Origin of the sequence: Streptomyces geranii (genome assembly GCF_002954775.1) — a bacterium.
In the GTDB taxonomy this organism is placed as follows: domain Bacteria; phylum Actinomycetota; class Actinomycetes; order Streptomycetales; family Streptomycetaceae; genus Streptomyces; species Streptomyces geranii.
The window spans coordinates 13,418-71,088 of the sequence record NZ_KZ672955.1; the positions used below are offsets into that span (position 1 = coordinate 13,418).

Annotated in this window: 52 protein-coding genes and 1 riboswitch (1 of these 53 cut by a window edge); of the genes, 32 read left to right on the top strand and 20 right to left on the bottom strand. The window is 71.0% G+C overall.

Features of this window, described 5'->3' with window-relative positions:
- Positions 1-170: 170 nt before the first annotated feature.
- Positions 171-398 carry a (2Fe-2S)-binding protein gene (locus tag CW359_RS04795; RefSeq protein WP_198655090.1) on the top strand — a complete coding sequence of 76 codons (228 nt, stop codon included), beginning with the start codon at positions 171-173 and terminating at the stop codon, positions 396-398.
- Between the two features lie 16 nt (positions 399-414).
- On the opposite strand, the gene bfr is transcribed toward CW359_RS04795, so the two are convergent.
- Positions 415-894 carry a bacterioferritin gene (bfr, locus tag CW359_RS04800; protein ID WP_105968485.1) on the bottom strand — a complete coding sequence of 160 codons (480 nt, stop codon included), beginning with the start codon at positions 892-894 and terminating at the stop codon, positions 415-417.
- A 196-nt stretch (positions 895-1,090) separates the two neighbouring features.
- Here bfr and CW359_RS04805 point away from each other — a divergent pair, with 196 nt between their 5' ends.
- Entirely contained in the window at positions 1,091-1,738 is a 648-nt protein-coding gene (locus CW359_RS04805) for a sulfite oxidase-like oxidoreductase (RefSeq protein ID WP_105968486.1), read from the top strand.
- Positions 1,739-1,753: 15 nt separating this feature from the next.
- Here the strand turns inward: CW359_RS04805 and CW359_RS04810 are convergent, their stop codons facing one another.
- The 6 genes from CW359_RS04810 to thiO all read right to left on the bottom strand — a co-directional run bounded on the left by CW359_RS04810 (position 1,754) and on the right by thiO (position 7,803).
- A complete protein-coding gene (locus tag CW359_RS04810) occupies positions 1,754-2,233 on the bottom strand; it encodes a DUF4396 domain-containing protein (protein ID WP_105968487.1) in 480 nt (159 codons plus the stop codon).
- 56 nt (positions 2,234-2,289) lie between these two features.
- Complete coding sequence (locus CW359_RS04815; RefSeq protein ID WP_105968488.1) at positions 2,290-3,162, bottom strand: deoxyribonuclease IV; 873 nt, start codon at positions 3,160-3,162, stop codon at positions 2,290-2,292.
- Positions 3,163-3,426: 264 nt separating this feature from the next.
- Complete coding sequence (pknB, locus tag CW359_RS04825) at positions 3,427-5,442, bottom strand: Stk1 family PASTA domain-containing Ser/Thr kinase (RefSeq protein ID WP_198655091.1); 2,016 nt, start codon at positions 5,440-5,442, stop codon at positions 3,427-3,429.
- Between the two features lie 202 nt (positions 5,443-5,644).
- Complete coding sequence (locus CW359_RS04830) at positions 5,645-6,439, bottom strand: thiazole synthase (RefSeq protein ID WP_105968491.1); 795 nt, start codon at positions 6,437-6,439, stop codon at positions 5,645-5,647.
- A 3-nt stretch (positions 6,440-6,442) separates the two neighbouring features.
- A complete protein-coding gene (gene thiS, locus CW359_RS04835) occupies positions 6,443-6,643 on the bottom strand; it encodes a sulfur carrier protein ThiS (protein ID WP_105968492.1) in 201 nt (66 codons plus the stop codon).
- Positions 6,640-7,803, bottom strand: coding sequence for a glycine oxidase ThiO (gene thiO / locus CW359_RS04840; RefSeq protein WP_105968541.1), 1,164 nt, complete (start codon positions 7,801-7,803; stop codon positions 6,640-6,642). The genes thiS and thiO overlap by 4 nt, the downstream gene beginning before the upstream one ends.
- Positions 7,801-7,912, bottom strand: a riboswitch (TPP riboswitch). Its footprint overlaps the gene before it by 3 nt.
- A 228-nt stretch (positions 7,913-8,140) precedes the next feature.
- Between thiO and CW359_RS04850 the strand changes: the two genes are divergently transcribed.
- From CW359_RS04850 to CW359_RS04875, 6 genes are all read left to right on the top strand, one after another.
- Positions 8,141-8,518 carry an avidin-fold protein gene (locus CW359_RS04850; protein WP_105968494.1) on the top strand — a complete coding sequence of 126 codons (378 nt, stop codon included), beginning with the start codon at positions 8,141-8,143 and terminating at the stop codon, positions 8,516-8,518.
- A gap of 28 nt (positions 8,519-8,546) precedes the next feature.
- Entirely contained in the window at positions 8,547-9,785 is a 1,239-nt protein-coding gene (locus tag CW359_RS04855; protein WP_408647451.1) for an NAD(P)/FAD-dependent oxidoreductase, read from the top strand.
- Positions 9,786-9,870: 85 nt separating this feature from the next.
- Positions 9,871-10,242, top strand: coding sequence for an Rv2175c family DNA-binding protein (locus tag CW359_RS04860; protein WP_105968495.1), 372 nt, complete (start codon positions 9,871-9,873; stop codon positions 10,240-10,242).
- 103 nt (positions 10,243-10,345) lie between these two features.
- Positions 10,346-11,035, top strand: a complete 690-nt coding sequence (gene thiE, locus CW359_RS04865; RefSeq protein ID WP_105968496.1) for a thiamine phosphate synthase — start codon at positions 10,346-10,348, stop codon at positions 11,033-11,035.
- 106 nt (positions 11,036-11,141) lie between these two features.
- Positions 11,142-12,065: a methylenetetrahydrofolate reductase [NAD(P)H] gene (gene metF, locus CW359_RS04870; RefSeq protein ID WP_105968497.1), complete on the top strand. Its 924-nt coding sequence runs from the start codon at positions 11,142-11,144 to the stop codon at positions 12,063-12,065.
- Positions 12,066-12,121: 56 nt separating this feature from the next.
- On the top strand, positions 12,122-13,183 hold the full coding sequence (locus CW359_RS04875; RefSeq protein ID WP_105968498.1) for an SCO2102 family sporulation regulator: 1,062 nt from the start codon (positions 12,122-12,124) through the stop codon (positions 13,181-13,183).
- A 26-nt stretch (positions 13,184-13,209) separates the two neighbouring features.
- On the opposite strand, the gene CW359_RS04880 is transcribed toward CW359_RS04875, so the two are convergent.
- The 5 genes from CW359_RS04880 to CW359_RS04900 all read right to left on the bottom strand — a co-directional run bounded on the left by CW359_RS04880 (position 13,210) and on the right by CW359_RS04900 (position 19,336).
- Positions 13,210-14,718, bottom strand: coding sequence for a phytoene desaturase family protein (locus CW359_RS04880; RefSeq protein WP_198655092.1), 1,509 nt, complete (start codon positions 14,716-14,718; stop codon positions 13,210-13,212).
- A 10-nt stretch (positions 14,719-14,728) separates the two neighbouring features.
- Complete coding sequence (locus CW359_RS04885) at positions 14,729-15,331, bottom strand: DUF4126 domain-containing protein (protein WP_105968499.1); 603 nt, start codon at positions 15,329-15,331, stop codon at positions 14,729-14,731.
- 435 nt (positions 15,332-15,766) lie between these two features.
- Complete coding sequence (locus CW359_RS04890; protein WP_105968500.1) at positions 15,767-16,396, bottom strand: TetR/AcrR family transcriptional regulator; 630 nt, start codon at positions 16,394-16,396, stop codon at positions 15,767-15,769.
- Positions 16,397-16,440: 44 nt separating this feature from the next.
- Positions 16,441-18,525 (bottom strand): YhgE/Pip family protein, encoded by a 2,085-nt coding sequence (locus tag CW359_RS04895; RefSeq protein WP_105968501.1) that lies wholly within the window; start codon positions 18,523-18,525, stop codon positions 16,441-16,443.
- Positions 18,497-19,336, bottom strand: coding sequence for an ATP-binding cassette domain-containing protein (locus tag CW359_RS04900; protein ID WP_105968544.1), 840 nt, complete (start codon positions 19,334-19,336; stop codon positions 18,497-18,499). The genes CW359_RS04895 and CW359_RS04900 overlap by 29 nt, the downstream gene beginning before the upstream one ends.
- A 170-nt stretch (positions 19,337-19,506) precedes the next feature.
- On the opposite strand from CW359_RS04900, the gene CW359_RS04905 reads away from it, so the two are divergent.
- The 3 genes from CW359_RS04905 to CW359_RS04915 all read left to right on the top strand — a co-directional run bounded on the left by CW359_RS04905 (position 19,507) and on the right by CW359_RS04915 (position 21,846).
- Positions 19,507-20,076, top strand: a complete 570-nt coding sequence (locus CW359_RS04905; RefSeq protein ID WP_105968502.1) for an SAV_6107 family HEPN domain-containing protein — start codon at positions 19,507-19,509, stop codon at positions 20,074-20,076.
- Positions 20,077-20,389: 313 nt separating this feature from the next.
- Positions 20,390-21,160 carry a methyltransferase gene (locus CW359_RS04910; protein ID WP_105968503.1) on the top strand — a complete coding sequence of 257 codons (771 nt, stop codon included), beginning with the start codon at positions 20,390-20,392 and terminating at the stop codon, positions 21,158-21,160.
- 275 nt (positions 21,161-21,435) lie between these two features.
- Positions 21,436-21,846 carry a DUF3040 domain-containing protein gene (locus CW359_RS04915; protein ID WP_105968504.1) on the top strand — a complete coding sequence of 137 codons (411 nt, stop codon included), beginning with the start codon at positions 21,436-21,438 and terminating at the stop codon, positions 21,844-21,846.
- A gap of 138 nt (positions 21,847-21,984) precedes the next feature.
- Here the strand turns inward: CW359_RS04915 and CW359_RS04920 are convergent, their stop codons facing one another.
- From CW359_RS04920 to CW359_RS04935, 4 genes are all read right to left on the bottom strand, one after another.
- A complete protein-coding gene (locus tag CW359_RS04920) occupies positions 21,985-24,375 on the bottom strand; it encodes a transglutaminase TgpA family protein (protein ID WP_105968505.1) in 2,391 nt (796 codons plus the stop codon).
- The gene (locus CW359_RS04925; RefSeq protein WP_105968506.1) at positions 24,372-25,739 is read right to left on the bottom strand and encodes a DUF58 domain-containing protein; all 1,368 of its coding nucleotides are present in this window, start codon (positions 25,737-25,739) and stop codon (positions 24,372-24,374) included. Before CW359_RS04925 ends, CW359_RS04920 begins: the two co-directional genes overlap by 4 nt.
- Complete coding sequence (locus CW359_RS04930) at positions 25,736-26,776, bottom strand: AAA family ATPase (protein ID WP_105968507.1); 1,041 nt, start codon at positions 26,774-26,776, stop codon at positions 25,736-25,738. Before CW359_RS04930 ends, CW359_RS04925 begins: the two co-directional genes overlap by 4 nt.
- Positions 26,777-27,026: 250 nt before the next feature.
- Entirely contained in the window at positions 27,027-27,575 is a 549-nt protein-coding gene (locus tag CW359_RS04935; protein ID WP_105968508.1) for a beta-class carbonic anhydrase, read from the bottom strand.
- Positions 27,576-27,864: 289 nt separating this feature from the next.
- Here CW359_RS04935 and rsmH point away from each other — a divergent pair, with 289 nt between their 5' ends.
- The 16 genes from rsmH (at position 27,865) to CW359_RS05020 (ending at position 45,970) form a co-directional block, all read left to right on the top strand.
- On the top strand, positions 27,865-28,821 hold the full coding sequence (rsmH, locus tag CW359_RS04940) for a 16S rRNA (cytosine(1402)-N(4))-methyltransferase RsmH (protein WP_105968509.1): 957 nt from the start codon (positions 27,865-27,867) through the stop codon (positions 28,819-28,821).
- Positions 28,822-28,937: 116 nt separating this feature from the next.
- Positions 28,938-29,525, top strand: a complete 588-nt coding sequence (locus tag CW359_RS04945; protein ID WP_105968510.1) for a cell division protein FtsL — start codon at positions 28,938-28,940, stop codon at positions 29,523-29,525.
- A gap of 5 nt (positions 29,526-29,530) precedes the next feature.
- The gene (locus CW359_RS04950) at positions 29,531-31,483 is read left to right on the top strand and encodes a peptidoglycan D,D-transpeptidase FtsI family protein (protein WP_269805580.1); all 1,953 of its coding nucleotides are present in this window, start codon (positions 29,531-29,533) and stop codon (positions 31,481-31,483) included.
- Positions 31,484-31,660: 177 nt separating this feature from the next.
- Positions 31,661-33,193, top strand: coding sequence for a UDP-N-acetylmuramoyl-L-alanyl-D-glutamate--2,6-diaminopimelate ligase (locus tag CW359_RS04955; RefSeq protein WP_105968545.1), 1,533 nt, complete (start codon positions 31,661-31,663; stop codon positions 33,191-33,193).
- 4 nt (positions 33,194-33,197) lie between these two features.
- Complete coding sequence (locus tag CW359_RS04960) at positions 33,198-34,628, top strand: UDP-N-acetylmuramoyl-tripeptide--D-alanyl-D-alanine ligase (RefSeq protein ID WP_105968512.1); 1,431 nt, start codon at positions 33,198-33,200, stop codon at positions 34,626-34,628.
- Entirely contained in the window at positions 34,625-35,698 is a 1,074-nt protein-coding gene (mraY, locus tag CW359_RS04965; RefSeq protein ID WP_105968513.1) for a phospho-N-acetylmuramoyl-pentapeptide-transferase, read from the top strand. Before CW359_RS04960 ends, mraY begins: the two co-directional genes overlap by 4 nt.
- On the top strand, positions 35,680-37,122 hold the full coding sequence (murD, locus tag CW359_RS04970) for a UDP-N-acetylmuramoyl-L-alanine--D-glutamate ligase (RefSeq protein WP_198655093.1): 1,443 nt from the start codon (positions 35,680-35,682) through the stop codon (positions 37,120-37,122). The genes mraY and murD overlap by 19 nt, the downstream gene beginning before the upstream one ends.
- 144 nt (positions 37,123-37,266) lie before the next feature.
- Positions 37,267-38,637 (top strand): putative lipid II flippase FtsW, encoded by a 1,371-nt coding sequence (gene ftsW, locus CW359_RS04975; protein WP_105968515.1) that lies wholly within the window; start codon positions 37,267-37,269, stop codon positions 38,635-38,637.
- A 6-nt stretch (positions 38,638-38,643) separates the two neighbouring features.
- On the top strand, positions 38,644-39,735 hold the full coding sequence (gene murG, locus CW359_RS04980) for an undecaprenyldiphospho-muramoylpentapeptide beta-N-acetylglucosaminyltransferase (protein ID WP_105968516.1): 1,092 nt from the start codon (positions 38,644-38,646) through the stop codon (positions 39,733-39,735).
- A 30-nt stretch (positions 39,736-39,765) separates the two neighbouring features.
- Positions 39,766-40,584, top strand: a complete 819-nt coding sequence (locus CW359_RS04985) for a cell division protein FtsQ/DivIB (protein ID WP_105968517.1) — start codon at positions 39,766-39,768, stop codon at positions 40,582-40,584.
- A 276-nt stretch (positions 40,585-40,860) separates the two neighbouring features.
- Complete coding sequence (gene ftsZ, locus CW359_RS04995) at positions 40,861-42,051, top strand: cell division protein FtsZ (protein WP_105968519.1); 1,191 nt, start codon at positions 40,861-40,863, stop codon at positions 42,049-42,051.
- Entirely contained in the window at positions 42,048-42,785 is a 738-nt protein-coding gene (gene pgeF, locus CW359_RS05000) for a peptidoglycan editing factor PgeF (RefSeq protein WP_198655094.1), read from the top strand. Before ftsZ ends, pgeF begins: the two co-directional genes overlap by 4 nt.
- 6 nt (positions 42,786-42,791) lie before the next feature.
- A complete protein-coding gene (locus CW359_RS05005) occupies positions 42,792-43,511 on the top strand; it encodes a YggS family pyridoxal phosphate-dependent enzyme (protein ID WP_105968520.1) in 720 nt (239 codons plus the stop codon).
- A gap of 129 nt (positions 43,512-43,640) precedes the next feature.
- Positions 43,641-44,309, top strand: coding sequence for a cell division protein SepF (gene sepF / locus CW359_RS05010; RefSeq protein WP_105968521.1), 669 nt, complete (start codon positions 43,641-43,643; stop codon positions 44,307-44,309).
- 49 nt (positions 44,310-44,358) lie between these two features.
- On the top strand, positions 44,359-44,649 hold the full coding sequence (locus tag CW359_RS05015) for a YggT family protein (RefSeq protein WP_105968522.1): 291 nt from the start codon (positions 44,359-44,361) through the stop codon (positions 44,647-44,649).
- A gap of 52 nt (positions 44,650-44,701) precedes the next feature.
- Positions 44,702-45,970 (top strand): DivIVA domain-containing protein, encoded by a 1,269-nt coding sequence (locus CW359_RS05020; protein ID WP_105968523.1) that lies wholly within the window; start codon positions 44,702-44,704, stop codon positions 45,968-45,970.
- A gap of 251 nt (positions 45,971-46,221) precedes the next feature.
- Here the strand turns inward: CW359_RS05020 and ileS are convergent, their stop codons facing one another.
- Entirely contained in the window at positions 46,222-49,371 is a 3,150-nt protein-coding gene (gene ileS / locus CW359_RS05025) for an isoleucine--tRNA ligase (protein WP_105968524.1), read from the bottom strand.
- Between the two features lie 581 nt (positions 49,372-49,952).
- Here ileS and CW359_RS05035 point away from each other — a divergent pair.
- From CW359_RS05035 to CW359_RS05050, 4 genes are all read left to right on the top strand, one after another.
- A complete protein-coding gene (locus CW359_RS05035; RefSeq protein WP_105968525.1) occupies positions 49,953-50,870 on the top strand; it encodes a TraR/DksA family transcriptional regulator in 918 nt (305 codons plus the stop codon).
- 130 nt (positions 50,871-51,000) lie between these two features.
- Positions 51,001-51,573 (top strand): signal peptidase II, encoded by a 573-nt coding sequence (gene lspA / locus CW359_RS05040; RefSeq protein WP_105968526.1) that lies wholly within the window; start codon positions 51,001-51,003, stop codon positions 51,571-51,573.
- A gap of 126 nt (positions 51,574-51,699) precedes the next feature.
- A complete protein-coding gene (locus tag CW359_RS05045; protein WP_105968527.1) occupies positions 51,700-52,644 on the top strand; it encodes an RluA family pseudouridine synthase in 945 nt (314 codons plus the stop codon).
- Positions 52,641-53,114 (top strand): GNAT family N-acetyltransferase, encoded by a 474-nt coding sequence (locus tag CW359_RS05050; protein WP_105968528.1) that lies wholly within the window; start codon positions 52,641-52,643, stop codon positions 53,112-53,114. The genes CW359_RS05045 and CW359_RS05050 overlap by 4 nt, the downstream gene beginning before the upstream one ends.
- Positions 53,115-53,219: 105 nt before the next feature.
- Here CW359_RS05050 and CW359_RS05055 read toward each other — a convergent pair whose 3' ends face one another.
- Complete coding sequence (locus CW359_RS05055; RefSeq protein WP_105968529.1) at positions 53,220-54,326, bottom strand: mechanosensitive ion channel family protein; 1,107 nt, start codon at positions 54,324-54,326, stop codon at positions 53,220-53,222.
- Between the two features lie 119 nt (positions 54,327-54,445).
- On the opposite strand from CW359_RS05055, the gene CW359_RS05060 reads away from it, so the two are divergent.
- Positions 54,446-55,015 (top strand): dienelactone hydrolase family protein, encoded by a 570-nt coding sequence (locus tag CW359_RS05060; protein ID WP_105968530.1) that lies wholly within the window; start codon positions 54,446-54,448, stop codon positions 55,013-55,015.
- Positions 55,016-55,040: 25 nt separating this feature from the next.
- On the opposite strand, the gene CW359_RS05065 is transcribed toward CW359_RS05060, so the two are convergent.
- Both CW359_RS05065 and CW359_RS05070 read right to left on the bottom strand, forming a co-directional pair.
- Positions 55,041-56,714, bottom strand: a complete 1,674-nt coding sequence (locus CW359_RS05065; RefSeq protein ID WP_105968531.1) for an alkaline phosphatase D family protein — start codon at positions 56,712-56,714, stop codon at positions 55,041-55,043.
- 137 nt (positions 56,715-56,851) lie between these two features.
- On the bottom strand, positions 56,852-57,671 hold the 3' portion of the coding sequence (locus tag CW359_RS05070; protein WP_105968532.1) for a thioredoxin domain-containing protein. Its footprint extends 29 nt past the window's final position; 820 of the gene's 849 nt are visible here — the last part of the coding sequence; its start codon lies off the right edge, out of view — the gene reads right to left on this strand; it ends in the stop codon at positions 56,852-56,854.

Sequence of the window (57,671 nt, forward strand, 5' to 3'; positions counted from 1 at the left end):
ACACCCCCGGGCCCGCCCCTTTTCCCCCCGGGGGGGGGGGGGGGGCCCCGCCCCCCCCCCCCCCCCCCCACGCCACTTTTAAGCCTTCTATGAGCCGGGTAAGGTTAGGTTAGCCTCACCGATCATCGGGACGGCACGGCCTTTGGATTCCCGTCGGGAGGTGGACCCGCGTGTACGTCTGCAACTGCTTCGGAGTGACCGAGGCGCAAGTGAAGAAGCACGCGGCGGACGGCGCCTGCACACCCCGCCAGATCGCCTCGGCCTGCAAGGCGGGCACGGACTGCGGCTCGTGCGTACGGCGGATCCAGGCGCTGCTGGGCAGGGGTGCGTACCCGACCCGTGGGCTCGTGGACGAGGCACAGTCGGTCCTGGCCGAACGGCTCGACGAAGCCGCCTGAGTCCTGAAGCGGGCTCTCAGCTCTCCGGCTGCTCGATCAGCTGGGCGATGTACAGCGCCTCGCCGAGCTTCTCCACCAGCTCCAGCTGGGTGTCCAGGTAGTCGATGTGGTGCTCCTCGTCCGCGAGGATCGACTCGAAGATGTTCGCGGACGTGACGTCGCCCTTGCCGCGCATGACATCGATGCCGCGCTTCAGTCGGTCGATCGCCTCGACCTCGACCTGACGGTCGGCCTGGAACATCTCCGTGAGGGTCTGGCCGACCCGCACGTGGAAGAGCCGCTGGTAGTTCGGCAGGCCCTCCAGGAACAGGATCCGGTCGGTGAGGATCTCCGCGTGCTTCATCTCGTCGATCGACTCGTGCCGCGTGTACTTCGCGAGCTTCGTCCAACCGAAGTTCTCCTGCATCTTCGCGTGCAGGAAGTACTGGTTGATCGCCGTGAGTTCGGCGGTCAGCTGCTCGTTGAGGAATTCAAGGACCTCGGGGTCGCCCTGCATCGCAGAGGCTCCTTCCAAGCGGGGGAACTAGGGAGGTTGCCGCCGAATAATTGCATCGCCGCCGAAGATCGTCCAGTAAGTGCGTACTTAGTAAGTAAGGGCATGCTTAGTCCAAGTTATCCAGACTTGTTGGAATGTGTATGTGTCTGGACAGGCCTGGTCATGCGTACTCTGCCCGGTCTGTCAGGATGGAGTCATGGGTCAGCCGGTGGAACGTGGATCGGGAGAGCGCGATTCAGGAGGTGCGGCGCAGCCCGAATTGCCGCCGGGGCAGCGGGTGCAGCGCGGCTGGCCGGTCACCCATTACGGTCCGGTACCCAAATTCCGCTCCGAACGCTGGGAGTTCAGGGTTTTCGGCGCCACCGCCGACGGTGAGAAGCGCTGCTGGAACCACGAGGAGTTCACGGCCCTGCCGCACGCCTCCGTCGTGGCCGACCTGCACTGCGTCACGAAGTTCAGCATGCTCGGCGCCGAGTGGGGCGGTATTCCGGCGCGGACGATTCTCGAAGCGGCGCCGCCCGCCGCCGAGGTCACGCATGTGATGGTCTGGGCGGAATACGGCTTCAGTTCGAACCTCCGACTGGCCGATTTCGCGTCCGACGGCACGATCTTCGCCACCCACAAGGACGGCGAACTCCTCACCGCCGAACACGGCTTCCCGCTCCGCCTGGTGGTGCCCCACCTGTACGCCTGGAAGGGCCCCAAGTGGGTGCGCGGGGTCGAGTACATGACCGCCGACCGCCGTGGCTTCTGGGAGGAGCGCGGCTATCACAACGTCGGCGACCCCTGGCGCGAGCAGCGCTACTCGTACCAGGAGGAGCCGGGGGACGGCCCCGAGCTGTAGCGGTCGTCGGCGGGGTCAGTGGTGGTACTGGTGCACGACCGCGTGGCCCTTGCCGCGGCCGATCGTCCACTTGTTGACCGGCGTGGTGATCACGAAGGCGACGGCCAGCGAGATCGCCAGTGCGCCCCAGAACAGCGGATCGTCCAGCTGGGCGTCCATCGCGCCCGGCCACAGCGTGATCACGCCGTTGTCGACCAGTTCCATCACGGCGATGGAGAGGGTGTCGGCGGCGAGTGCGACCCGCACGGCCGTACGGAAGCCGACGCCCGCCTTCAGGACACCGCGCAGGGTGAGCGCGTACCCGAAGAAGAAGGCGAGGGTGATCGCCAGGATCAGTGTCGGTACGTTGCCCCAGCCGAGGGCCGTCCCGATGACCATGCCGAGCACCTCGCCGATGGCGCAGCCGGTGAGGCAGTGCAGGGTGGCCTGGACGGCCACGGGCCAGGTGGCGGCCGGTGTGTGGTGGTGTGCGTGGGTCTCGTGCTCGTGCTCCATGGGTGCCCCCGGTGTCACGGTCTCGTGGTGTCCTGCACCCGCCAACCGTATACCCCCTAGGGGTATTCCCGGAGCTTCTTCAGCCGCTCCACGTCCGCCGCGTGTCCCTCCTTCCCGCCGGGCGTCTCGATGATCAGGGGTACGCCCTCGGTCGCGGGGTGGGTCATCAGCGCGCGGAACGGGTCCTCACCGATGTGGCCTGCGCCGATGTTCGCGTGCCGGTCCTTGTGGGCGCCGACGACGTCCTTGGAGTCGTTGGCGTGGATCAGCTTCAGGCGTCCCTCGCCGACCGTGTCGACGAGCAGGTCGAGGGTCTGGTGCATCCCGCTGGGCCCGGTCAGATCGTGCCCTGCGGCGAAGATGTGGCAGGTGTCGAGACAGACGCCGAGCTTCGGATGGGCGTCCAGCGCTTCGAAGTACGGCCCGAAGTCCCAGGTGCGCGAGCAGAGCGAGGAGCCCTGCCCGGCGGTCGACTCCAGGAGCAGGAACGGGTCGTCGTCGTGGGTCAGCTCGTCGAGCAGCGGCAGCATGTGCTCCCGTACCTGCTTGAGGGCCACGGACCGGTCCCGGCCGCCGGTGGCGCTCCCGGTGTGCACCACGACACCCAGCGCGCCGATCTCGCGCCCGCGCCGCAGCGAGTGGCGCAGTGACTCCACCGACCGCTCGACGGTCGCCTCGGTGTGCGAGCCGAAGTTGATCAGGTAAGGGGCGTGGACGTACGCCGGGATCGACCCTTCGGCGCAGGCCGCGCGGAACTCCTCGTCCTGGCGGGGGTTCCCGGTGGGCGTCGCCCAGCCACGCGGGTTGGCGACGAAGACCTGGACGGTCTCGGCGAGGAGGTCGCGGGCGTAGGACAGGCCGACGGAGTGGAGGCCGCCGGCCACGGGAACATGGCCGCCGACGGGGTTGCGGAGCTGCGTGCTGGTCACCCGGCCAGGGTGTCACGCGCGGCGCCTTCTCCCGTCGGCGGATGCCTGCCACCGACCTCTCGAGGGTGCTCACCACCGCGGCCTCGCTCGCCGGGTTCGCCACGACGGCTGCCGCGATGGCAGTGGCGATCGGCGCCGTCGTCGTCAGGACCAGGCCCGCGTCGGCCGGGAACCTCCACCGGGGCGAGATCGTCCGGCGGACCGGGACACGCCTACCGCGAGAGGGATGCCCCACCCGCGCGCGGGTGGGGCAAAGCCCTGAGGTCAGCGGATCGTGATGGTGATGGTCGAGCCCTTGGCGGCGGTGTCGCCGCCGTCCACGGACTGCTTCTTCACGGTGTCGCCGAAGAGCCCGAGCAGTCCGCGGTCCTCGTCGACCTTGAACCCGGCGCCTTCCAGGGCCTCCCTGGCGTCGGCGACGCTGTCGCCCACGACATCCGGGACCTCGATCATCTCGGGGCCCTTGGAGACCGTCAGCGTGACGATGTCGCCCAGCTCGGCCTCGGCGCCGCCCTCCGGTGACTGGACGGCGATCTGACCCTGCTCGAACTCGTCCGAGTTGACGCTCTCCGTGGAGACCCTGACCTTCAGCCCGGCCTGCTCCAGCTCGGCCTTCGCGTCGGCGAGGGTCGCACCGGTGACGTCGGCGACCTCCACGGGGCTGCCCTTGCTGACGAGGAGGGCCACCGCGGACCCCGCACGCCGCTCGGTGCCGGGCTCCGGGGTGGTGCTGATGACGGCCCCCCGGGGCACGTCCTCGCTGAACTCCCGGGTGACCTGGCCGGCCTCCAGGCCGACGCGCTTGAGCTGCGCCCTGGCCTTGTCGAGCTGGTAGCCGGCGAGCTGGGGCACGGGCGCGGTCTGCGGCCCCCGGGAGATGACGAGGTCCACGGAGTCGTGCTTCCGTATGCGGGCGCCGACGTCGGGGTCCGTGCTGATGACGGTCCCGCGCGCGACGGTGTCGCTGTAGGCCGTGTCGACCTTGCCGACTTCGAGCCCGGCCTCCGCCAGCCGGTCCCCGGCCTGCGCCCGGGTCTGCGACAGCACCCCCGGGACCTGCGTGAACTGCCCGGAGTTGATGTACCAGACGCCCGCGCCGACCCCGAGGACCAGCAGCAGGGCGACGAGAATGGCGATGGGCGTACGCCGATTGCGCGACCGAGGTGCCCGCCGGGAGACAGGAGCGGCCTCGGGAGCGGCGACGGCACCGAGCCGACTGGTCCGATGGGTCCGGGGGGCCCGATCGGACCGTTCGAAGTCCTGTCCCTGTTCCTGTTGCTGATGCCGCTGTCGCTGCTCCGCGCGCGGGGGCTCGTCCCCGTCGACGGGCAGGGCCCGCTGCGCGGCCAGTGCGCGCGGGATGACGCTCGTCAGGTCCTCGGCGTTGTCGTGCCCGGAGGCGACGGCCTGCGGCGGTACGGCGTCCAACTGCTCGGCGTCGAGCGAGCCACGCGTCTCCAGGACCTGGGCGAGCAGCGCCACGGCGTCGTACGGGCGGATGTCCGCGTTGCGCGCGGTCGCGAGGGCGACCAGCTCGTCCAGCTCGAAGGCGAGCCCCGGTACGAGGGCCGACGGCGGCGGCACGTCCTCGTGCAGGTGCTTGTAGAGCACCAGCGCGGGGGAGTCGCCGTAGTGCGGCTGGTCGCCGGTGAGCATCTCGTACAGGACGATGCCGCAGGCGTACACGTCGACCCGGGGGTCGGTGGTGCCGCTCTCGATCTGCTCGGGGGCGAGATAGGAGACGGTGCCGAGGACGGACCCGGTGGTGTTCGTCACCGAGTCGACGGCGCGCACAAGCCCGAAGTCGGCGACCTTGACCCGCCCGTCGTCCCCTATCAACACGTTCTCTGGCTTCATGTCCCGGTGCACGAACCCGGCCCGGTGCGCGGCGCCGAGCGCGGCGAGCACGGGCTCCAGGATGTCCAGCGCGGCCCTCGGCTGGAGCGCGCCGCGCTCGCGCAGGACGTCGCGCAGGGTGCACCCGGCGATGTACTCCATGGCGAGGTAGACGTACGACCCGTCGGTGCCCTGATCGAACACCTGCACGACATTCGGGTGTGCGAGCCGCGCGACGGACTTCGCCTCCCGGATGAACCGCTCGACGAAGGACACGTCCGTCGCCAGCGACGGATGCATCACCTTGAGGGCGAGCACGCGGTCGAGACGGGTGTCCACGGCCCGATAGACCGTGGCCATCCCGCCGACCGCGATCCGCGCGTCCACGCGATAGCGGCCGTCGAGCACCTGCCCGACGAGAGGGTCCTGAAGGGTCGTATCCACGCAGGTGAGTGTACGAGCCGCCGCTGACAACCCCACGGTTCCGCCCGGGAAAGCAGCGGGACTGAAGCCGACCTGTGACGCGGACGGCAAGGGAGAGCCGCCGACGGCGAGACCCCCCACAGGCGACCTGAACAGGTAAACAGGCTTGAAACGCGTGGTGCGCGGGTGGGAGAAAAAACGGAAGGGATAGAGCGCAGGGCGCCTAGAAAGCAGGCCGCTCAGGATCCAACGAAGCGAGCCCGTCCGCGGGCGACGAAGCCGCAGCGAAGTGCCGCCGAGGGATCCGCCCCGCCAGGTACGCCAACCGCCCCGCGGAAACCCCGTACCGCATCCCCTCCGCCATCAGCACCGGAGACTGCGCCCGGGTAACCGCAGAGGCCAGCATCACCCCCGCACACCCCAACTCCATTGCCAGTGCCACATCGGACGCCGTACCTGCCCCCGCGTCCAGAATCACCGGCACACGCGCGTGCTCCACGATCAGCTGGAAGTTGTGCGGGTTGCGGATCCCCAGCCCGGACCCGATGGGCGACCCGAGCGGCATCACAGCCGCACACCCCACGTCCTCCAGCTTCCGGGCCAGCACAGGATCGTCGTTCGTGTAGGGCAGCACGGTGAACCCGTCCTCCACCAACACCTCCGCCGCGTCCAGCAGTTCGACCGGATCAGGAAGCAACGTCCGCTCGTCGGCGATGACCTCCAGCTTCACCAGCGACGTACCGAGCGCCTCCCGGGCCAGCCGAGCCGTCAGCACCGCCTCCCCGGCGGTGAAGCACCCCGCCGTGTTGGGCAGCACCTGGATACCGAGCCGTTCCAGCACCGACAGCACCGAGCCGTGCACCGAGGGATCGACCCGCCGCATCGCGACCGTCGTCAGCTCCGTGCCGGAGGCGACCAGTGCCCGCTCCAGCACATCGAGGCTGGGCGCACCTCCCGTACCCATGATCAGCCGGGACGAGAAGGACGTACCGCCGAGGACAAAGGGATCGTCGGCCATGGGTCAGCCTCCTTGGACGGCGGTGAGGACCTCGACGCGGTCTCCCTCGGAGAGGCGGGTCGACGACCACCGCGCGCGTGGGACGACGGTTTCGTTGAGCGCGGCGGCCACTCCGGAGGGCGCCGTGGTGAGGGACCCGACCAGGACGTCGAGCGCGGTACCGGCGGAGACCTCCCGCGGCCGGCCGTTGACCAGGACATTCATACGAGCTGCTCCGTACGTACGGCGTCGAACCGGCGGGGCGTGAAGGCCCGCGCCTCGTCCGGTAGTTCACCGGTGGCCAGGACGGCCGCCATGGCATCTCCCGTGACCGGCGTCAGCAGCACCCCGTTCCGGTAGTGCCCGGTCGCCAGCAACAGCCCCTCCAGTGCGGTCGGGCCGAGCAGCGGCGCGTTGTCCGGGGACCCGGGGCGCAGGCCCGCGCGCGTCTCCGTGAGCGGCAACTCGGTGATCCCGGGGACGAGTTCATGGGCGTCGCGCAGCAGCTCGTACACCCCTCCCGCGGTGACCGTCGTGTCCCAGCCCAGCTCCTCGCTGGTCGCACCGACGACCAGCTCGCCGTTCTCGCGCGGCACCAGATAGACCTGGCTGCCGCGCACCACGGCCCGCACGGTGCGGCTCAGGAACGGCGCGTACGGGCCTGGCACGGTCAGCCGCAGCACCTGCCCCTTCACGGGCCGTACGGGCGGCAGAACGGCCTCTGGGACCCCTGCGAGCCGCCCGCTGAGGCTGCCCCCGGCCAGCACGACCGACCCGGCGGCCAGTTCGTCGCCGGCCGAGTCCAGGACCCCCACGGCCCGCCCCCGCCGTACGTCGAGCCGCTCGGCCCAGGTCCGGCGCAGCACCACCCCGGCCCGCTCGCACGCCGCCACCAGCGCCCCGGCCAGCCGCCGGGGGTCGATCTGGTGGTCGCCGTCCACCCGCAGCCCGCCGCGCACGCCCGGCGCGAGCATCGGCTCCAGGCGCCGGCACTCGCGCCCCGAGAGCCACTCCGACGCCAGGCCCGAGCGCTCCTGCAAGGCGTGCAGTTCGCGCAGTTCGGCGCGGTCGTCGGCGTCGAGGGCGACGGCGAGGGTGCCGCAGCGGCGGTAGCCGAGGTCGTGGCCGGTCAGCTCGGTGAGTTCGGCGACGAAGTCCGGGTAGCGGCGGGCCGACTCCAGGTTCAGCCCCAGCAGGGTCTGCTCGCCGTGGTGCAGCTCCGTGACGGCGGCCAGCATCCCGGCGGCCACCTGGGCCGCCCCGCCGCCCGGCACGGGGTCCACGACGGTCGTGGCGAGCCCGCGCTGGGCGGCCCGCCAGGCCGTCACCAGCCCGATGATCCCGCCCCCGACGACCACGACGTCCGAGGTGTGTGTACGCGACATGGGCGTCCAGCCCCTCCCTTCGCCGGCATGACCCGGATCAGGTTCGTACGGTCGGAGGCCGCCAGCCTCCCTCTCAGCCCGGTGCGTCCGGGCTCCCGCGAGTGCTTACGCTGGCCACCCTAGGCCCTGTCGTCAAGTTCCCGCCTGCCGCGCGGCGCCATGCACGAACTCTCGCCGCACCGGGCCCTGACCCGAGTACGTCCAGTACACGAGTCAGGGCCCGGCACGCCGAGAGCACGCACCTGACGCCGCGCGGCCCGCCCTCCGGGCGGACGACGGGAACTTGACGACAGGACCTAGCCCTCGGCCCACCGCACGTGTAAGGGAGCCTCCGCCCATGCCCCGCTCGCTCGACGGTCTCGTCCTCGCCCCGGTCGAAGACCAGGCCCCGGGCCAGGTCGGCACCAGCACCCGGTTCGCCTACCACGAGAAGGACGGCGAGATCTGGGCCGAGTACGCGGGCGGCGACGTCGTCCGCGGACATCTCGTGGGTACGCGGGAGGGTGACCGGCTCGACTTCCGGTACGTGCAGTTGAAGCGGGACGGCACGACGTCCTCGGGCCACTGCGTCTCCGAGGTGACCGAACTGCCCGACGGGCGGCTGCGGTTGGCGGAGACCTGGGAGTGGGAGTCGCAGCCGGGCAGCGGCACGAGCGTGGTGGAGCAGGTCGGGCAGCGGGTGTGCAACAGGTCACGGACCGCGCCCACTGACTGACAATTTGTCAGTTGTCTATGGTGATCGGGTGAGCGAGCAGACGCAGGCGCAGGACACGCGCGGTGTGCCGCAGCCGCGGCGCGTGGTCGTCGTGGGCGCGGGCATGGCCGGGGTGCAGACCGCGGTCGCCCTCCGCGAGCAGGGGTTCACCGGCTCCGTCACCCTGATCGGCGCCGAACCCCATCAGCCGTACGACCGCCCCCCGTTGTCCAAGGCCGTGCTGCTCGGCAAGGCGGAGGGCTCCGCCTTCGACGTCGACTTCGAGGCCCTCGGCATCGAACTGCTGCTCGGACGCGAGGTGTTGGGCGTCCACCCCGGCCGGCACGAGCTGGACACCGCCGAGGGGCCCGTCCCGTACGACGCCCTGGTCCTCGCCACCGGCGCCGAACCGGTCCGGCTGCCCGGCACCGACGGCGTACCCGGGGTGCATCTGCTGCGCACCCTGGACGACGCCGAACGGCTGCGGCCCGTCCTCGCCCGCCAGCACGACATCGTGGTCGTCGGGGCCGGCTGGATCGGCGCCGAGTTCGCCACCGCCGCGCGCGAGGCGGGCTGCGCGGTCACCGTCGTCGAGGCCGCCGACCGGCCGCTCGCGGGCGCCCTGCCCGCCGAGGTGGCCGCGCCGATGGCCGCCTGGTACGCCGACAGCGGCGCCTCCCTGCGCACCCACGCGCGCGTGGCCCGCGTCGAGCCCGGCGCCGTGGTGCTCGACGACGGCACCCGGCTGCCCGCGGGCGCCGTCGTCGTCGGCATCGGGGCCCGCCCGGCCACCGCCTGGCTCACGGGCTCGGGGATCACCCTGGGCGAGTACCGGGAGGTCGTCGCCGACGACCACCTGCGCAGCACCGCCGAGGACGTGTACGCGGTCGGCGACTGCGCCTCCTTCCCTTCGGGAAGGTACGGCCGGCGCCTGCTGGTCCACCACTGGGACAACGCCCTCCAGGGGCCCCGCACGGTCGCCGCGAACATCATCGGGGAGTCCCCGGCGGTCTACGACCCGGTCCCGTACTTCTGGTCGGAGCAGTTCGGCCGCTTCGTCCAGTACGTCGGCCACCACGGCTCGGCCGACACCACCCTGTGGCGCGGCGACCCGTCAGGACCCGCCTGGACGGTCTGCTGGCTGCGCGAGGGCCGCCTGATCGCCCTGCTGGCCGTGGGCCGCCCCCGGGACCTGGCACAGGGCCGCAGGCTGATCGAGGCGGGCACTCTCATGGACGCCGAGGGGCTGACGGACCCCTCCCGGCCGATGAAAGCGGCCACCGCCTAGCCGGACAGGCCCCGGCGCCACCGCGACACCGCAGGTCGGAGGGGTCCGGCTTCCGACTGTCAGTGCGGGATGGCAGGCTTGTCCCGTGACCGAGATTGACGCAAAGATCGATGCTCTCGTCCCTGCCTGGCTCACGCTGCCCGACATCGCGGAAATCCTCGACATCGAGGTGACACGCGTCCGGCAGCTGGTCAAGGAGGGCCAAGTGATCGCCGTACGCCGTGGTGAGAACCGCGCGCTGCACGTCCCCGCCGCCTTCCTCGACGGGGTCGAGAAGAAGGTCGTCAAGGGCCTCACCGGCACCCTGACGCTCCTGCGGGACGACGGCTTCTCCGACGAGGAGATGCTGGAGTGGCTCTTCACTCCCGACCCCAGCCTGCCCGGCACCCCCGCGCAGGCCCTCAGCGAGAATCGCGGCACGGAGGTGAAGCGCCGCGCCCAGGCGCTCGCCGTCTGACCCTGACCAGCCGTTCGGCACGCGGACGCGGTCCGCGTGCCGCCACACAGAGGCGCGCCCGGGGGAGGAAGACCCCGGGGCGCGTCCATGGGGGGACACCCGTATGCCCGAGACGACCGACACCGTGCCCGGCGCGACCGCCGACCCCGGCACCGCCGCCAGGGCCCGGCTGGCCGACGCCCGGGTGTACCTCTGCACCGACGCCCGCCGGCGCCAGGGCGACCTCGCCGAGTTCCTGGACACCGTCCTGGCCGCCGGGGTCGACATCGTGCAACTGCGCGACAAGGGCATGGAGGCCGCCGAGGAACTGGACCACCTCCAGGTCTTCGCCGACGCCTGCGCCCGGCACGGCAGGCTCCTCGCGGTGAACGACCGCGCGGACGTCGCCCACGCCGCGCGTGCCGGCGTACTGCACCTCGGCCAGGGCGACCTGCCCGTCCCGGCGGCCCGCGCGATCCTCGGCGAGGACGTCCTCATCGGGCGCTCCACGCACGCCGAGTCCGAGGCCGCCGCAGCCGCCGTCCAGGAGGGCGTCGACTACTTCTGCACGGGCCCCTGCTGGCCCACCCCCACCAAGCCGGGCCGCCACGCCCCCGGCCTCGGCCTGGTCCGGTACACCGCCGGGCTCGCCACCGGCCGCCCCTGGTTCGCCATCGGCGGCATCGACCTGGGCAACCTCGACGAGGTGCTGGACGCGGGCGCCCGCCGGGTCGTCGTCGTACGGGCGATCACCGAGGCGGACGACCCGGGCGCGGCGGCGAAGGAGTTCGCCGAGCGGCTGCGTTCGGCGTAGGGGTTCGTCGCGCGGGTGTCCGAGGCGTGGACAACAAGCCGACAATCCGGGGCAAATTCTCGCCATCCGGTTGGGGTGACCGGCGGCCCCTGACTAACCTGCGGGTATGGCCCTCGGAACCGCGTCCACCAGAACCGATCACGCGCGCACTGTGCGTGACATGCTCGCCTCCGGCAAGACCGTGTACTCCTTCGAGTTCTCGGCGCCCAGAACCCCCAAGGGCGAGCGGAACCTGTGGAACGCGCTCAGGAGGGTCGAGGCGGTCGCCCCGGACTTCGTGTCCGTGACGTACGGCGCGGGCGGGTCCACGCGCGCGGGGACCGTCAAGGAGACCCAGCAGATCGTCTCCGACACGACCCTCACCCCGGTCGCCCACCTCACCGCGGTCGACCACTCCATCGCCGAACTGCGCAACATCATCGGCCAGTACGCCGACGCGGGCATCCGCAACATCCTGGCCGTGCGCGGCGACCCGCCCGGCGACCCGATGGGTGAGTGGGTACCGCACCCGAGCGGTCTGACGTACGCGGCCGAACTGGTGCGCCTCATCAAGGAGTCGGGCGACTTCTGCGTAGGCGTCGCGGCCTTCCCGGAGACCCACCCGCGCTCCCCGGACCGCGAGACGGACGTCACGCACTTCGTCGACAAGTGCCGGGCCGGCGCGGACTACGCGATCACCCAGATGTTCTTCCACCCGGAGTCCTATCTGCGGCTGCGTGACGCGGTCGCGGCGGCGGGTTGTCCGACCCCCGTCATCCCCGAGGTCATGCCCGTGACCAGCGTGCGGATGCTGGAGCGATTGCCGCAGCTCAGCAACGCGGCCATCCCCCCGGCGCTGAAAGAGCGCATCCTCACAGCCAAAGACGACGCGGCGGCTGTACGCTCCATTGGCATCGAGTTCGCCACGGAGTTCTGCGCGCGGCTGCTGGCCGAGGGAATCCCCGGCCTGCACTTCATTACGCTGAACAACTCCACGGCATCGCTGGAAATCTACGAGAACCTGGGTCTGCACCACCCACAGCGGGCCTAGACCGGCCGCACCGGCGTACGACACACTGCGTAGCGGTCACTGGGAGAGGGGCGTACATGGGCTGGACGGTCCTCTACATCGCGTTCGGCGTCGTCGCGCTGTGGCTGCTCGGCGAAGTGCTGCTGCAGTACAAGGCGCGGCTGCGCTGGCGGCTGCTGGCCTTCGTCGGCTTCCTCGGCGTCGTCCTCGGCGTGCTCATCCCGAACGTGTTGGTCATCGGCCTGGGCGCTGCGGCCTTCGCGGTCGGCCAGACCTACGTCACCCTGTCGTTCCGCAGCGGGTTCTCGTCCGGCTGGGCCGTCGCCGGCCGCTCGGGCTTCCTCGCGCGCTTCGGCAGAGGCCGTGACGAGGCCGAGTACAAGGACCCGAGCCTTGAGGTCTCCGGCCTCGAAGCGTCCGAGGGCGCGTACGGCCAGAGCACCGGCACCGGCACGGACTTCGTGGGCACCCCCGCCGACGGCTTCGGGCACGACGCCTACGACACCGGCGCCGGAACGTACCGGCAGGCCGAGGAGTTCGACCGCGACTACGACCGGGACGACGTCTTCACCCCGTCCCGCTCCGCCCGGCCCATGGCGGCCGACAGCACGGCCGTCTACGAACCGCAGCCCCTGCCCGACGACACCGGCTCCTACGGCGTGTACAGCGACGCCGCCTACGCCGCGGCGACCGGCCAGGACCAGTCCTATGCGGGCGCGGGCCAGGACCAGTCGTACGCGACGGCGGCCCAGGGCGCCGACCAGAACTACGGCTACGACGGCTACACCGGCTACGACCAGCAGCAGTACGGCTACGACACCTCGGGCCAGCAGCAGTACGCCGCCTACTCCGACCCGTACATCGGCCAGGGCTACGGCGGCACCTCCTACGACGCCGGTTACGACCAGCAGCAGTACGGCCAGCAGACCTACGGCCAGGACCAGTACGGCAACGGCGGCTACGGCGAGACCCCCGCGAGCGGTGTCTGGGTCCCGCAGCAGCGCAACACCGACGACCCGCTGTACGGCGGCGAACTCCCGCCGGAGCAGCAGTACTACCAGGACAATGGCAACGGCCAGGGCAACGGCAACGGCCAGACGCACGGGAACGGCTACGACGAGCAGCAGTACCGCTTCTAGTACCGCTTCCGCCCGGTGTCATGGGCTCACCGCGAGCCCATGAAGTCCGGCCCCTCCACGATCAGTCCCGCCACCAGCGCGCCCGACATGCCCGCGTGCGGCAGCCCGCCCCCGGGGTGGGACCAGCCGCCCACGCGGTACAGCCCCGGCAGTCTGGTGCTGTTGGCGGGATGCAGGAAGCCGCCGTCACCGCCGGCGAGGGACGGCGCAGGAACGCCTCCCAGGAAGGCCCCCGTCTCGTCCCCGCTCCTGCCGGGCGTCCGTATCTCCCGCCACAGGACGCGTTCGCGCAGCCCGGGGACGGCCGCACCGGCCGCGTCGGTCATCAGGTCCGCGAAGCGCTCCGGCGAGCCGTCCGCCGTCCAGTCGCCCTTGGGCGGTGCTGCCGCCGTCAGGACCACGGACTCGTGCTCCCGGTCGAGCCGAGCCGGATCGTCGGGCCGCAGCACGGTGACCGTGGGGGGCACCGGCCCGGGCCCCGCTCCGCTCACCCAGTCCAGCTCGGCCTCCCGGTCCGGAGTGTGCACGACAGTGCGATGCGCGGTACCCGCCTCGCAGCCCCCGCGCAGGGCCAGCAGCACGGTGAACCGGCCCGGCGACGGCGTCGAGGAGTCCGGCAGCACATCGCCCTCCCCGTCGAGCACGTGCTCCGTCAGCCCCTTCAGCCGTACGGGGTCCACGCCCGCGACGACATGGTCCGCCTCGGCCACCGTGCCGTCGGCCAGTTCCACCCCCGCCGCCCGGCCGTCCTTCTCGACGATGCCCGTGACCTCGGCGCCGAAGACGAACTCGACCCGCCGGTCCACGCACCGCTCGTACACCGCGCGTGCCAACTCCCGGATGCCGCCCCGGACGTACCAGGTGCCGAAGGCGTGCTCCATGTAGGGCAGCACGGCCGCGCTCGCCGGGGTGTCCCGGGGATCGAGGCCGAACTCCAGGGCGTGGCTCTCCAGGATGGCCGTGAGGCGCGGGTCGCGCAGCTCCCAGGCGCCGATCTCGGCGAGCGTGCCGGCCCTGCGGGTGCTGCGCAGCAGCCGCTTCCGGGGCACCGCCGGGTAAGGCTCGCGTCCGCCCAGCACATGCCACTCGTCCCACAGGGGCTCCTCCAGGAGCGGTCTGCGGGTGCGGTCCCAGGCCTCGCGGGCCCGGACCAGGAAGTCGCCCCAGCGGTCGCCCGCCCCGGCCCCGAGAGCCGCGTCCAGGGCCTGGACGACGCCCGCGCGGGACGCGTTCGGCAACGAGACCGCCGTACCGTCCGGGAAGACGTGCCGCGAGGACGGGTCGACCTGGACCAGTTCGACGCACTCCTCCAGGGGCTGCTTGCCGGTCTTGACGAACAGGTCGCGGTAGACCGCGGGCAGGGTGAACAGTCCCGGACCCGTGTCGAAGGAGAAGCCGTCCCGCTCGAAGCGGCGCACCGCCCCGCCGTACGTCTCCGCACGCTCGTACACCGCTACCCGGTGGCCCGCGACGGCCAGCCGGGCAGCGGCTGCCATCGCGCCCATCCCGGCGCCGATCACCACCACCTGTGCCATGCGAGGGACTTTATCCGCCCCCACTGACAAGCCGTCTCTCCTCGCGCCGCTGGGCCCGCCGGCGCAGGAACCGCCTGATCCGGGAGACCAGGAAGAACAGCAGGACGAGCCCGGCGATCAGCAGCGCGCCCGCGATCGCCGCCGCGGCCTCCGGGTGGAACATCGCGAACGTCACGAGCCCGGCGACCCCGAGATCCTCGGCGAAGCTCACGATCACGTTGCTGAAGGGCTCGGGCGAGGTGTTGACCGCCATCCGCGTCCCGGCCTTGACCGCGTGGCTGGCCAGCGCCGTCGAACCGCCGATCGCGCCCGCCGCCAGATCGGACAGCGAACCGCTCTGCCCGGCCAGCAGCGCCCCGACGACGGCCCCGGAGACCGGCCGGATCACGGTGTGTACCGCGTCCCACGCCGAGTCCACGTACGGGATCTTGTCGGCGACCGCCTCGCACAGGAACAGCACGCCCGCCGTGATGAGGACCTCGGGGCGCTGCAGCGACTCGGGGACCTCGTCCGTCAGCCCGGTCGCGCCGAAGACGCCGAGGAGGAGCACCACCGCGTACGCGTTGATGCCGCTGGCCCAGCCGCTGGTGAAGACAAGGGGGAGTACGGACACGGAGGCGATGGTAACCAGTCGGCAACGACGCGTCCTGGGGGTGAGTGCGCAGTGCTGAGTACACGTACCTAGGGCGAGAGATGAGTACGCGCACGGATGGGCCGCGACCTGCGGGAACGAGAGAGTAGGGGCACGGAAAAGGGCACGGCTCCGGTACCGCCGACACGGGGCGGCGGAACGGTGCCGGTGCCCTGGACCGCTCCTTCCGCCGATCCGTCGGCGGGAGCGAGGCACCGGGGGACCCGGGGAAGCGACCGCACGGGGGTCAACGGGGGAACACGGGGGGATACGGGGGAACGGGGAAAAGGGGGAAAACGGGGGAGCAGGAAGGAAGCGCCGGTTCGAGGTGGCCCGCGGGGGACGCGGCCACAGCGGACCGGCGCTTTCCTGTGTGCCCCGGTCGTCCGCTGTGCCCCCCTGCCCCGCTCCGCTCGTTCAGCGGTTGCCGCCGACCCGCCCCTGGAGCAGCCGGGACAGGGCCGAGTGGACGTCGTCCAGGGAGCGTTCCGGCTGGAAGGCCTGCCAGTCCAGGGCGGCGACCAGGACCATGCCGACCAGGGCCGCCGCGGTCAGCGGGATGTCGATCTCGTCGCTCAGTTCGCCGCCCGCCACGCCCTCGCGCAGGACGCCCTCGACGACCGCCACCGCCTGCTGCCTGACCACCATCAGGGTGGACTGCCAGGTCCGGTTGGTGCGCCACAGCTCGGCCACGTAGAGCTGGGTGAAGGCCGGGTAGCGGCTGATGAACTCCAGCCCGGCCCGGATCATCGCGTCCAGGGCGTCGACCTTGGTGCCGCCGTCCCGTTCGGTCTTCTCCGCTGCCTCCCGAAGGGAGGCGGCGAGGAGTTCCACGCCGTGCCGCAGCAACTCCTCGAAGAGGACGGACTTGCTGGCGAAGTTGTAGTAGACCGTGCCCTTGGCGACCCCGGCCCGCTCGGCGATCTCGTCCACCGTGGTGGCGGAGAAGCCCTGTTCCGCGATGAGCGTGACGGCGGCCTCGTAGAGCTTCTGCCGGGTGGCCTCGCGGCGTGTACTGCCGCCCGACGGGGTGCTGCTGCGTTCCATGGGCCTGATTCTCACAGGAACACGGGCCCCATGCTGACGAGTTGTCACAGGCTCAGCTCCGGGTGCAGCCGGTCCAGGGTCCACACCTGCCTGCGCCGGGCCGACACGGCGGTCAGCGCCAGGGCGCCGACCGTGAACGCGGCCAGCACGGCACACGCCTGCCACACCGGGCCGAGCCCACCGCCCGTGATGAGCCTGCGCAGGGCCTCGACGACGTAACTCATCGGCATGAAGGGGTGGATCGCGTTGAAGAAGCCCGGACTGGTCTGCACGGGATAGGTGCCGCCCGCGGACGTCAACTGGAGCATCAGGAAGGCGAGTACGAGGATCCGGCCCGCCGCGCCGAAGCGCGCGTTCAGCCATTGGACGATCGCCGCGAAGCAGGCCGTGACCAGGAAGAGGAAGCCCACGGTCCCGGCCGCCCGTGCCATCTCCAGGCCGATCGCCCAGTGCAGTACGGACATCAGGGCCGCGGTCTGCAGCACGCCCAGGGCGGCGACCGGCAGCCAGCCCGCCAGGGTGATGCGCCACGCCGGGGAACCCGCCGCGAGGGCCCGCCTGTTGAGCGGCGGGATCAGCATGTAGGCGACCATCGCGCCCACCCACAGGGACAGCGGGATGAAGTACGGGGCGAATCCGGTGCCGTAGTTGGGCGCCTTGTGGACATCGCTTGAGGCGAGCTGGACCGGGTCGGACATCACCTCGGTGCGGGTGTCGCGGGCCTGGCGGTCGTAGTCGGGGATCTGGGCGGCGCCGTCGTGCAGTCCGCCGGCGAGCTTCCCGGAGCCGTCGACGAGCTTGAACATGCCTCCGGTGAGGTCGTCCGCGCCCGTCTTGAGGTCACCGACGCCCGTGTCCAGGGCGGTCGCGCCGGACTTGGCGGTGGCGAGCCCGGTGTGCAGTTTCCTCGCTCCTGCGGCGACCTGGGCGGCCCCCTCGTTCAGCTGGTTGACCTTGCGGACGGCGTCGGCGAGGTCCTCGGAGAGACGCGGGGCGCGGTCGGCGAGCGACTGGGCCTGCTTCTGGAGCGCGGCGAGGTGCTGGTCAAGTTTGTCCAGATCGCCGTTCTGGTCGGCGACCAGCGTGTTGACGTCGTCGGCGACCGTCGCCACGTCCGCGGCGGCCTGGCGGGCCTTCTTCAGGTCGGCGCACGCGGCGTCGGGCAGCACCGCGGTCACGCAGCGCGCCCTGTAGACGCCGTCCAGGGTCTCGGCGGCCGTGTGGGCGCCCTTGGCAGCGGCCGGGGCGGCCTTCACCAGGGTGCCCAGGTTGCGCCGGACCGTACCGGCCGAGTCGGCGACGAGCTGAGCGGTGTCCCCAATGGTCTTCTCGTTGTCCCTGAGGAAGGGCCCCAGCCGGTCCGAGACCCCGTTGACCTTGTCGGCGAGCGTCTGCGTGCCCGCCGCGACCTGCCGCGAACCGTCGGCCAGATCGCCCGCCCCGGTGTCGAGCTTCCGCAGCCCCGTGACGAGCTTGCCGCTGCCCGTCCTGGCGTCCGTCAGCCCGTCGGCGAGATCCTTGGACCCCTTCTCGGCCTTGCCGATACCGCCGTTGAGCGTGTCGGCGCCCTTCGCGGCCTTCACGGTCTCCCCGTGGATGTCGGAGAACGAGACGAAGATCTTGTCGAGGAACGACCGCGAGGCCTTCGTGGAGGCGGCGGTGCGCACCTCGCCGAACACCGTCCGGGAGATCTGCCCGACGATGTAGTTGTTGGCGTCGTTGGTCCGCACCTGGAGCGCGCCCGTCTCCGGGGAGTCGCCGGAACTGGACGCGATCCGCGCGCTGAAGTCGGCCGGCATGGTCAGCGACAGGTAGTACGTGCCGTCCTCGACACCCTTCCGTGCCTGGGCCGCGCTCACCTCGTGCCACTCGAAGGTGTCACTGTCGCGCAGCCCCTTGACGATGTCGGCACCGGCCGAGAGCTTCTTCCCGGCGACGCTCGCGCCCTTGTCGTCGTTCACGAGCGCCACGGGGACGCGGTCGAGCCTGCCGTAGGGGTCCCAGAAGGACCACAGGTACAGGGCGCCGTAGAGCAGCGGCAGGAGCAGCAGCGAGGCGAGGGCGGCGCGAGGGAGCCGGCCCCGGCCGAACCGCCTCAACTCAAGCGCGGCCAGGCGTGGGGAGCGCATCTGCCGTCTCCTTTTCGGGGGTCTTGGGGGTCTTGGGGGTCGTCTCGGGGGTGTCGTGGGGTTCGGAGGTCTCAGAGGCGTCGGCGGTCTCGTCGAGCCCGGGGGTCTCCTGCTCGTGCGGTGCCGTCGACACGATCACCGCCCCTTCGGGGGCCTCGCTGCACACCGCCACGACGGTCGTTCCGGTCTCGGTGAGCGACCTCAACAGGGCCCACACCTCGGTCCGTTCGGCGTCCGACAGCTTCAGGTCGGTGTCGTCGACCCCCAGGAGCCTCGGCCGGCCGACCAGCGCCAGCGCCACGGACAGCCGTAGCGCCTCCAGCCGCTCCAGATCGCGTACGGCGGTCCTGGCGCCCTTGGGCAGTGCCGCGAGGTCGAGACCGGCGGCCGTCAGCGCGGCGTCGACGCGCGCCTTCGCCCCGGCCACCCGTTCCGCCCGGGGCCGCAGCAGTCCGCGCAGGGAACCGCCGAACCGGCGCTCCAGGAGCGCCCGTTCCCGCAGGTGCTCCCCGACGGTCAGGGCGGGTTCCAGGTCGGTGACACCCGGGACGTGCGCGAGTGCGCTCGCGCCGCGCACCGCCGCGAGTTGCCCGGGCAGGCCCCACTCGCCGACCGTGGCCGCCCCCTCGGTGGCCTTCATCCGGCCCGCGAGCGCGAGCAGCAGGCAGGTGCGGCCCGATCCGGACGGCCCCTGCACCGCGATCAGCGAACCGGGCTCCGCGTCGAAGGACACCTCGCGGAACGCCCAGCCGCGAGGCCCCTTGAGCCCGAAGGCCCGGGCGGTCACCCCGAGCCCGTACGGACCGTCCACGATCCCCACCCCACCTTTTTGCACTGACTGGTCAGTGCAAAAGTTAACCCGAACCTTCGATCGAAGCAAAAGACCAGGTCAGAACGGATTGTCAGTGGCATACCTCACGATGGGCACATACGGCGCCTCCCGTCGGGACGTGCCGTCACACAGACGACAGGAGGTTCGTCATGGCCAGCTCGAACGCAGCCGCCGCCCGTCGGCGCCGCGCCCCCGGCCCTGCCCCCTCACCGACCGGCCCGGCGAGCGACGTGCACCCCGTGCTCCGCCGGGCCACTGCGCCGCCCGCCGCCCTCGACCTGCTCGCCCAGGCCCGCGCCGGCCTCGACGAGGCCGCCGTCCTGGAGACCGCCAACGAGCGGTACGCCACCGCGCACCTCGCCGCCCTGCGCACCGCCGCCGCGGTACTCGCCGCCCGGAGCCTCCCCGAACCCACGTCGAGGCGCCGCCCGCGGATCCGCAGCGCCTGGGAGGTGCTCCCCGAGATAGCACCCGAACTCGCCGAGTGGAGCGTGCTCTTCGCCTCCGGCGCCCGCCGCCGCGCCCGCGCCGAGGCCGGCATCCAGGGCGCCGCCACCAACCGCGACGCCGACGACCTGATCCGCGACGTGGCGATGTTCCTCCGCCTCGTGGAACGGATGCTCGTCCTCCAGCCGGTACTACCACAGCCCCGCCAGGACCCGGAGACGCCTCCGGGCCCGCGAGAGGGAGGTGGCCGGGGCGTCCCGGATGCGAGCTGAGCGGGACGACCGGGTCCGCCGGAGTCGCTGCCGAGCGGACACCCGGGCCTGCCGGGGCCCGGAGCCGCCCCGGCGCCGGGACTCCCGCAGTCCCGCCCCAGCCGCGCCGAGCTTCCGTACACCCCCGCCGCCAGGCCCCGTACACGCACGCGGCCGGGGCGTCCCCGGCGTGGGCCGAGACGGTTGGCCGGGTAGGTGACCGGAGGCAATAGGGTGGGGAAGTCGCAGTCTTTCCGCAGCCCACCGGGGCTCGGGAGGCGTTCCGTTCGTTCCGCCGCGTCAGTGGTGGTGCCGCGCCGAGGAGTCAACTGTCGTGTCGGACCCGATGCGCCCCCGCGCTTCTCTCCGTACAGCCGTCGTCTGGGACGTCCTTCAGGACGCTCTGGAGCGGCAGGTCAAGACCACGGGGCGGGAGTCGCTGGACGTCCTCGACACCGGGGGCGGCAGCGGCAACTTCGCGGTGCCCGTCGCCCGGCTCGGGCACCGGGTCACCGTCGTCGACCCCAGCCCCAACGCGCTGTTCGCGCTGGAGCGCCGGGCCGCCGAGGCCGGTGTCGCCGAGCGGGTCCGGGGTGTCCAGGGCGACGCGCACGGCCTCTTCGACGTCGTCGAGCGCGGTGGCTACGACGCGGTGCTCTGCCACGGCGTCCTGGAGTACGTGGACGACCCCGCCGAGGGCGTCCGCAACGTGGTGGCCGCCCTGCGCTCCGAGGGCGTTCTCAGCCTGCTCGCCGCAGGACTCGGCGGCGCCGTGCTCGCGCGGGCCCTCGCCGGCCACTTCAAGGAGGCCAGGCAGGCGCTCGACGACCCGAACGGCCGCTGGGGCGAGAGTGACCCCGTACCGCACCGCTTCACCGCCGAACAGCTCACCGCGCTCGTCGAGGGAGCGGGCCTGCGGGTGGGTGCCGTGCACGGTGTGCGGATCTTCGCCGACCTGGTGCCCGGCGTCCTCGTGGACACCGAGCCCGGCGCGCTGGACGCCCTGCTCAAGCTGGAGGCCGCGGCTGCCGAGCAGGCCGCCTTCCACTCCGTGGCCACCCAGCTTCACGTGCTCGGCGAGACGCCGGGTGCCGACGAGGCCTGAGTCACCTCCGGCGGCGGACCGCTGATCAGCGGCTCGGCCGCAGATGGAGTACGCCACAGGCCCCCCGATCGGGCGCCCGGAGCCGTATGATCGAGGGAGACCGCTCTGCATGACGGGCCGGTTGCTGGGGAATGAACGCTTCAGCGAACCGGGACGGCCATGGCGGATTCCGGTTGCCAATTGGCGTAGAGGGGCGGGTTTCACGGGGGCGATTCCCTGCCTATCCTGAAGGGGACCCCCGGTCGCCCCGGCGACTGCACGATGAGGAGGACTCCGTGCCGCTCTCGGAGCACGAGCAGCGAATGCTCGAGCAGATGGAGCGAGCGCTGTACGCCGAAGATCCCAAGTTCGCGACAGCGCTTGAAGGAAGCGGGCTGCGCACGTACACCCGGCGACGGGTCTACCAGGCGGTCGCGGGCTTCCTCGTAGGTATCGCGCTCCTCATGGCCGGAATGGTCGCACAGCAGATTTGGGTCAGCGTGGTGGGGTTCCTCGTCATGCTGGGCTGTGCGGTCCTGGCCGTGACAGGTTGGCGCAAGGCCCCCAAGCCGGGTGAACAACCCGCCGCGGGTGCCGCTCCCGGAGCCCCGCAGGCCCGCCGACAGGGTCGGCAGCGGCGCTCCATGATGGATCGCATCGAGGAGCGCTGGCAGCGGCGCCGTGACGAACAGCAGGGTGGCCAGTAGCCCCCAGGGCGGCTGAACCCGGCGTCGTGACCGAACGCGAGACGTGAAACGGCCGGTGGCCCGAACCCTCAGGGGGTTCGGGCCACCGGCCGTTTCCGGACCTTGCGGCGCCGACGGTGTCCCGTCGGCCGTGTCCCGTCAGCTGTGCTGGCCCCACGGCCTGCGCAGGGTCGGCCTGGCTGCCAGTACCCGCTCGCCGAGCGCCGACCAGCGGGCCGCCAGCGCCCATCCCACTCGTACGGTCGAACGCGGGGCGAATGTCGCCCGCAGTCGCGTGCCCCGGCTCGCCGTGCCGCGCAGGGCCGCCGTCACCTGGCGTACGTCCTCCGCGAGGCCGGCCGTCGGACGGGGCGTCGGCGCGTACAGGACCTGCTCCACGGCATCCGCGACCCGGCGCACGGCATCCGCCGCCGACTGGTCGAGACCGCCGAGGCGCACGATCCGGGCCGCCGCCTTGCGGGGCGTCTGCGACTCCTCCGGACCGATACCGAAGTCCCAGGCGCTGTCGGTCAGTTCCTGCCAGGCCGACAGTGTGTGGACCGCCACGTCGCCGTCCGCGCGGCCGTGCGCCCCGAGCCGTACGGACCGGATCCGCAGCCGCCACAGCAACGGCGACAACAGGATCGCCAGCCAGATGAGCACACCGAGCGCCCAGAGCAGGGCGGCGGACCACCAGCTGTCCCCGTCGTCCTGCCCCAGCGCCACCTGCGCCGACTCGCTCGCGCACCCGCCGTCCAGCCGCCGCTGCACCGCAGCGCAGCTCTCGCTCGCCGACGCGGAGTCGGAGGGCGCCACGGAGGCGTTCTGCGAGGGCAGCTCCGGGTTCGGGATGTCGCTGTTCGGCGCCTGGGACTGCGTGTACTCGGGCACCGAGCCACGGGTCGGGGTCGGCTCGAAACGGGTCCAGCCGACGCCCTCGAAGTACAGCTCAGGCCAGGCGTGCGCGTCGCGCAGCCCCACCGACACCGTGCCGTCCGGCTGCGGGGTGCCCGGCGCGAAGCCCACCGCGACCCGGGCCGGGATGCCCAGCGTGCGGGCCATCGAGGCCATCGCGAAGGAGAAGTGGACGCAGAAGCCCTCCTTGTCCTTCAGGAAGCGGGCGATCGCGTTCGAGCCGCTGCCGACCTGCACCTGGGTGTCGTAGCGGAAACCGCCGCTCACCGAGAACCAGTCCTGGAGCTTGACCGCCTGCTCGTAGGCGTTCGTCGAACCGGCGGTCACCTCGCGCGCGGTGCGTGCCACTATCTCCGGCAGCGACTCCGGGACCTGGGTGAACTCGCGCACCAGCGCCGGGTCCGGCTCCGGGGCGTCCGCGAGCTGCGCCGCGGTCGGCTGCACGTCCAGGCTCGTCACCGTGTACCGCGCACCGCGGGTGTTCTGGCCGTGGTCGCCGACGAGCGTGCGGCCCACCGGCTCGAAGCGCCAGCTGCCGTCGATCTTCACCCCGGTCGCGGGGTACGGCATCGGCAGCCAGTCCTGGGCATACCAGTCCGCCGCCGAGATGGTCGTCGTGATCTCGGTGCGCCGCACGTCCGCGCTGAGGCCGAGCGGGGTTGGGAACGTCTTCGGCACGTCCTGGATGTGCCGCTGGGACGGCTTCCAGGCGGTGCCGTCGAAGGAGTCCAGCGAGACGATCCGCAGATACAGGTCCTGGGTGTCGTCGGTGCTGTTGCGCACGGACATGACCTGGCGGTCCTCGTCCACGTTCAGGCTGTCGCGCAGCGACACCAGCGGGTTCACGGCGGAGATAGTGCCGCCGCCCCCGCTGCCCGAGCCCACGCCCGTACCGGCGGCGTCCAGCAGCCCGCCGTCGAGCGAGGGCAGCGCGAGCGGCACCACCAGGGCGACGCCCAGCGCGACCGCGCCGATCCGGCGTCCCGTGCGCACGGGGGCGACCACTCCGCCGGACGACTGCTCGCCCGGGGTGCGTGGTGCGCCGCCGAAGACCCGGCCCCACTGGGAGAGCCGGTCCCGGCCCTCGGCCAGCAGCAGCATCAGATAGCCCGCCGCGGCCAGCAGGAACCACAGCCAGGCACCGCCGCCGTCGGACAGCCCGGCGGCGACCGAGTACAGCGCGAGCAGCGGCAGCCCGGCCGGGGCCGCGGCCCGGAAGGTCACCGCGAGGGTGTCCACCGCGAGCCCGATCAGCAGCACACCGCCGACCAGCATCAGACGTATGCCGTCGGACAGCGGCGCCGGGATGGCGTACCGCCCGACGTCGTCCGCGCCGGTCTGCAGCAGTGTGCCGAACTCCTGGAAGGCGTCGGGGCCGGGGATCAGGCCGAAGAACGCCTGCTCCCGGACGAAGACCAGGGTCATCAGGACCAGCGTGACGAGCAGCTGCGAGGCCACCGTCAGCGGCCAGGCCAGCGGCACCCGCCGGGCCCCCGCACCGACGGCCGACTGTATGCCCAGCAGGATGACCACCTGGACCAGCCAGCTCACGTTCTCCACCAGCGGCAGCAGGGCGAACGCCGCCAGCATGGTGGCCACCCAGGCGCACAGCGCCAGTCGTGCGCGCCCGCTCATGACCGCCCCTCCCCGCCACCGGCCACGCCGAGACCGGACCGCTCGCGGTCCGCCTGGCGCCACACCTCGCTCATCGCGGCCCCGCGCGGCACGCGCACGGCCGTCCAGCCCGCCTCGCGCAGCATCCGCAGCGACTCCTCGCCCGGGTCCTCGGGACCCGGTACATCGTTCGGTTCCCGCACCCAGGTCTCGCTGTCCAGCACGAAGGCGACCGCCCCGCCGCTGCGCTGCCGCATCTTCGCGGCCACCTGGGCCTGCTCCTCGTCGAGGTCGCCGAAGAACGCCATCAGCAGTCCCTCACCGCCGCCGCGCAGCACGTCGTACGCGCGCGAGATGTCCACGCCGTCCGAGTGGTCGATCACCGCGAGCGTGTCCATCATCAGTCCGGCCGCGTCCGCCGACTCCTGGCTGGCGCCCGCGAAACCCTCACCGCCCTCGCCGGGCACGGAGTTGCCCGTGTCCGTCAACAGGCGTACCGAGAAGCCCCGTTCGAGCATGTGGACCAGGACGGAGGCGGCGCCCGAGACCGCCCACTCGAAGGCCGAGTCGGGGCCCGCGCCCAGATAGGCGATGCCCCGGGTGTCGAGCAGCACCGTGCAGCGGGCCCGCTGCGGCTGCTCCTCGCGGCGCACCATCAGCTCGCCGTAGCGGGCGGTGGAGCGCCAGTGCACGCGGCGCAGGTCGTCGCCGTAGCGGTACCCGCGCGGGATCACGTCGTCCTCGCCGGCCAGTGCCAGCGAGCGCTGCCGTCCCTCGCCGTACCCCTTGGCCTCGCCGGTCAGCCGCACCGGGGGCAGGGCCTCCACGCGCGGGATGACCGTCAGGGTGTCGTACGTCGAGAAGGAGCGGGTCAGTTCGCACATGCCGAAGGGGTCGGTCAGCCGCAGCTGGAGCGGGCCCAGCGGATAGCGGCCCCGCAGGTCGGAGCGGACCCGGTAGGACACCTCGCGGCGCCCGCCCGCCTCGACCCGGTCCAGGACGAACCGGGGGCGCGGACCGAGGACGTACGGCACCCGGTCCTGGAGCATCAGCAGGCCCGTGGGGAGCCGCGAGACGTTGTCCATGCGGAGATGGACCCTCGCCTCCTCGGCGGCCGGCACGCGCGCGGGGGAGAGCCTGCGGCTGCCCGCCACCCGGTAGCGCGTGCGGTACAGGACGGTCGCGCAGACCAGCGGCAGTACGGACAGCAGCAGGCCCACCCGGAGCAGATCGCTCTGCCCCAGGACGTACGCGCAGATGGCGGCGGCGACTCCGGCGGCCAGGAAGGAGCGACCGCGGGTGGTGAGACCGGCCAGCGCCGTCCGCACCCCGCCCTTCTCGCCCTGGTCGTCGTCCTCCGGATGCCCGGGCGCCCCTGCGCTCATCCAAGCCTCCGGGGCGGCTGCTGCCCGAAGTCGGGCGCCGAGCGGCCCATGCCGAAGCCGCTCTGCTGCTGGGGCGCCGCGGGCACCGCGGTGCGCTGGAGGATCTCCTGGACGACCTGCTCGGAGGTCCGGCGGTTGAGCTGGGCCTGGGCGGTGGGCAGCAGACGGTGGGACAGGACGGCCACGGCGAGGGCCTGGACGTCGTCCGGCAGCGCGTACTCCCGGCCGCTCAGGGCGGCGGACGCCTTCGCGGCGCGCAGCAGATGGAGCGTCGCGCGCGGCGAGGCGCCGAGTCTGAGGTCGGGGTGGTTGCGCGTGGCGCCGACCAGGTCGACGGCGTACCGCCGGACCGAGTCCGCGACATGGACGTTGCGGACGGCCTCGACGAGCTTGACGATGTCGTGCGCGTGGGCCACCGGCTGGAGGTCGTCCAGCGGCGAGACCCCGCCGTGCACGTCCAGCATCTGCAGTTCGGCCTCCGGGCTCGGGTAGCCGATGGAGACGCGGGCCATGAAGCGGTCGCGCTGTGCCTCGGGGAGCGGGTAGGTGCCCTCCATCTCGACCGGGTTCTGGGTGGCCACCACCATGAAGGGGCTGGGCAGTTCGTAGGTCGTCCCGTCGATGGTGACCTGGCGCTCCTCCATGGACTCCAGCAGCGCGGACTGGGTCTTCGGCGACGCACGGTTGATCTCGTCGCCGATCACGATCTGCGCGAAGATCGCCCCCGGTTTGAACTCGAAGTCGCGGCGCTGCTGGTCCCAGATGGACACACCCGTGATGTCCGAGGGCAGCAGGTCCGGCGTGAACTGAATGCGCCGCACGGAACAGTCGATGGACTTGGCCAGCGTCTTCGCCAGCATGGTCTTGCCGACGCCCGGGACATCCTCGATCAGAAGATGCCCCTCGGCGAGCAGCACGGTCAGCGAAAGCCGTACGACCTCAGGCTTGCCCTCGATCACTCCCTCCACCGAACTGCGGACTCGCTCCACAGTGGCGGTCAGATCAGTGAGGCTCGCTCGATCGTCATAGGTCGTCACACGGCCCTCCTAGGCCCGTTCAATCTCCGGGCCGACCCTCTGCGATGCGGACCGGCCCACCCCGAAACACGGACGGCACGCGGGAGAAGTTCCGCGTGACGCCACACCCGCATTCTTGTTGCCGTTACCGGTTCGTGTCACTCGCCTGTGGATAACTGGCAGGGCTATGTCTGGTTTTCAGGCCTTTTCGGCATGGAAGTGCAGGGTAAATTTCGTAGAGACATACGTAAGGATCCGCGTTCCGGTTCGGTTACGCGGGGTCGATCTCACGCAGCAGGCCCGACTTCACGTCGAACACGAAGCCGCGGACGTCGTCGGTGTGCACCAGGAAGGGGTTGGTGCGCACCCGCTGCATCGACTGGCGTACGTCCTGGTCGACGTCCCGGAACGCCTCCACGGCCCACGCGGGGCGCTGGCCGACCTCGGCCTCCAGCTCCTGCCGGAAGTCCTCGGTGAGGGACTCCAGACCGCAGCCGGTGTGGTGGATGAGGACGACGCTGCGGGTGCCGAGCGCCCGCTGGCTGATGGTCAGGGAGCGGATCACGTCGTCGGTCACCGCGCCGCCCGCGTTGCGGATGGTGTGGCAGTCGCCCAGCTCCAGACCGAGCGCCGCGTGCAGGTCGAGACGGGCGTCCATGCAGGCCACGACCGCCACCCGGAGCACCGGGCGGGCGTCCATCCCCGGGTCGGTGAAGGCGGCGGCATACCGCTCGTTGGCCGTGACGAGCCGGTCGATGACGGCGCCCTCGGGGGATATGGCGCCTTCGGGCCCGGTGGGAAGTGATGCAGAAGTCGTCATAAGCATGACGGTACTGGTCACGGGGGTACCGGGCCCGTTGTGAGAGGGGACAAAGAACATCAATGAGTGTTGTTGTGAGGTAACCCACACGGGTGGTGCGAGTGTACCCGTACGGGTGATTGATGGCGATTTACGGCTTGCCGTACCAGGGTGCCGCGACGCGCAGGGCGGTTGATTGACCGGGCGACACCGTGGACTAAAGTGACGCGAAAGTTGATCCCCCGCGTGCGCGGCGCGTACGTACGGCCCGGCGGTGCGTACGGCACCGTGCCGGACCTGAGAGGGCCCCTTGAGCAATAGTCGACACGTCCCGGTGATGCTCCAGCGGTGCCTGGACCTGTTGGCGCCCGCGCTGGAGCGGCCCGGCGCTGTCGTCGTCGACTGCACCCTCGGCCTCGGCGGCCACAGCGAGGCGCTCCTCGCCCGCTTCCCCGAGGCCCGGCTGGTCGCCCTCGACCGCGACAAGGAGGCCCTGCGCCTCTCCGGCGAGCGGCTCGCCCCCTTCGGCGAGCGGGCCGAGCTGGTGCACGCGGTGTACGACGAACTGCCCGACGTACTCGACCGGCTGGGCCTGCCCAGGGTCGACGGCGTCCTGTTCGACCTGGGCGTCTCCTCCATGCAACTCGACGAGGCCGACCGGGGGTTCGCCTACGCCCAGGACGCGCCGCTCGACATGCGCATGGACCAGACGACCGGGATCGGCGCCGCCGAGGTCCTCAACACCTACCCGCCCGGTGAACTCGTCCGGATCCTGCGGGCGTACGGCGAGGAGAAGCAGGCCAAGCGGATCGTCTCCGCGGTCGTGCGCGAGCGCGACAAGGAGCCCTTCAGCAACAGCGCCCGGCTCGTCGAACTGATCCGCGACTCGCTGCCGCAGGCCGCCAAGCGCACCGGCGGCAACCCCGCCAAGCGCACCTTCCAGGCGCTGCGCATCGAGGTCAACGGCGAACTGACCGTCCTGGAGCGGGCGATCCCGGCCGCGGTGAAGGCCCTCGCGGTCGGCGGGCGGATCGCCGTGCTGTCGTACCACTCGCTCGAAGACCGCCTGGTGAAGCAGGTGTTCGCGGCCGGCGCCGCCAACACGGCGCCCCCCGGACTGCCGGTCGTGCCCGAGCGTTACCAGCCCAGGCTCAAGCTGCTCACCCGTGGTGCCGAACTTCCCACCGAGGAAGAGATCGCCGAGAACCGGCGGGCCGCCCCGGCGCGACTGCGCGGGGCCGAGCGCATCAGGGAGGACGCCGAGTGAGGCGTACGAAGGGGACTGCCGATGGCCGCATGCTCCCGGGGGCCGACCCCCGGACCACCGGCGGAAAAGCAGGTCAGCCGGTATGACCGGCGTGAAACGCGGCGAGGCGGACCCGAGTGACTAGGAACCCCGAACTCAAGGGCCGGGCCGCCCGGCTCGCCCGGCTCTTCCCCGCAGGCCCGGGCCAGGCCGCCCGTACCCCCTTCGTGCTGCTCGTCGTCTTCCTGCTGGGCGGCGGGCTCATCGGGCTCCTGGTGCTGAACTCCGCGCTCAGCGAAGGCGGGTTCCGCCTCGACGACCTCCAGCGGGACACCAAGAGCCTCACCGACGAGGAACAGGCCCTCCAGCGCGACGTGGACGCCTACGCCGCCCCTGACGCCCTCCAGCGCCGGGCCGGGGAACTCGGCATGGTGCCCGGCGGCGACCCTGCCTTCCTGAACCCCGACGGCACCGTCAAGGGCGTCCCCGGGCCCGCCGAGCCGGCGGCCCTGCGGCTCCCGGCGGTGGTCCCGCCCGAGGCGATCGTGCCCGAACCGGCGCCCACCCCGACGGCCACACCCACGCCCACACCTACGCCTGTGCCGACCCCGGCACCCACTGCCACGCCGGTGCCGACGGCCACGCCGACGCCCTCCGCGTCGGTGCCCCCGGCGGGGGTACCCGCAGCCACGCCCACCCTCCCCTCCACGACCCCCGGCAGGTGACGGAAGTGTCCGACAGGGAACCGCCGCGCCGCCGCGTGCCCGCACCGGCCAGATCCGCCCGCCCCGGCGCCCCCCGGCGCCCGGGCCCCGGCGCCCGCCCCGCCCGCCGCCCGGCCGCACCCCGCGCGGGCGGGCCCAAGGTCCTGCGGCTCGGCAGCCCCCGGCCCCGGCTGCGCATGGTCAGCCTCGCGCTGGCCCTGGTGCTGACCGCCTTCGTCGTACGGCTGCTCCAGGTACAGGCCGTCGACGCGAGCGTGTACGCCGCCAAGGCCGAGCAGAACCGGTACGTCGGCCGCACCCTGGCCGCCGAGCGCGGCGAGATCACCGACCGCAACGGTGTCGAACTGGCGACCAGCGTGGACGCGTACGACATCACCGCCGACCCGACGATGTTCACGCCGAAGAGCACGAAGCTGGCCGACGCCCCCGAGCAGGCCGCCGCCCTGCTCGCGCCGATCCTCGGGCAGGACGCGGAGGTCATCGCGAACAAGCTCAAGACGCCGAACACCCGCTACACGCTGCTCGCGCACCGCCAGACCCCCCAGGTGTGGACGCAGATCAAGGACCTGAAGTCGACCCTGGCCGCGAAGTCCGGAACCGATCCGGACACCGTCAACGTCCTCGCCGGTGTGCTGGCCGTGCCCGCGAGCAAGCGCGTCTATCCGAACGGCGGACTCGCCGCCGGACTGCTGGGCTGGGTCAGCGCCGACGGCAAGGGCGGCGGCGGTCTCGAACAGCAGCTGAACGGCGAACTGGCCGGGCAGGACGGCAAGATCCGGTACGCACAGTCAGGGGGACGGCAGGTGCCCACCGCCGATTCCACCGAGACGCCCGCGGTGCCCGGGTCCGACATCGAGCTGACCATCGACCGCGACATCCAGTGGGCCGCGCAGAACGCCATCACCGAGCAGGTGAAGGAGTCGAAGGCGGACCGCGGGTACGTGATAGTGCAGGACACCCGGACCGGACAGATCCTGGCCATGGCCAACTCGCCCGGCTTCGACCCCAACGACCTGACGAAGGCGAACCCGGACGCGCTCGGCAACGCGGCCCTCCAGGACGCCTACGAGCCCGGCTCCACCGCCAAGGTCATGTCGATGGCCGCCGTACTCGAGGAGAACGTCGCCACGCCCGCGACGCATGTCGTCGTGCCCAACCGGCTGCACCGGGGCGACCGGCTCTTCAAGGACGACATCGACCACCCGACCTGGTACCTCACGCTCAACGGCGTGCTCGCCAAGTCCAGCAACATCGGCACGATTCTCGCCACCGGGCAGCTCGGCAAGACGCAGGCGCGGTCCAACGAGGTCCTCTACTCCTATCTGCGCAAGTTCGGCCTCGGCAGCTACAGCGGGCTCGACTTCCCCGGCGAGACCAAGGGCATCCTCGCGGCGCCCGGCGACTGGTCGACCTCGCAGCAGTTCACGATTCCTTTCGGCCAGGGCGTCTCCCTCAACGCGATGCAGGCGGCCTCCGTCTACTCGACGATCGCCAACGGCGGCGTCCGCGTGGAGCCGACGCTGATCCGGGGCACCAAGGGCGCCGACGGCCGGTTCACGCCCGCCGCCGACCCGAAGAAGACCCGCGTGATCAGCGCGAAGACGGCGAAGACCCTCGCCAAGATGCTGGAGTCCGTCGTGGACGACGAAGAGGGCACCGGCACCAAGGCCCGCATCCCCGGTTACCGGGTCGCGGGCAAGACCGGTACCGCCAACCGCGTGGATCCGGCCACCGGCCGCTACCACGGCTACACCTCGTCGTTCGCCGGGTTCGCCCCCGCCGACAGCCCCCGCATCACCGTCTACTGCGCCATCCAGAACGCCACCAAGGGCAGTTACTTCGGCGGCCAGATCTGCGGCCCCATCTACAAGGAGGTCATGGAGTTCGCCCTGAAGACCCTTCAGGTACCGCCCACCGGGGCCAAGGCCGCGAATCTCCCCGTGACCTTCACACCCTGATCAGCACGGAAACCAGCCAGGAAACAGCTCGTGACCACAGACTCTCCCGACCAGGGGAACGGCGTCCCGTCGCACGCCCCGTCCGCGCCCTCGCTTCGCCCCCTCGGGGGTGCGCCCGGTACGCTCACCGCCGTGCCAAACGCCGATCAGTACCAATCCACCCAGAAGGGCGTTCCCGTGACATATCCGGGACCGCCGAGGCCGGTTCACGTCTCCGCCACACCCCTCGCGGAACTGGCCGGACAGCTGGGTGCCCCACAGCCCCCGGCCACGGCGGACGGAGCCGTCGCGGTCACGGGCATCACCCATGACTCGCGCGCCGTCCGCCCCGGCGACCTGTACGCCGCCCTCCCGGGCGCCCGGCTGCACGGCGCCGACTTCGTGACGCAGGCGGCCGGCCTCGGCGCAGCCGCCGTGCTGACCGACCCGACCGGCGCCGAACGCGCCGCCGCCACCGGGCTCCCGGTGCTGGTGGCCGACGACCCGCGCGCGCGGATGGGCGAACTGGCGGCCACGATCTACGGCCGTCCGGGGCGCGACCTGCTCCAGATCGGCATCACCGGCACCTCCGGCAAGACCACCACCGCGTACCTCGTCGAGGGCGGTCTGAAGACGGACCGGGCCACCGGACTGATCGGCACGGTCGAGACGCGCATCGGCGACGAGCGCATCAAGTCCGAGCGCACCACGCCCGAGGCCACCGACCTCCAGGCCCTGTTCGCGGTGATGCGCGAACGCGGGGTCGAGGCGGTCGCCATGGAGGTCTCCAGCCACGCCCTGGTCCTCGGCCGGGTCGACGGCTGCGTCTTCGACATCGCGGTGTTCAACAACCTCAGCCCGGAACACATGGAGTTCCACTCCGGCATGGAGGACTACTTCCAGGCCAAGGCTGGGCTGTTCACTCCGGAACGCAGCAAACTCGGCATCGTCAACCACGACGACGCCTACGGCCGGCGGCTCGCCCGCGAGGCCACCGTGCCGGTCGTCACCTTCTCCGCCGAGGGGCACCCGGACGCCGACTGGCGTGCCGCCGACGTCCGGATCGGCCCGATGGACTCGACGTTCACCGTGGTCGGCCCCAAGGACCAGCGGATCGCCGCCCGTTCGCCGCTCGCGGGCACCTTCAACGTCGCCAACACCCTCGCCGCGATCGTCGCCCTCGCGGAGGCCGGGCTCGACCCGCAGACCGCCGCCGACGGCATCGCCGGCGTGCCCGGGGTGCCGGGCCGCCTGGAGCGGGTGGACGTGGGCCAGCCGTATCTCGCGGTGGTCGACTACGCCCACAAGACGGACGCCGTCGAATCGGTCCTCAAGGCGCTCCGCAAGGTCACCGAGGGCAAGTTGCACGTCGTGCTCGGCTGCGGCGGCGACCGGGACACCACCAAGCGCATGCCGATGGGCGCCGCCGTGGCCCGGCTCGCCGACACCGCCGTACTGACCTCCGACAACCCCCGCTCCGAGGACCCCCTCGCGATCCTCGCGACCATGCTCGAAGGCGCCGCCTCCGTGCCGGCCCACGAGCGCGCCGAGGTCCAGGTGTTCGAGGACCGGGCCGAGGCCGTCGCCGCAGCCGTGGCCCGCGCCCGGCCCGGGGACACCGTGCTGGTCGCGGGCAAGGGCCATGAGCAGGGCCAGGACATCGCCGGGGTGGTCCGTCCGTTCGACGACCGCCAGGTGCTTCGAGAAGCCATCCAGAAGACCCAGGGATGAACTTGTGATCGCCCTCTCCCTCGCCGAGATCGCAGCAGTCGTCGGCGGGCAGACGTACGACATACCGGATCCGTCGGTCCGGGTCACCGGACAGGTCGTCAGGGACTCCCGTGAGGTGGAGCCCGGCAGCCTCTTCGTCGCCTTCGCCGGCGAGCGCGTCGACGGCCACGACTTCGCCGCCCAGGTCGTCGAGGCGGGCGCGGTCGCCGTACTGGCCTCCCGGCCCGTCGGGGTGCCCGCGGTCGTCGTGGACGACGTCCAGCGGGCGCTGGGCGCCCTCGCCCGGCACGTGGTCCAGAAGCTCGGCGCGACCCTCGTGGCCCTCACCGGCTCCGCGGGCAAGACCAGCACCAAGGACCTGATCGCCCAGGTGCTCCGGCACAAGGCGCCGACCGTCTTCACGCCCGGCTCCCTCAACAACGAGATCGGGCTGCCGCTGACCGCGCTCAGCGCCACCGAGGAGACCAGGTTCCTGGTCCTGGAGATGGGCGCCCGCGGCATCGGTCACATCCGCTACCTCACGGAACTGACGCCCCCGAAGATCGGCCTCGTCATCAACGTCGGCACCGCCCACATCGGCGAGTTCGGCGGACGCGAGCAGATCGCACAAGCGAAGGGCGAACTCGTCGAGGCACTGCCCCCGGCGGCAGAGGGCGGCACCGCGGTCCTCAACGCCGACGATCCCCTCGTACGCGCGATGGCGGCTCGAACACAGGCGAAGGTGATCTTCTTCGGAGAGTCCGGCGAAGCGGACGTACGCGCCGAGAACGTACGACTCACGGACAGGGGACAGCCCGCCTTCAGGCTCCGCACACCCTCCGGTGCAAGCGACGTGACCATGCGCCTGTACGGTGAGCACCACGTGTCGAACGCGCTCGCCGCCGCCGCCGTCGCCCATGAGCTGGGCATGTCCGCAGACGAGATCGCCACCGCGCTCTCCGAGGCGGGCTCCCTCTCCCGCTGGCGGATGGAGGTCACCGAGCGCCCGGACGGCGTGACGATCGTCAACGACGCCTACAACGCGAACCCCGAGTCCATGCGAGCGGCTTTGCGCGCGCTCGCTGCCATGGGCTCAGCCTCAAAGGCGAAGGGGGGCCGTACGTGGGCGGTGCTCGGCAAGATGGCCGAGCTGGGGGACGAGGCGCTCGCCGAGCACGACGCGGTCGGACGGCTCGCCGTCCGGCTCAATGTCGGCAAGCTCGTCGCGGTCGGGGGCAGGGAAGCGTCCTGGCTCCAACTGGGCGCATATAACGAGGGTTCGTGGGGTGAGGAGTCGGTGCACGTGTCCGACGCACAGGCGGCTGTCGACCTGTTGCGCAGCGAGCTGCGCCCGGGGGATGTCGTGCTCGTGAAGGCGTCCCGGTCGGTCGGGCTCGAACGGGTGGCGCAGGCGCTGCTCGTCGGCGGCGTCGAGGGTGAGGTCGCCGCCCGATGATGAACCAGATCCTTTTCTCGGGCGTCATCGGAATGTTCCTGACGCTGATCGGCACCCCGCTGCTGATCAAGCTGCTGGCGCGCAAGGGCTACGGCCAGTACATCCGTGACGACGGCCCGCGCGAGCACCACGCCAAGCGCGGTACGCCGACCATGGGCGGTATCGCCTTCATCCTGGCGACGTTCGCCGCGTACTTCCTGTCCAAGGTGATCACCGGCAAGCCGCCGACCTTCTCCGGGCTGCTCGTGCTCGGTCTGATGGGCGGCATGGGCCTGGTCGGCTTCCTGGACGACTACATCAAGATCGTCAAGCGGCGCTCGCTCGGTCTGCGGGCCAAGGCGAAGATGGCCGGCCAGCTGACCGTCGGTATCGCCTTCGCGGTGCTCTCGCTCCAGTTCAAGGACAGCCTCGGCAACACGCCGGCCTCCACGAAGCTCTCCTTCGTGCAGGACTTCGGCTGGACGATCGGTCCGGTGCTGTTCGTCGTCTGGGCACTCTTCATGATCCTCGCGATGTCGAACGGCGTGAACCTGACGGACGGTCTGGACGGCCTCGCCACCGGCGCCTCCGTCCTCGTCTTCGGCGCGTACACGTTCATCGGCGTCTGGCAGTTCCAGGAGTCCTGCGCCAACGCGGTGACCCTGACCAACCCGGCCGCGTGCTACGAGGTACGAGATCCACTGGACCTCGCCGTCGTCGCCTCGGCCCTGATGGGTGCCTGCCTCGGCTTCCTGTGGTGGAACACGTCGCCCGCCAAGATCTTCATGGGCGACACCGGTTCACTGGCCCTGGGCGGCGCGCTCGCCGGCCTCGCGATCTGCTCCCGTACGGAGCTGCTGCTGGCGCTCCTCGGCGGCCTGTTCGTGCTGATCACCATGTCGGTGGTCATCCAGGTCGGCTCCTTCAAGCTCACCGGCAAGCGCGTGTTCCGAATGGCCCCGCTCCAGCACCACTTCGAGCTCAAGGGCTGGTCCGAGGTCCTTGTCGTGGTCCGCTTCTGGATCATCCAGGGCATCTGCGTGATCGTCGGACTGGGCATCTTCTACGCGGGATGGGCGGCCGACAAGTGACATCCGGTCAGGGCAGCGAGTGGAAGGGCCTGCGCGTCACCGTCGCGGGCCTCGGCGTGAGCGGCATCAGCGCCGCCCGCGCCCTGACCGCCCTCGGCGCAGTCGTCACCGTCGTGGACGGCGGCGACTCCGAGGCCCACCGGGAACGCGCCGCCGCCCTGGAGGGCGTCGAGGTCCGCCTCGGCGACGCGGAGACGCTGCCCGAGGGGACCGGACTCGTCGTCACCTCGCCCGGCTGGAAGCCGAGTTCACCGCTGTTCGCGGCGGCGGCCGAGGCGGGCGTGGATGTCGTGGGTGATGTGGAGATCGCGTGGCGGTTGCGCGGCCGGGACGGTCGAGAACCAGCCCCCTGGCTGGCGATCACCGGCACCAACGGCAAGACGACCACCACCCAGATGCTCGCCTCGATCCTCCGCGCGGCGGGCCTGCGTACGGCCGCGGTCGGCAACATCGGCACCCCGATCATCGACGTGGTCCTCGGCGAGGAGACCCACGACGTCCTGGCCGTCGAACTGTCCAGCTACCAGCTCCACTGGGCGCCCTCCCTGCGTGCCCACTCCGCCGCAGTCCTGAACCTCGCCCCCGACCACCTCGACTGGCACGGCTCCATGGAGGCGTACGCCGCCGACAAGGGCCGTATCTACGAGGGCAATCGGGTCGCCTGTGTCTACAACACCGCCGACAAGGCCACCGAGGACCTGGTGCGCGGCGCGGACGTCGAGGAGGGGTGCCGGGCGATCGGGTTCACCCTCGGGGCGCCCGGACCGTCCCAACTCGGCGTCGTGGACGGCATCCTGGTCGACCGGGCCTTCGTCGAGAACCGGCAGCGGAACGCGCAGGAGCTGGCGGAGGTCGCGGACGTCAACCCGCCGGCCCCACACAACATCGCCAACGCCCTTGCCGCGGCTGCCCTCGCGCGTGCCTACGGGGTGCCCGCGAAGGCCGTACGGGACGGCCTGCGGGCCTTCACCCCGGACGCCCATCGCATCGCACACGTGGCCGATGTGGACGGGGTCGCGTACATCGACGACTCCAAGGCGACCAACACCCATGCGGCCGAGGCCTCCTTGGCGGCGTACGAGTCGATCGTGTGGATCGCGGGCGGGCTCGCCAAGGGCGCGACCTTCGACGAGCTGGTCGCCAAGTCGGCAAAGCGACTGCGCGGGGTGGTCCTGATCGGCGCCGACCGGGCGCTCATCGGCGAAGCCCTCGCGCGACACGCGCCGGAGGTACCCGTCGTCGACCTCGACCGGACCGACACTGGGGCGATGCTCGCGGCGGTCCGCTCGGCGCGGGGCCTGGCCGGTGCCGGGGACACGGTGCTGTTGGCGCCTGCCTGTGCGTCGATGGACATGTTCGCCAACTACAACAAACGCGGTGACGCGTTCGCGCAGGCGGTTCGCGAACTCGGTACGGGGACCTGACGGTCGGTCCTTGGCCGCGGTGCCTTCGGGAGCCCTTGGAGGGACGCGTGACGGGGATTCGGCGGTTTGTTCGCTGCGGGCCGGTGGGGGCTGGTCGCGCAGTTCCCCGCGCCCCTTTGGGGCGCGGCTGTGCGGGGGGTTGCGATGCCCAGTAGCCGTACCGGTCGTGCGCCTGTTCAGCGGGCCGTTCGGGTTCGGCGGCCCGCCGCTCCCCGGCCGCCCCGTGACAATCCCGTACGCGCCCTCCACCGGCGTATCCAGCGCGCCTGGGACCGCCCCCTGACCGCCTACTACGTGATCCTCGGTGGGTCGCTGCTGATCACCGTGCTCGGGCTGGTGATGGTCTACTCGGCCTCCCAGATCACCGCGCTGCAGCTCTCCAAGCCGGGGACCTTCTTCTTCCGCAAACAGTTGCTCGCCGCCACGATCGGCGGGGTGCTGCTGTTCTCCGCCTCGCGGATGCCGGTCAAACTGCACCGGGCGCTCGCCTATCCGATCCTCGCCGGGTCCGTCTTCATGATGATCCTCGTGCAGGTGCCGGGGATAGGGGTGTCGATCAACGGCAACCAGAACTGGATCTCCCTGGGCGGTTCTTTCCTCATCCAGCCCAGCGAGTTCGGCAAGCTCGCGCTGGTGCTGTGGGGCGCCGATCTGATCGCCCGGAAAGAGGACAAGCGGCTGCTCACGCAGTGGAAGCACATGCTGGTGCCGCTCGTCCCCGTGACGTTCATGCTGCTCGGGCTGATCATGCTCGGCGGCGACATGGGGACGGCGATCATCCTCACCGCCGTACTGTTCGGGCTGCTCTGGCTGGCCGGGGCGCCCACGCGGCTGTTCGTCGGCGTGCTGTCCGTCGCCGCGTTCATCGGGATGGTCCTCATCAAGACCAGCCCCAACCGCATGGCCCGCTTCCAGTGCATCGGCGCCACCGAACCCGGCACCGGGGCCAACTCCTGCTGGCAGGCCGTGCACGGGATCTACGCGCTCGCCTCCGGTGGCCTGTTCGGGTCGGGGCTCGGCGCGAGTGTGGAAAAATGGGGGCAACTCCCCGAAGCGCACACCGACTTCATCTTCGCCGTCACCGGTGAGGAACTGGGCCTGGCGGGGACGCTGTCGGTGCTCGCCCTCTTCGCGGCCCTAGGCTATGCGGGTATCCGCGTGGCCGGACGCACGGAGGACCCCTTCGTGAGGTATGCCGCGGGAGGCGTGACGACCTGGATCACCGCTCAGGCGGTGGTCAACATCGGTGCGGTGCTCGGCCTGCTGCCGATCGCCGGTGTCCCGCTCCCGCTGTTCTCCTACGGGGGCTCCGCCCTGCTGCCGACCATGTTCGCCGTCGGACTGCTGATCGCCTTCGCCCGCGACGAACCGGGTGCGCGGGCGGCGCTTTCGTTGCGGCAACCCCGCTTTGGTAGAAAACGGGGGGCCGGGGGTCCGGTGTCCGATCGGAGCCCCCGGAGATGGAACACGATGCGACGGCGTGCCTCGGCGGCGCGTACGTCCGGAGAGCGGTGAATTTCGGTGCATGTCGTACTCGCCGGTGGGGGGACCGCCGGCCACATCGAGCCCGCGCTCGCCCTCGCGGACGCCCTGCGCAGGCAGGATCCCACCGTGGGGATCACGGCCCTGGGCACGGAACGCGGTCTGGAGACCCGGCTCGTGCCCGAACGGGGCTATGACCTGGCGCTGATCCCGGCGGTCCCGCTGCCGCGCAAGCCCACCCCCGAACTGATCACCGTCCCCGGGCGGCTGCGCGGCACCATCAAGGCCGCCGAGCAGATCCTGGAGCGCACCAAGGCGGACTGCGTCGTCGGCTTCGGCGGCTACGTGGCCCTGCCCGGCTACCTCGCCGCCAAGCGCCTCGGTGTGCCGATCGTCGTCCACGAGGCCAACGCCCGCCCCGGCCTCGCCAACAAGATCGGCTCCCGGTACGCCGCCCAGGTCGCCGTCTCCACGCCCGACAGCAAGCTCCGGGACGCCCGCTACATCGGCATCCCGCTGCGCCGCTCCATCGCCACCCTGGACCGCGCCGCCGTACGCCCGCAGGCGCGCGCCGCGTTCGGGCTCGACCCGAGTCTGCCGACGCTGCTGGTCTCGGGCGGCTCGCAGGGCGCCCGGCACCTCAACGAGGTGGTCGAGCGGGTCGCGCCGTACCTCCAGCAGGCCGGGATCCAGGTGCTGCACGCGGTCGGCCCGAAGAACGAACTGCCGCAGGTCCACCAGATGCCGGGGATGCCCCCCTACATCCCGGTACCGTACGTGGACCGGATGGACCTCGCGTACGCCGCTGCCGACATGATGCTCTGCCGCGCGGGCGCGATGACCGTCGCCGAACTCTCCGCCGTCGGGCTCCCCGCCGCCTACGTCCCGCTGCCCATCGGCAACGGCGAACAGCGGCTGAACGCCCAGCCGGTGGTCAAGGCCGGCGGCGGACTCCTGGTCGACGACGCGGACCTGACGCCCGAGTGGGTGCAGCGACACGTCCTGCCCGTCCTCGCCGACCCCCACCGGCTGTACGAGATGTCCCGCGCCGCCAGCGAGTTCGGCCGCCGGGACGCCGACGACCTGCTCGTCGGCATGGTGTACGAGGCGATCGCCTCGCGCCACCGATAGGCGACGACGAGGGAAGGCGGGCAGGGGCCAGTGGCCGGAGCGACGACTGCCGAACGTGGCGAACGACAGCAGGGCACCTCCTCCGGCCCGCCCCGCCTGCCGGGCCTCCTGCGGCGGTTGGGGCCGCGCAGGCTTCGTACGATCGTCATCCTGGCCCTCGCCCTGCTCGTCCTCCTCGGAGGCGTCCTCTGGGTGCTCTACGGCTCCCGGTGGACGCGCGTGGAGCGCGTGTCGGTGTCGGGGACCGGGGTGCTGACGCAGGCACAGGTGCGCGAGGCCGCCGACGTTCCGGTCGGGGATCCGCTCGTTTCCGTCGACACCGGAGCCATTGAGTCCCGACTGCTCAGGAAATTGCCCCGAATTGACTCGGTTGAGGTCACTCGATCCTGGCCGCACGGAATCGGCCTGAAAGTGGTCGAACGTACCCCGGTTCTGATTGTCGAAAGCAGCGGGAATGGGGGCAAGTATGTCGAAGTGGACGCTAAAGGCGTGCGATTCGCGACGGTTTCCCGCGCCCCGGAAGGCGTACCCGCATTGGAATTGACGCTGTCCCGGACCGGTTCACAGGGCGCGAGTGTGCGCCGCTTCGGCAGCGACCGGCTGGTGCGCGAGGCGGTGCGGGTGGCGGGCGATCTGCCGAGTGCCGTCGCGCGGCTCACCAAAGCCGTCAAGGTCCGTTCGTACGACTCCATCTCGCTGGAGTTGGGCGGCGGCCGGACCGTCGCATGGGGGAGCGGCGAGCAGGGCGCGGCGAAGGCCCGTGCGCTCACCGCCCTCATGAAAGCAGCTCCAGGGGCGCGGCACTTCGACGTGAGCGTTCCCACCGCCCCTGCGTCAGCGGGGAGTTGACGCCTGTCCGTGCAGGCCAGCACCCTGGTTGGGCATCGCTATGGCTGATCACATAGGGTGAAAAGAAAAACGGGAGGTTCGGCGTGTTCGTTGAACGTGCGCCACTTGTCGACTTAGTGTCCTGTTCGGAAGAGTCCAAGGAACAGACACACTGGTAACCCTAAACTTCAACGTTAGGGTTCGGGTCGGCGTTCGGACCGTCCCACTTCGGCATGAGTTGTCGGTTCGCGGCACCGCGAGGCGGCGACACGTAACTCGAGGCGAGAGGCCTTCGACGTGGCAGCACCGCAGAACTACCTCGCAGTCATCAAAGTCATCGGTGTCGGCGGCGGTGGTGTCAATGCCATCAACCGGATGATCGAGGTCGGTCTGAAGGGCGTCGAGTTCATCGCCATCAACACCGACGCGCAGGCGCTGTTGATGAGCGACGCCGACGTCAAGCTCGACGTCGGCCGCGAACTCACCCGCGGACTCGGCGCCGGTGCCAACCCGGCCGTCGGCCGCAAGGCGGCCGAGGACCACCGCGAGGAGATCGAGGAGGTCCTCAAGGGGGCCGACATGGTCTTCGTGACGGCCGGCGAGGGCGGCGGCACCGGCACCGGTGGCGCACCCGTGGTGGCCAACATCGCCCGCTCCCTGGGCGCCCTCACGATCGGCGTGGTCACCCGTCCCTTCACCTTCGAAGGACGGCGCCGGGCCAACCAGGCCGAGGACGGCATCGCGGAACTCCGCGAAGAGGTCGACACCCTCATCGTCATCCCCAACGACCGCCTGCTGTCCATCTCGGACCGCCAGGTCTCGGTCCTCGACGCCTTCAAGTCGGCGGACCAGGTCCTGCTCTCCGGCGTTCAGGGCATCACCGACCTGATCACCACCCCCGGTCTGATCAACCTCGACTTCGCGGACGTCAAGTCCGTGATGTCCGAGGCGGGTTCGGCCCTCATGGGCATCGGTTCGGCCCGTGGCGACGACCGCGCGGTGGCGGCTGCCGAGATGGCGATCTCCTCGCCGCTCCTCGAAGCCTCCATCGACGGCGCCCGGGGCGTCCTGCTCTCCATCTCCGGCGGCTCCGACCTCGGCCTGTTCGAGATCAACGAGGCCGCCCAACTGGTCAGCGAGGCCGCGCACCCCGAGGCCAACATCATCTTCGGCGCCGTCATCGACGACGCCCTCGGTGACGAGGTCCGGGTCACGGTCATCGCGGCCGGCTTCGACGGGGGCCAGCCGCCGCCGAAGCGCGACAACATCCTCGGCTCGGCCGGCGCCAAGCGCGACGAACCGACGCCGGTACGGTCCGCCGACAGCCGTCCGTCCTTCGGCTCGCTCGGCAGCGTCACGCCGAGGGAGACGCAGGCATCCGCCCCGGAGCCGGTCAGCGAACTCCCGGTCTCCCCGCCGGTCCCGCCGTCCCGGTCCTACTCGGACAGCGCGGCCGAGGAGCTGGACGTGCCGGACTTCCTGAAGTGATAGGACAGCGCTCGGCAACGAGCGACGCGAGCGGCGCGCACTTCGCCTTCACCGACCGGTGGGGCGGGGTGAGCGCCGTTCCGTTCGCGGAGCTGAACCTCGGCGGAGCGGTCGGCGACGACCCGGACGCCGTAGGCACGAACCGTGAACTGGCCGCCAAGTCCCTGGGTCTCGACCCGGAGCGGGTGGTCTGGATGAACCAGGTGCACGGCAACGACGTCGCAGAGGTCGACGGCCCGTGGACCACCCCGGTCACCCCGCCGGTGGACGGCCTCGTCACCGCCGTCAGGGGCCTCGCGCTCGCCGTCCTCACCGCCGACTGCGTCCCCGTCCTGCTGGCCGACCCGGTCGCCGGAGTGGTCGCCGCGGCCCACGCGGGCCGGCCCGGCATGATCGCCGGAATCGTCCCCGCCGCCGTGGACGCCATGGAATCGCTCGGCGCCGACCCCACCCGGATCGTCGCCCGCACCGGCCCCGCCGTCTGCGGACGCTGCTACGAGGTCCCGGAGGAGATGCGCGCCGACGTCGCCGCCGTCGAACCCGCCGCGTACGCCGAGACGAGCTGGGGCACCCCGGCGGTCGACGTGGTCGCGGGAGTGCACGCGCAGTTGGAGCGGCTCGGGGTGCGCGACCGGGAGCGGTCGCCGGTGTGCACCCGGGAGTCCGCCGACCACTTCTCGTACCGCCGCGACCGGACGACCGGGCGGCTCGCAGGCTATGTCTGGCTGGACTGATAGGACATGACGGACCGTAGAGGCGAACTCACCGCGAATCTGGCGGTGGTGGAGGAGCGGATCGCGACGGCCTGCTCGGCGGCTGGCCGTAAGCGCGAGGAGGTGACGCTGGTCGTCGTCACCAAGACCTACCCGGCGAGCGATGTGCGGATCCTGTGCGAGCTGGGTGTGCGCCACGTGGCCGAGAACCGGGACCAGGACGCGGCCCCCAAGGCCGAGGCCTGCGCGGATCTGCCGCTCACCTGGCACTTCGTGGGCCAGCTGCAGACCAACAAGGTGCGTTCCGTGGTCGGTTACTCCGGTGTCGTGCAGTCCGTGGACCGGGACCGGCTGGTCTCGGCGCTGTCCAAAGAGGCGGTACGGACCGGCCGCGAGGTGGGCTGTCTGATCCAGGTCGCGCTCGACGCGCAGGAGAGCGGGCGCGGTGCGCGAGGGGGTGTGGGGCCGGGCGGGATCGGGGAGTTGGCCGACCTCGTGGCCGGGGCCGAGGGGCTCAGGCTGGACGGACTGATGACCGTCGCACCACTGACCGGACCGTACGCCGGACGTGAACTTGCGGCGTTCGAGCGGCTGATGGATTTGTCGACTGCTATGCGCCGCACGCATCCGGCTGCGAACATGGTGTCCGCAGGGATGAGTGCGGACCTCGAACAGGCCGTGGCGGCCGGGGCGACACATGTGCGCGTCGGCAGTGCGGTACTCGGAGTCCGTCCCAGGCTCGGGTAACGTCGCCAGGAAGTCGGACCACAGCAGAAAATATGGTCATTACCGCCGATGGGCGGTCATAACGACCTCGTGGATCGCGGGCACTCGGCATTCGTCAGTCGATCCACCACAGAGCGGAGGACTCGGAGCATGGCCGGCGCGATGCGCAAGATGGCGGTCTACCTCGGCCTCGTGGAGGACGATGGGTACGACGGCCGGGGTTTCGACCCCGATGACGACTTCGAACCCGAACTGGACCCCGAGCCCGAGCGCGACCTGCGGCGGCGTGAGCCCTCGCACCAGCAGCACGGTTCGCACCAGTCCCACCAACCGCACCAGTCGCATCAGTCCCAAAGGGACGAATCGGTACGAGTGGTGCAGCCGTCGGCACCACGTGATCCGGTGCCTCATTCCGCTTCGCTGGGCGCGGAATCCGGGCGTCCGGCGCGGATCGCGCCCGTGGCGTCCATCACACAAGAACGTCAAAGCCTGGAGAAGAACGCACCGGTGATCATGCCCAAGGTCGTGTCGGAACGAGAGCCTTACCGGATCACCACGCTCCACCCCCGGACCTACAACGAGGCCCGTACCATCGGGGAACACTTCCGTGAGGGCACTCCTGTGATCATGAATCTCACTGAGATGGATGACACAGATGCGAAGCGACTTGTCGACTTCGCGGCCGGTTTGGTGTTTGGTCTTCACGGCAGCATCGAGCGGGTGACGCAGAAGGTGTTCCTGTTGTCGCCTGCTAACGTCGATGTCACGGCGGAGGACAAGGCCCGCATCGCAGAGGGCGGGTTCTTCAACCAGAGCTGATAGCAGGGCCAGGCAGCAGTAACGAACAGGGGAGAGGGAAGCACGGATCATGAGCGTGGTTCTACAAGTGCTCTACGTCGCGCTGATGTGTTTCCTCATCGTGCTGATCTTCCGGTTGGTCATGGATTACGTCTTCCAGTTCGCCCGCTCGTGGCAACCCGGCAAGGCGATGGTGGTCGTTCTGGAGGCCACTTACACTGTCACTGATCCACCGCTCAAGCTTCTGCGGCGGTTCATCCCGCCGTTGCGTCTCGGGGGCGTGGCACTTGACCTGTCCTTCTTCGTTCTGATGATCATCGTCTACATCCTGATCACCGTCGTGACCAATCTCGCGAGGTGACTGTGGACGATACGGTCTTGCCGACTGCCGATGACTACGTTGAGGTGAAGAGATGCCGTTGACCCCTGAGGATGTGCGGAACAAGCAGTTCACGACCGTCCGCCTCCGAGAAGGCTATGACGAGGACGAGGTCGATGCCTTCCTCGACGAGGTCGAAGCCGAACTGACCCGCCTGCTCCGCGAGAACGAGGATCTGCGCGCCAAGCTGGCCGCCGCCACCCGTGCCGCCGCGCAGAACCAGCAGCAGGGCATGCGCAAGCCTCCCGAACAGGATCAGCAGCAGGGTATGCAGCAACAGGGCATGCCCCAGCAAGGCATGCCTCAGCAGGGAATGCCCCAGCAGGGCATGCGAGGACCGGGCGGCCCGGTGCCCGCCGGCATATCGGGCCCGCCGCAGCAGCAGATGGGCGGCCCCATGGGCGGCCCGCCCCAGCTGCCCAGCGGCGCGCCGCAGTTGCCCCCCGGCCCCGGTGGCCAGGGTGGTCCGCAGGGTCCCGGCCCGATGGGTCAGGGCCCCATGGGTCAGAACCCGATGCAGGGTCAGATGGGTGGCCCCATGGGTCAGGGCCCGATGCAGGGTCAGATGGGCCAGGGCGGCATGCCCGGCCAGATGCAGCAGATGCCCGGTCAGCAGATGCAGGGTCAGATGCAGCAGATGGGCGGCCCGATGGGCGGTCCCATGGGTGGCCCGATGGGCGGCCCCGGTCAGGGTCCCGGCGGCGACAGCGCCGCGCGTGTTCTCTCGCTGGCCCAGCAGACGGCCGACCAGGCCATCGCGGAGGCCCGTTCCGAGGCCAACAAGATCGTCGGCGAGGCTCGCAGCCGCGCCGAGGGCCTGGAGCGCGACGCCCGTGCCAAGGCCGACGCTCTGGAGCGGGACGCGCAGGAGAAGCACCGCGTCGCGATGGGCTCCCTGGAGTCCGCCCGTGCCACGCTGGAGCGCAAGGTCGAGGATCTGCGCGGCTTCGAGCGCGAGTACCGCACCCGTCTGAAGTCCTACCTGGAGTCGCAGCTGCGTCAGCTGGAGACCCAGGCCGACGACTCGCTGGCCCCGCCGCGTGCTCCGGCCGCGGCCTCCCTGCCGCCGTCCCCGGCGCCCTCGATGGCCCCGGCAGGCGCCGGTGCGCCGTCGTACGGCGGGGGTCAGGGCATGGGCGGTGGCATGGGTCCCGGCCCGGCCGCCCCGTCCTACGGCGGTCAGCAGCAGATGTCTCCGGCCATGACCCAGCCCATGGCTCCGGTCCGGCCCCAGGGTCCGTCCCCGATGGGCCAGGCTCCCTCGCCGATGCGCGGCTTCCTGATCGACGAGGACGACAACTGACGGCCTTTAGTACGCCTTAGGCGTCGGCGGCGTTCAGGGCGGGGCCCCGGATTTTCATCCGGGGCCCCGCCCTTTTGCGTTGCGTTGCGCTCCGCGGGGTGGGCGGGTTTTTGGCTGCGGGCCCGGTGGGGGCTGGTCGCGCAGTTCCCCGCGCCCCTTACGGGGCGCTGTACTACGGCGGTTTTAGTAGCACCGAAGGCCCGGTCCCGACGAACAGCTCGGGGACCGGGCCTTCTTGGTACTGCCAACTGCTATGCCTTGCGCAGGCGGAACGTCAGGGACAGGCCCTCGTCGGCGAACGGGTCGCCGTATGTGTCGTCCGCCTCGTCGGCGGCGAAGTCCGTTGCCAGGACCTCGTCGGCGATCAGGGCCGAGTGCTCGGTCAGGGCCGCCGTCACCGCCGGGTCCGTGGACGTCCAGCGCAGGGCGATGCGGTCGGCCACGTCGAGGCCGCTGTTCTTGCGGGCCTCCTGGATCAGGCGGATCGCGTCACGGGCCAGGCCCGCCTGGCGCAGCTCCTCGGTGATCTCCAGGTCGAGGGCGACCGTCGCACCCGAGTCGGACGCCACCGACCAGCCCTCGCGCGGGGTCTCCGTGATGATGACCTCGTCCGGCGCGAGCGTGACCGTCTCGCCGTCGACCTCCACCGACGCCGTGCCCTCGCGCAGGGCCAGGGACAGCGCCGCCGCGTCCGCGTTCGCCACGGCCTTCGCCACGTCCTGGACGCGCTTGCCGAACCGCTTGCCCAGGGCGCGGAAGTTGGCCTTGGCGGTGGTGTCGACCAGCGAGCCGCCGACCTCCGAGAGGGAGGCCAGGGCGCTGACGTTCAGCTCCTCCGTGATCTGCGCGTGCAGTTCGCGGTCCAGGGTGTCGAAGCCGGTCGCCGCGACCAGCGCGCGGGACAGCGGCTGGCGCGTCTTCACGCCGGACTCCGCGCGCGTGGCACGGCCCAGTTCGACCAGCCGCCGTACGAGCACCATCTGCTTCGACAGCTCCGGGTCGATCGCGGACAGGTCCGCCTCGGGCCAGGAGGCCAGGTGAACGGACTCGGGGGCGTCCGGGGTCACCGGGACCACCAGGTCCTGCCAGACCCGCTCGGTGATGAACGGGGTCAGCGGGGCCATCAGCTTGGTGACCGTCTCGACCACCTCGTGCAGGGTGCGCAGCGCGGCCTTGTCGCCCTGCCAGAAGCGGCGCCGGGACCGGCGGACGTACCAGTTGGACAGGTCGTCGACGAACGCCGACAGGAGCTTGCCGGCGCGCTGGGTGTCGTACGACTCCAGAGCCTGCGTCACCTGGTCGGTGAGCGCGTGGAGTTCGGACAGCAGCCAGCGGTCCAGGACCGGACGGTCGGCCGGGGCCGGGTCGGCCGCGGACGGGGCCCAGTTCGACGTACGCGCGTACAGGGCCTGGAAGGCGACCGTGTTCCAGTAGGTGAGGAGCGTCTTGCGGACGACCTCCTGGATCGTGCCGTGGCCGACGCGGCGGGCCGCCCAGGGGGAGCCACCGGCCGCCATGAACCAGCGGACGGCGTCGGCGCCGTGGCGGTCCATCAGCGGGATCGGGTCCAGGGTGTTGCCCAGGTGCTTGGACATCTTGCGGCCGTCCTCGGCGAGGATGTGGCCGAGGCACACCACGTTCTCGTAGGACGACTTGTCGAAGACCAGGGTGCCGACCGCCATCAGCGTGTAGAACCAGCCGCGGGTCTGGTCGATGGCCTCGCTGATGAACTGCGCCGGGTAGCGGGACTCGAACAGCTCCTTGTTCTTGTACGGGTAGCCCCACTGCGCGAACGGCATCGAACCCGAGTCGTACCAGGCGTCGATGACCTCCGGCACGCGCGTGGCCGTCGTGCCGCAGCCGTCCTGGGGGCAGGCGAAGGTGACCGCGTCGATGAACGGGCGGTGCGGGTCCAGCTCCGACTGGTCGGTGCCCGTGAGGCCGGTCAGCTCCGCGCGGGAGCCGACGACCGTGAGGTGGTCCTCCTCGCAGCGCCAGATCGGGAGCGGGGTGCCCCAGTAGCGGTTGCGGGACAGCGCCCAGTCGATGTTGTTGTTCAGCCAGTCGCCGTACCGGCCGTTCTTGACCGTGTCCGGGTACCAGTTGGTCTTCTCGTTCTCCTGGAGGAGACGGTCCTTGACGGCGGTGGTGCGGATGTACCAGGACGGCTGCGCGTAGTAGAGGAGCGCGGTGTGGCAGCGCCAGCAGTGCGGGTAGCTGTGCTCGTACGGGATGTGCTTGAAGAGCAGCCCGCGCGCGTGGAGGTCCTCGGTGAGCTTTTCGTCCGCCTTCTTGAAGAAGACACCGCCCACGAGGGAGACCTCGGCCTCGAAGGTGCCGTCCGGGCGGACCGGGTTGACGACCGGGAGGCCGTACGCGCGGCACACCTTGAGGTCTTCCTCGCCGAAGGCGGGGGACTGGTGGACCAGACCCGTGCCGTCCTCGGTCGTCACGTACTCCGCGTTCACCACGTAGTGCGTGGGGACGTCCGCCGGGAACTCGACCAGCTCGAACGGTCGTTGATAGGACCAGCGCTCCATCTCGGCGCCGGTGAAGGACTGGCCGGTGGCCTGCCACTCCTCGCCGAGCGCCTTGGTGAGCAGTGGCTCGGCGACGACCAGCTTCTCGGTGCGGTCGGTCGCCACCACGTAGGTGACGTCCGGGTGCGCGGCGACCGCCGTGTTGGAGACCAGCGTCCAGGGCGTCGTCGTCCAGACGACGAGGGCGGCCTCGCCGGCCAGCGGACCGGAGGTGAGCGGGAAACGGACGTACACGGAGGGGTCGACGACCGTCTCGTAGCCCTGTGCCAGCTCGTGGTCCGACAGGCCCGTGCCGCAGCGGGGGCACCAGGGGGCGACGCGGTGGTCCTGGGTCAGCAGGCCCTTGTTGAAGATCTCCTTCAGCGACCACCAGACCGACTCGATGTACCCGGGGTCCATCGTGCGGTAGGGGTCCTGGAGGTCCGTCCAGTACCCCATGCGGGTCGTCAGCGCCTCGAAGGCGTCCGTGTGCCGGGTCACCGACTCGCGGCACTTGGCGTTGAACTCGGCGATGCCGTACGCCTCGATGTCCTGCTTGCCGGAGAAGCCCAGCTCCTTCTCGACCGCCAGCTCCACGGGGAGGCCGTGGCAGTCCCAGCCGGCCTTGCGGGCCACGTGGTAGCCGCGCATGGTGCGGAAGCGCGGGAACACGTCCTTGAAGACGCGGGCCTCGATGTGGTGGGCGCCCGGCATGCCGTTCGCGGTGGGCGGGCCCTCGTAGAACACCCATTCGGGGCGGCCCTCGGACTGCTCAAGGCTCTTGGCGAAGATCTTCTGCTCGCGCCAGAGGTCGAGCACGGCGTGCTCAAGGGCGGGCAGGTCGACCTGGGCGGGCACCTGGCGGTACGTCGGCGTTGTCATCAGCGAGCTTCCTCCGGCGGACTTTCTGCCTTCCGTCGGAGGGACGAGAGCCGGAATTCTCCGGACGCCGTGTACGGCGTACTCCCGCGGTACCACCCTCCTTGGCCCTCCGGCGCCTGTCTGGGCACCGATGAGCCCCCTCATTGGGGTCGCGATACCGGGTCTACTCGCCTTGGCTGTCCTGCACGCCTCGCTGCGGCTTTCTTCCGGCGGCTCCGGGGTGATCTTCGCGTCGCGCTCGCCCCCGGGCTTCCACCGTCCCCGGGTCGCTCTGGGCTGCGTACGCCGCTACTCGTCCCCATCCACGCTTCTCGCTGCGCCCAGTGTACGGCGACCCACGGACAGCGGCCGACCGGGTTTCCGAGCCACCCGAATGGCGAGGGTCGGGTGTCCGCATTCCGGGACGCCCGGCTCGGCGGATTACCGGGCGGGGAGCTGGGCACAACGCTTGAAGGCTTGCCCCGCGGGACCGGCGGGGCGGGCGGATCGGGCGGCGTGCCCCGTTGCCGCGGGACTCAAGTCGATTTATCGTCCCAGCACGATTCGCGAGCAAGATCACGATATGTGAAGGGGCCGCGGCCATGGTGGCGAAAAAGACCGCCGTACAGCAGTCGGCGTCCGGCAGGTCCACTGGATCCGCGGCTGCGGGGGCCTCCGGCGCTGGCAAGGGGGCGGACGCCAAGAAGAGCGTCCGCGGAGGTGTGTCGGGGGCGAAGCGGGCCGGTGCGAAGGAGACGGTCCCCGAGGGGACCGCTCCGCAGGAGAGCGCGCCGAGGAAGAGTGCCGTGAGGAAGGCGGCGGCCAAGGAGGCGGTGGCTTCCGAGGCTTCCGAAACGGCGGTCGGGAAGACGGCGGTGGCCGGAAAAGGCGTGGCCGGGAAGGCCGCCGGGAAGAAAGCCGTGGGGAAGAAGGCCGCCGCCTCCGAGAGCGCCGCGGGCACACGCACGGCCAGGAAGAGCACGGCCAAGAAGGCGGGCGCGGCGCGGGCCGCGAAGACGACGGGAGCCACGACGGTGGTTGCGAAGAAGACTCCGGGCACGGCCACGGCGCCGAAGAAGCCCAGCGCGGTACCCAAGGCGCGGATCGTCGCGGCGGTGGAGCCCGGTGAACTCGCCGTACGCCCCGGTGAGGATCCATGGACCTCCGAGGAGGTCGCGGAGGCACGCACCGAGCTGCAGACCGAGGTGCTGCGGCTGCGTGCCGAGCTAACGACATCCGAGCGGTCGCTCGTGGGTCTCATGCGGGACTCGGGCGACGGCGCGGGCGACGACCAGGCGGACACCGGCACCAAGAACATCACGCGCGAGGGCGAGATGGCGCTGGCCGCCAACGCGCGCGAGATGCTCGTCCAGGACGAGCGGGCCCTGGAGCGGCTGGACTCGGGCACCTACGGCCTGTGCGAGAACTGCGGCAACGCGATCGGCAAGGCGCGTATGCAGGCCTTTCCGCGCGCGACGCTGTGCGTCGAGTGCAAGCAGAAGCAGGAGCGGCGCTACTAGCCCCCACTAGCCCCCGCCGGTCGGTACGCAGTCGGTGCGGATCCGCCGCCGTGTGCCTCCTGCGCTCCTGTGTGCCAGGAGGCGTGTCGTACTCTCGTCCTCAGTCAGGAACCTAGGTTGAGGGACTCACGTGGCAGAGGCGGAGCGCATCATCGGTACGCCGGACATCCCAGACGCGGCGGGGGACGGGCCGGAGACCCCGGACGAGCGGCCCCGGGGCAAGCGCCGGATCTTCGTGCTGTTCACGGTCGCCGCGCTGGCGTACGCGCTGGACCTCGTCAGCAAGATGATCGTGGTCGCCAAGCTGGAGCACCACGCGCCGATCGAGATCATCGGGGACTGGCTGAAGTTCGAGGCGATCCGCAACGCGGGCGCCGCCTTCGGCATGGGCGAGGCCTTCACCGTGATCTTCACGGTCATCGCCGCCTCCGTGATCGTCGTGATCGCCCGCCTCGCCCGCAAGCTCTACAGCCTGCCCTGGGCGATCGCCCTCGGGCTGCTGCTCGGCGGCGCCCTGGGCAATCTGACCGACCGGATCTTCCGCTCGCCGGGCGTCTTCGAGGGCGCGGTCGTCGACTTCATCGCGCCCAAGCACTTCGCGGTCTTCAACCTGGCCGACTCGGCGATCGTCTGCGGCGGCATCCTGATCGTCCTGCTGTCCTTCAAGGGGCTCGACCCGGACGGCACCGTCCACAAGGACTGAGAGGGCCGAAGGGCTGAGAAGGACCGAAGGGCCGCAAGGGCTGAAGGTCGTAGGACTGTCTTACCGGGTGAGGGTTTGTCCACAGGCCCGGTCGGGGGTGCCGGGCCCGTCCGGCATACTCGACGGGTGAGCACCGTTCCCGAGATCCGTAACCTGCCCGTGCCCGACGGCCTGGAGGGCGAGCGTGTCGACGCCGCCATCTCCCGTATGTTCGGCTTCTCCCGTACCAAGGCGGCCGAGCTGGCCGCCGCGGGGAAGGTCATGGTCGACGGATCGGTGGTCGGGAAGTCCGAGCGGGTGCACGGCGGTGCCTGGCTCGAAGTGGAGATGCCGCAGGCACCCGCGCCCGTGCAGATCGTCGCCGAGCCGGTCGAGGGCATGGAGATCGTGCACGACGACGACGACATCGTCGTGATCGTCAAGCCCGTCGGCGTGGCCGCGCACCCGTCGCCCGGCTGGACCGGCACGACCGTCATCGGCGGGCTCGCCGCCGCCGGCTACCGCATCTCCACCTCCGGTGCCGCCGAGCGCCAGGGCATCGTGCACCGGCTCGACGTCGGCACCTCGGGGCTGATGGTGGTCGCCAAGTCGGAGCGCGCGTACACGTCACTGAAGCGCCAGTTCAAGGAGCGCACGGTCGACAAGCGCTACCACACGCTCGTCCAGGGCCACCCCGACCCGATGAGCGGCACGATCGACGCGCCCATCGGCCGGCACCCCAACCACGACTACAAGTGGGCGGTCACCGCCGAGGGCAAGCCGTCCGTCACGCACTACGACCTCATCGAGGCGTTCCGCTCGGCCTCCCTGCTCGACGTGAAGCTGGAGACCGGCCGCACCCACCAGATCCGCGTCCACATGGCCGCCCACCGGCACCCCTGCGTCGGCGACCTGACGTACGGGGCCGACCCGACGCTCGCCAAGCGGCTCGGCCTGACCCGCCAGTGGCTGCACGCCGTGCGGCTCGGCTTCGAGCACCCGGGCGACGGCACCTGGGCCGAGTTCGCGAGCGTCTACCCGGACGACCTCGCCGACGCCCTGGCGAAGGTGCGCGAGGAGACCTACGCATGAGCCCGCCGACGCCGTACGCCGTGCGTGTCGCCGAGGACCCCGCCGACCGCGAGGCATGCTTCGCGGTGCGCAAGGAGGTCTTCGTCGTGGAGCAGCGGGTGCCGGAGGACCTGGAGTACGACGAGTACGACGCCGGTGCGCTGCATGTGCTGGCCGTCCGGGAGGACGGGGTGGCGCTCGGTACGGGGCGGTTGCTTTCCGGGGAGGCCGCGGTCGGGCGGACCGGGGGTGACCTGACCGTCGGGTCGCTGGGGCGGCTCGCCGTGCGGAAGGAAGCGCGAGGGCTCGGTGTCGGGGTCGCGCTCGTGCGGGGCATCGAGGAGGCGGCCCGGGAGTTGGGGCTTGCCGCCGTCGATCTGCATGCGCAGACCTCGGCGCTGGGGTTCTACGAGCGGCTCGGGTATGTGGGGTACGGGGGCGAGTTCTACGAGGCCGGTATCGCGCATCTTGCGATGCGGCGCTCTCTTTAGGTTTTTTCTCCCGCCCGCGCACCGCCCGTTTCCAGTCTCCTGGTGATTCGTCAGGGTCTCCTGTGGGGGGTTCCGCTCGTTGGCGGCTGTTCGGTCGTGCGTTTTTTACGTTCTGCCTGCCGTCCTCGGCGGCTCGTGGGCCCTTCGGGGCTGCCGGGTGGGTGGTTCCTCCGTGCCCGGGGGTAGGGCCGCGTCCGCCGTGTTCACCCGGGGGAGGGCGTACGGGTGGTGTTCGGTCAGCCAGCGGATCATGCCCTCGCGGATCTGGACCCGGACCTTCCAGACGTCGTCCGCGTCCTTCGCCGTCACCAGCGCGCGTACCTCGATGGTGCTCGGGGTGGCGTCCGTGACACACAGGTCGCAGGCGCGGCCGTCCCAGGCCGGGCAGTCGCGCAGCAGGTCACGGAGCTTCTCGCGCATCGCCTCCAGGGGCGCGGTGTGGTCGAGGTGCCAGTAGACGATGCCGGTCATCTGGGCGCCGCCCCGCGACCAGTTCTCGAAGGGCTTCGACGTGAAGTAGGACACCGGCATCGTGATCCGGCGCTCGTCCCAGGTGCGCACCGACAGGAACGTCAGCGTGATCTCGTCGACCGTGCCCCACTCGCCGTCCACCACAACCGTGTCGCCCATGCGCACCATGTCGCCGAAGGCGATCTGGAACCCCGCGAACATGTTGGCCAGCGTCGACTGGGCCGCCACACCGGCGACGATGCCCAGCACCCCGGCCGAGGCCAGCAGCGAGGCACCGGCCGCGCGCATCGCCGGAAAGGTCAGCAGCATCGCTGCCACCGCCACGACACCCACGACCGCCGCGACCACCCGCTGGATCAGCGACACCTGCGTACGGACCCGGCGGACCCGGGCCGGGTCGCGGTGGGCGCGGGCGTAGCGCGAGTACGAGGTGTCCACGATCGCCACCGCGATACGCACGATCAGCCAGGCCGTCGCGCCGATCAGCACCAGCGTCAGGATCCGGCCGACGGCGACCCGCTGCTCCCGCAGCAGATCGGCCTGGTCGTAGGAGCCTCTGAGCAGCGCCGCGCACAGGACGAGTTGATAGGGCACACGGCCCTGGCGCAGTAGGCCCCACAGGGGCGTCTCGGTCTGCCGTTCGTCCGCCTTCCGCAGCAAGCGGTCCGTGGCCCAGCCGATGAGCAGCGTGAGCACGACCGAGCCACCGACGACGATCAGCGGGCGCAGTACGTTCTCCATGCCGGAGAACGTAACCGGAGATGGGGGGTCATGAACATGTGACTTCGTCGGCCGCCGTGCGGCCCGGTCGTTCCCGGGCGACTTGGGGCGTTGTCAGTGGTGGCTGGCACGATGTCCCCATGAACGTCATGCTCTTCCACTCGACCTACGGTCTCCGCCCCGCCGTGCACGCCGCCGCGGACCGGCTGCGCGCGGCCGGACACGAGGTGTGGACCCCCGACCTGTTCGACGGGCACACCTTCGAGAGCGTCGAGGAGGGCCGCAACCACAAGGACGCCATAGGCAAGGACGAGCTGCTCAAGCGGGCCATCCTGGCCGCCGCGCCCTACTCGGGGCGGGGACTGGTGTACGCCGGGTTCTCCCTCGGCGCCGCGACCGCGCAGACGCTCGCGCTCGGCGACGAGAAGGCACGCGGGCTGTTGCTGCTGCACGGCACGTCGGACATCGCCGAGACCGCGTCGGTGGACGAACTGCCGGTCCAGCTGCACGTGGCCGAGCCGGACGCCTTCGAGCCCGACGACTGGCTGAGTTCCTGGTATCTCCAGATGGGCAAGGCGGGCGCCGACGTGGAGATCTACCGGTACCGCGGGGCCGGTCACCTCTACACCGACCCCGGCCTGCCGGACTACGACGAGGAGGCGGCCGAGGCCACCTGGCGGGTGGCCCTCGGCTTCCTCGACAGCCTGTAGGGGCCGGTAAGGGCCCGTGGGGCGGCTAGACCGGGTCGTACGTCCGTTGCACCTTCTGCGTGCCGCTGGGGGTGCGGTATGAGCGCCACCAGGTCGAGGTCGCGTTCGCCTTCGTGCGGTCGGACAGCACGTAGTAGTCCATCTGCGCCCGGTCGGCCGTGATGTCCAGTACGCCGTAGCCGTGGCGGTCGGTGTCGACCCACTGGACGTGCCGGTTGGCCGCGCGGATGATCGGCGCGGCGAGCGCGGTCACGGTGCCCTCGGGGACCTTGAGGAGGTCGTCGAGGTTGTCGGAGGTGACCGACGTGACCACGAACTCCGTGGCGGCGGAGGCGGACAGCGGATAGGTGCCGGCGTCCACGGGCACGTCGTTGGCCCAGGCCATGTGGATGTCGCCGGTCAGGAAGACGGTGTTGCGGATCGCGTTCGAGCGCAGGTGGGCGAGGAGTTCACGGCGGTCGTCCGTGTAGCCGTCCCACTGGTCGGTGTTGAGGGCGAGGCCCTCCTTGGGCAGGCCGAGCAGCTCGGCGAGCGGTTTCAGGAGGTCGGCGGTGAGGGAGCCGATGGCGAACGGCGAGATCATCACCGAGTTCCCGACCAGCCGCCAGGTGGTGTCGCTCGCCTTCAGTCCCGCCTTCAGCCAGTCCAGCTGGGCCCGGCCGGTGATCGTACGCTCCGGGTCGTCGACCGAGCCGTTGCCCACGGCCACCTGCTGGGAGCGGAAGGAGCGCAGGTCGAGGAGGGAGAGGTCGGCGAGCTTGCCGAAGCGGAGGCGGCGGTAGGTCGTGCCGGTGATCGCCGGGCGGACCGGCATCCACTCGAAGTACGCCTGCTTCGCGACGGCCTGCCGGGCCGTCCAGGTGCCCTCCGTGCCCTCGGTGTGGTTCTCGGCGCCGCCCGACCAGGCGTCGTTGGCGAACTCGTGGTCGTCCCAGATCGCGACGACCGGGGCCGCCGCGTGCAGGGCCTGGAGGTCGGCGTCGGTCTTGTAACGGCCGTGCCGTTCGCGGTAGTCGGCGAGGGTGATGATCTCGTGCGTGGGGGCGTGCGGGCGTACGACGGTGTCGCGGGTGCCGTACTCGCCGGTGCCGTACTCGTAGATGTAGTCGCCCAGGTGCAGCCAGGCGTCCAGGTCGCCGCGCGCCGCGAGATGGCGGTACGAGGAGAAGTAGCCGGCCTCCCAGTTGGCGCAGGAGACCACGCCGAAGCGGAGGCCCGCCACGGCCGCGTCCGCCGCGGGCGCCGTGCGGGTGCGGGCGGCGGGGGAGTCCGTGCCGCCCGCCGAGAAGCGGAACCAGTAGTCGGTGGCGGGCGCGAGGCCCCGGATGTCCGCCTTGACGGTGTGGTCGGTGCCGGCCGTGGCGGTGGTCGAGCCCTTGGACACGATGTTCGTGAACGCCTTGTCGAGGGCGACGCTCCAGCTCACCTCCGTGTCGGGACCGAGCCCGGAACCGGGGGTCGCCTCGGCGGTGGGCGTCACCCGCGTCCACAGCAGGACGCCGTCCGGCAGCGGATCGCCGGAGGCGACGCCGTGCAGGAAGGCGGGGGCCTCGGCGGCGGCGCCGGCGGGCTGCGCGGCGGCCAGTGGGCCGACCAGTACGGCGGTGGCCGCGGCGGCCTTGACGACCGTACGACGGCGTGGGGCGAGGGAGTTGACCCGGGCGCCCGTGGACTCGGAGGAACTTCTTCGGCTCGTCACGGGCGCTGAGATTACTGATCAGTAGGGCAGTGGAGCGGGCGAAACGGCAAAAGTTCGCCCGCTCTTCGGCTGATCGTCCACCGGGGCCGGGCGGCGGACCGTACGGCAGCCGCTCCGCCCGCCCCGGAACCCGCTGCTCAGGCCTTCAGCGCCGCCGTGATCGCCGTGGTGAAGTCGGCGACCGTCATGGGCGCGTTCTCGCTGTTCGGGGCCGTGAGCTTCTTGCCGTCCATCACCAGGCTCGGCGTGCCGTTCACGCCGTCCTTGTTGGTGTTGAACGTCTGGGACATCGCCAGCGCCCAGGCGTCGTACTTGCCGTCCTTCACGGCGGCCTGGAACGCCTTGTTGTTCTTCAGCGCGGGGATCGTGTCCGCCACCTTGATCAGGTAGTCGTCGCTCTTGAACTTGTCGTCGCTCTCGTCGGGGTGGTACTTCGTCGAGTAGAGCGCGGTCTTGTACTCCAGGAACGCCTCCGGGCTCACGTTCAGCGCGGCGCCCATGGCGCTCATCGCGTTCTTGGAGCCCTCGCCGCGCGAACCGATCTCGATCTTGCCGTCGCTGTCGGTGTCGCCGTCGAGGAAGGTGCCGCCGATGTACTGGATCTTGAACTTGCCCGCGTCGAAGTCCGCCTTGAGGGTCGGGCCGACCGTCTCCTCGAACTGGGCGCAGATCGGGCAGCGCGGGTCCTCGTACAGCTTGAGGGTCTTCTTCGCGGTGCTCTTGCCCAGGATCACCGTCGTGCCGTTCGTGCCCGTGGTGTTGGCCGGGGCGACGACCTTCGCGTCCTTCGCCTCGTCCCAGTAGCCCGGCTTGTTGCCCTGGACGACCGCGTAGCCGATGCCGCCGGCTATCGCGAGGACGCCGACGACGGCGCCGGCCACGACGAGCTGCCGCCTGACCTTGGCGCGCTTGGCCTGGCGCTCGCGCTCCTCGCGCAGCCGCTCACGTGCCGCGTTC

Bases quoted from the DNA above. Each gene is read 5' to 3' on its own strand.
- CW359_RS04805 (WP_105968486.1), top strand. From the start codon at position 1,091: ATGGGTCAGCCGGTGGAACGTGGATCGGGAGAGCGCGATTCAGGAGGT.
- CW359_RS05035 (WP_105968525.1), top strand. From the start codon at position 49,953: ATGGTGGCGAAAAAGACCGCCGTACAGCAGTCGGCGTCCGGCAGGTCC.
- CW359_RS04920 (WP_105968505.1), bottom strand. From the start codon at position 24,375: ATGAGCGGGCGCGCACGACTGGCGCTGTGCGCCTGGGTGGCCACCATG.
- CW359_RS04905 (WP_105968502.1), top strand. From the start codon at position 19,507: ATGGCCAGCTCGAACGCAGCCGCCGCCCGTCGGCGCCGCGCCCCCGGC.
- CW359_RS04850 (WP_105968494.1), top strand. From the start codon at position 8,141: ATGCCCCGCTCGCTCGACGGTCTCGTCCTCGCCCCGGTCGAAGACCAG.
- ftsW (WP_105968515.1), top strand. From the start codon at position 37,267: ATGCCCAGTAGCCGTACCGGTCGTGCGCCTGTTCAGCGGGCCGTTCGG.
- thiO (WP_105968541.1), bottom strand. From the start codon at position 7,803: ATGTCGCGTACACACACCTCGGACGTCGTGGTCGTCGGGGGCGGGATC.
- thiE (WP_105968496.1), top strand. From the start codon at position 10,346: ATGCCCGAGACGACCGACACCGTGCCCGGCGCGACCGCCGACCCCGGC.
- thiS (WP_105968492.1), bottom strand. From the start codon at position 6,643: ATGAATGTCCTGGTCAACGGCCGGCCGCGGGAGGTCTCCGCCGGTACC.
- CW359_RS04925 (WP_105968506.1), bottom strand. From the start codon at position 25,739: ATGAGCGCAGGGGCGCCCGGGCATCCGGAGGACGACGACCAGGGCGAG.
- CW359_RS05055 (WP_105968529.1), bottom strand. From the start codon at position 54,326: ATGGAGAACGTACTGCGCCCGCTGATCGTCGTCGGTGGCTCGGTCGTG.
- CW359_RS04890 (WP_105968500.1), bottom strand. From the start codon at position 16,396: ATGGAACGCAGCAGCACCCCGTCGGGCGGCAGTACACGCCGCGAGGCC.
- ileS (WP_105968524.1), bottom strand. From the start codon at position 49,371: ATGACAACGCCGACGTACCGCCAGGTGCCCGCCCAGGTCGACCTGCCC.
- CW359_RS05005 (WP_105968520.1), top strand. From the start codon at position 42,792: ATGACGGACCGTAGAGGCGAACTCACCGCGAATCTGGCGGTGGTGGAG.
- murD (WP_198655093.1), top strand. From the start codon at position 35,680: ATGGGCGGCCGACAAGTGACATCCGGTCAGGGCAGCGAGTGGAAGGGC.
- bfr (WP_105968485.1), bottom strand. From the start codon at position 894: ATGCAGGGCGACCCCGAGGTCCTTGAATTCCTCAACGAGCAGCTGACC.
- CW359_RS05015 (WP_105968522.1), top strand. From the start codon at position 44,359: ATGAGCGTGGTTCTACAAGTGCTCTACGTCGCGCTGATGTGTTTCCTC.
- sepF (WP_105968521.1), top strand. From the start codon at position 43,641: ATGGCCGGCGCGATGCGCAAGATGGCGGTCTACCTCGGCCTCGTGGAG.
- CW359_RS04935 (WP_105968508.1), bottom strand. From the start codon at position 27,575: ATGACGACTTCTGCATCACTTCCCACCGGGCCCGAAGGCGCCATATCC.
- CW359_RS04875 (WP_105968498.1), top strand. From the start codon at position 12,122: ATGGGCTGGACGGTCCTCTACATCGCGTTCGGCGTCGTCGCGCTGTGG.
- metF (WP_105968497.1), top strand. From the start codon at position 11,142: ATGGCCCTCGGAACCGCGTCCACCAGAACCGATCACGCGCGCACTGTG.
- CW359_RS05050 (WP_105968528.1), top strand. From the start codon at position 52,641: ATGAGCCCGCCGACGCCGTACGCCGTGCGTGTCGCCGAGGACCCCGCC.
- CW359_RS05020 (WP_105968523.1), top strand. From the start codon at position 44,702: ATGCCGTTGACCCCTGAGGATGTGCGGAACAAGCAGTTCACGACCGTC.
- CW359_RS04895 (WP_105968501.1), bottom strand. From the start codon at position 18,525: ATGCGCTCCCCACGCCTGGCCGCGCTTGAGTTGAGGCGGTTCGGCCGG.
- CW359_RS04830 (WP_105968491.1), bottom strand. From the start codon at position 6,439: ATGGCCGACGATCCCTTTGTCCTCGGCGGTACGTCCTTCTCGTCCCGG.
- CW359_RS04880 (WP_198655092.1), bottom strand. From the start codon at position 14,718: ATGGCACAGGTGGTGGTGATCGGCGCCGGGATGGGCGCGATGGCAGCC.
- mraY (WP_105968513.1), top strand. From the start codon at position 34,625: ATGATGAACCAGATCCTTTTCTCGGGCGTCATCGGAATGTTCCTGACG.
- CW359_RS05060 (WP_105968530.1), top strand. From the start codon at position 54,446: ATGAACGTCATGCTCTTCCACTCGACCTACGGTCTCCGCCCCGCCGTG.
- CW359_RS04810 (WP_105968487.1), bottom strand. From the start codon at position 2,233: ATGGAGCACGAGCACGAGACCCACGCACACCACCACACACCGGCCGCC.